This window comes from Microbacterium sp. NPDC089987, from assembly GCF_044748505.1.
Classification (GTDB): domain Bacteria; phylum Actinomycetota; class Actinomycetes; order Actinomycetales; family Microbacteriaceae; genus Microbacterium.
Window position 1 is genome coordinate 1 of sequence record NZ_JBIVGE010000002.1, and the last position, 57671, is coordinate 57671.

Annotated in this window: 49 protein-coding genes (1 of these 49 running past the window's edge); 14 read left to right on the forward strand and 35 right to left on the reverse strand. The window is 69.7% G+C overall.

What is annotated here, in order from left to right; all coding sequences use genetic code 11:
- Positions 1-407: 407 nt before the first annotated feature.
- From ACIPV2_RS07705 to ACIPV2_RS07725, 5 genes are read right to left on the reverse strand one after another with little or no spacing between them, the layout of a single operon-like run.
- Positions 408-1100, reverse strand: a complete 693-nt coding sequence (locus tag ACIPV2_RS07705; protein WP_400839979.1) for a hypothetical protein — start codon at positions 1098-1100, stop codon at positions 408-410.
- Between the two features lie 46 nt (positions 1101-1146).
- On the reverse strand, positions 1147-1917 hold the full coding sequence (locus ACIPV2_RS07710; protein ID WP_400839981.1) for a hypothetical protein: 771 nt from the start codon (positions 1915-1917) through the stop codon (positions 1147-1149).
- 16 nt (positions 1918-1933) lie between these two features.
- Positions 1934-2245 (reverse strand): hypothetical protein, encoded by a 312-nt coding sequence (locus ACIPV2_RS07715; RefSeq protein WP_400839982.1) that lies wholly within the window; start codon positions 2243-2245, stop codon positions 1934-1936.
- A gap of 49 nt (positions 2246-2294) precedes the next feature.
- Positions 2295-2933, reverse strand: a complete 639-nt coding sequence (locus tag ACIPV2_RS07720) for a hypothetical protein (RefSeq protein WP_400839984.1) — start codon at positions 2931-2933, stop codon at positions 2295-2297.
- Complete coding sequence (locus ACIPV2_RS07725; RefSeq protein ID WP_400839986.1) at positions 2930-3226, reverse strand: WXG100 family type VII secretion target; 297 nt, start codon at positions 3224-3226, stop codon at positions 2930-2932. Before ACIPV2_RS07725 ends, ACIPV2_RS07720 begins: the two co-directional genes overlap by 4 nt.
- Positions 3227-3376: 150 nt before the next feature.
- Between ACIPV2_RS07725 and eccD the strand changes: the two genes are divergently transcribed.
- The 3 genes from eccD to ACIPV2_RS07740 are packed head-to-tail and all read left to right on the forward strand — an operon-like array spanning position 3377 to position 7389.
- On the forward strand, positions 3377-4711 hold the full coding sequence (gene eccD / locus ACIPV2_RS07730; RefSeq protein WP_400839988.1) for a type VII secretion integral membrane protein EccD: 1335 nt from the start codon (positions 3377-3379) through the stop codon (positions 4709-4711).
- Between the two features lie 3 nt (positions 4712-4714).
- Positions 4715-6067, forward strand: coding sequence for a type VII secretion protein EccB (gene eccB, locus ACIPV2_RS07735; RefSeq protein WP_400839990.1), 1353 nt, complete (start codon positions 4715-4717; stop codon positions 6065-6067).
- Entirely contained in the window at positions 6067-7389 is a 1323-nt protein-coding gene (locus ACIPV2_RS07740) for a S8 family serine peptidase (RefSeq protein ID WP_400839992.1), read from the forward strand. Before eccB ends, ACIPV2_RS07740 begins: the two co-directional genes overlap by 1 nt.
- 67 nt (positions 7390-7456) lie before the next feature.
- Here the strand turns inward: ACIPV2_RS07740 and ACIPV2_RS07745 are convergent, their stop codons facing one another.
- From ACIPV2_RS07745 to ACIPV2_RS07785, 9 genes are all read right to left on the reverse strand, one after another.
- Complete coding sequence (locus ACIPV2_RS07745; protein ID WP_400839994.1) at positions 7457-7846, reverse strand: hypothetical protein; 390 nt, start codon at positions 7844-7846, stop codon at positions 7457-7459.
- A 145-nt stretch (positions 7847-7991) separates the two neighbouring features.
- On the reverse strand, positions 7992-8624 hold the full coding sequence (locus ACIPV2_RS07750; protein ID WP_400839996.1) for a hypothetical protein: 633 nt from the start codon (positions 8622-8624) through the stop codon (positions 7992-7994).
- A complete protein-coding gene (locus ACIPV2_RS07755) occupies positions 8621-9448 on the reverse strand; it encodes a PP2C family protein-serine/threonine phosphatase (protein WP_400839998.1) in 828 nt (275 codons plus the stop codon). Before ACIPV2_RS07755 ends, ACIPV2_RS07750 begins: the two co-directional genes overlap by 4 nt.
- Positions 9445-10947: a DUF5684 domain-containing protein gene (locus ACIPV2_RS07760; protein WP_400840000.1), complete on the reverse strand. Its 1503-nt coding sequence runs from the start codon at positions 10945-10947 to the stop codon at positions 9445-9447. The genes ACIPV2_RS07755 and ACIPV2_RS07760 overlap by 4 nt, the downstream gene beginning before the upstream one ends.
- On the reverse strand, positions 10944-13499 hold the full coding sequence (locus ACIPV2_RS07765) for a transglutaminase domain-containing protein (RefSeq protein WP_400840002.1): 2556 nt from the start codon (positions 13497-13499) through the stop codon (positions 10944-10946). Before ACIPV2_RS07765 ends, ACIPV2_RS07760 begins: the two co-directional genes overlap by 4 nt.
- Positions 13496-14866: a DUF58 domain-containing protein gene (locus ACIPV2_RS07770; protein ID WP_400840004.1), complete on the reverse strand. Its 1371-nt coding sequence runs from the start codon at positions 14864-14866 to the stop codon at positions 13496-13498. The genes ACIPV2_RS07765 and ACIPV2_RS07770 overlap by 4 nt, the downstream gene beginning before the upstream one ends.
- Entirely contained in the window at positions 14863-15852 is a 990-nt protein-coding gene (locus ACIPV2_RS07775) for an AAA family ATPase (protein ID WP_400840006.1), read from the reverse strand. Before ACIPV2_RS07775 ends, ACIPV2_RS07770 begins: the two co-directional genes overlap by 4 nt.
- Positions 15853-15926: 74 nt before the next feature.
- A complete protein-coding gene (locus ACIPV2_RS07780; RefSeq protein ID WP_400840008.1) occupies positions 15927-21896 on the reverse strand; it encodes an Ig-like domain-containing protein in 5970 nt (1989 codons plus the stop codon).
- Positions 21893-23023: a serine/threonine-protein kinase gene (locus ACIPV2_RS07785; protein WP_400840010.1), complete on the reverse strand. Its 1131-nt coding sequence runs from the start codon at positions 23021-23023 to the stop codon at positions 21893-21895. The genes ACIPV2_RS07780 and ACIPV2_RS07785 overlap by 4 nt, the downstream gene beginning before the upstream one ends.
- 214 nt (positions 23024-23237) lie before the next feature.
- Between ACIPV2_RS07785 and ACIPV2_RS07790 the strand changes: the two genes are divergently transcribed.
- Positions 23238-23993 carry a hypothetical protein gene (locus ACIPV2_RS07790; protein WP_400840012.1) on the forward strand — a complete coding sequence of 252 codons (756 nt, stop codon included), beginning with the start codon at positions 23238-23240 and terminating at the stop codon, positions 23991-23993.
- Between the two features lie 71 nt (positions 23994-24064).
- Entirely contained in the window at positions 24065-24811 is a 747-nt protein-coding gene (locus ACIPV2_RS07795; RefSeq protein WP_400840014.1) for a hypothetical protein, read from the forward strand.
- Here the strand turns inward: ACIPV2_RS07795 and ACIPV2_RS07800 are convergent.
- From ACIPV2_RS07800 to ACIPV2_RS07820, 5 genes are all read right to left on the reverse strand, one after another.
- Positions 24797-25381: a DNA-3-methyladenine glycosylase I gene (locus ACIPV2_RS07800; RefSeq protein WP_400840016.1), complete on the reverse strand. Its 585-nt coding sequence runs from the start codon at positions 25379-25381 to the stop codon at positions 24797-24799. The genes ACIPV2_RS07795 and ACIPV2_RS07800 overlap by 15 nt on opposite strands.
- Positions 25382-25500: 119 nt before the next feature.
- Positions 25501-27567: an acyl-CoA dehydrogenase gene (locus ACIPV2_RS07805; protein WP_400840018.1), complete on the reverse strand. Its 2067-nt coding sequence runs from the start codon at positions 27565-27567 to the stop codon at positions 25501-25503.
- Between the two features lie 151 nt (positions 27568-27718).
- Positions 27719-28537, reverse strand: a complete 819-nt coding sequence (locus ACIPV2_RS07810; RefSeq protein ID WP_400840020.1) for a MetQ/NlpA family ABC transporter substrate-binding protein — start codon at positions 28535-28537, stop codon at positions 27719-27721.
- Between the two features lie 39 nt (positions 28538-28576).
- Positions 28577-29248 carry a methionine ABC transporter permease gene (locus ACIPV2_RS07815; RefSeq protein WP_400840022.1) on the reverse strand — a complete coding sequence of 224 codons (672 nt, stop codon included), beginning with the start codon at positions 29246-29248 and terminating at the stop codon, positions 28577-28579.
- Entirely contained in the window at positions 29245-30021 is a 777-nt protein-coding gene (locus ACIPV2_RS07820) for a methionine ABC transporter ATP-binding protein (protein WP_400840024.1), read from the reverse strand. Before ACIPV2_RS07820 ends, ACIPV2_RS07815 begins: the two co-directional genes overlap by 4 nt.
- Before the next feature lie 91 nt (positions 30022-30112).
- Here ACIPV2_RS07820 and ACIPV2_RS07825 point away from each other — a divergent pair, with 91 nt between their 5' ends.
- On the forward strand, positions 30113-30526 hold the full coding sequence (locus tag ACIPV2_RS07825; RefSeq protein WP_400840026.1) for an OsmC family protein: 414 nt from the start codon (positions 30113-30115) through the stop codon (positions 30524-30526).
- A gap of 111 nt (positions 30527-30637) precedes the next feature.
- Here the strand turns inward: ACIPV2_RS07825 and recQ are convergent, their stop codons facing one another.
- Entirely contained in the window at positions 30638-32725 is a 2088-nt protein-coding gene (recQ, locus tag ACIPV2_RS07830; RefSeq protein ID WP_400840028.1) for a DNA helicase RecQ, read from the reverse strand.
- A 136-nt stretch (positions 32726-32861) separates the two neighbouring features.
- Here recQ and ACIPV2_RS07835 point away from each other — a divergent pair, with 136 nt between their 5' ends.
- On the forward strand, positions 32862-33404 hold the full coding sequence (locus tag ACIPV2_RS07835) for an ECF transporter S component (protein ID WP_101187990.1): 543 nt from the start codon (positions 32862-32864) through the stop codon (positions 33402-33404).
- A gap of 83 nt (positions 33405-33487) precedes the next feature.
- Positions 33488-35866: an ATP-binding cassette domain-containing protein gene (locus ACIPV2_RS07840; protein WP_400840030.1), complete on the forward strand. Its 2379-nt coding sequence runs from the start codon at positions 33488-33490 to the stop codon at positions 35864-35866.
- Positions 35867-35875: 9 nt separating this feature from the next.
- Here the strand turns inward: ACIPV2_RS07840 and ACIPV2_RS07845 are convergent, their stop codons facing one another.
- Positions 35876-37039, reverse strand: a complete 1164-nt coding sequence (locus ACIPV2_RS07845; RefSeq protein WP_400840032.1) for an acyl-CoA dehydrogenase family protein — start codon at positions 37037-37039, stop codon at positions 35876-35878.
- A gap of 140 nt (positions 37040-37179) precedes the next feature.
- Positions 37180-38109: a M15 family metallopeptidase gene (locus ACIPV2_RS07850; protein WP_400840034.1), complete on the reverse strand. Its 930-nt coding sequence runs from the start codon at positions 38107-38109 to the stop codon at positions 37180-37182.
- Positions 38110-38203: 94 nt separating this feature from the next.
- On the opposite strand from ACIPV2_RS07850, the gene ACIPV2_RS07855 reads away from it, so the two are divergent.
- Entirely contained in the window at positions 38204-39730 is a 1527-nt protein-coding gene (locus ACIPV2_RS07855; RefSeq protein ID WP_400840035.1) for an Rv2578c family radical SAM protein, read from the forward strand.
- A gap of 11 nt (positions 39731-39741) precedes the next feature.
- Here the strand turns inward: ACIPV2_RS07855 and ACIPV2_RS07860 are convergent, their stop codons facing one another.
- The gene (locus tag ACIPV2_RS07860; protein ID WP_400840037.1) at positions 39742-39930 is read right to left on the reverse strand and encodes a hypothetical protein; all 189 of its coding nucleotides are present in this window, start codon (positions 39928-39930) and stop codon (positions 39742-39744) included.
- Positions 39931-40038: 108 nt separating this feature from the next.
- Entirely contained in the window at positions 40039-42285 is a 2247-nt protein-coding gene (locus ACIPV2_RS07865; protein WP_400840039.1) for a DEAD/DEAH box helicase, read from the reverse strand.
- Positions 42286-42532: 247 nt separating this feature from the next.
- Here ACIPV2_RS07865 and ACIPV2_RS07870 point away from each other — a divergent pair, with 247 nt between their 5' ends.
- Entirely contained in the window at positions 42533-43450 is a 918-nt protein-coding gene (locus tag ACIPV2_RS07870) for an aldose 1-epimerase family protein (RefSeq protein ID WP_400840041.1), read from the forward strand.
- Between the two features lie 94 nt (positions 43451-43544).
- On the opposite strand, the gene ACIPV2_RS07875 is transcribed toward ACIPV2_RS07870, so the two are convergent.
- The 4 genes from ACIPV2_RS07875 to ACIPV2_RS07890 all read right to left on the reverse strand — a co-directional run bounded on the left by ACIPV2_RS07875 (position 43545) and on the right by ACIPV2_RS07890 (position 48408).
- Positions 43545-46985: an efflux RND transporter permease subunit gene (locus ACIPV2_RS07875; RefSeq protein WP_400840043.1), complete on the reverse strand. Its 3441-nt coding sequence runs from the start codon at positions 46983-46985 to the stop codon at positions 43545-43547.
- Between the two features lie 11 nt (positions 46986-46996).
- Positions 46997-47569 (reverse strand): TetR/AcrR family transcriptional regulator, encoded by a 573-nt coding sequence (locus tag ACIPV2_RS07880; protein ID WP_400840045.1) that lies wholly within the window; start codon positions 47567-47569, stop codon positions 46997-46999.
- A 90-nt stretch (positions 47570-47659) separates the two neighbouring features.
- A complete protein-coding gene (locus ACIPV2_RS07885) occupies positions 47660-48022 on the reverse strand; it encodes a fluoride efflux transporter FluC (RefSeq protein ID WP_400840047.1) in 363 nt (120 codons plus the stop codon).
- Positions 48019-48408 (reverse strand): fluoride efflux transporter FluC, encoded by a 390-nt coding sequence (locus ACIPV2_RS07890; RefSeq protein WP_400840049.1) that lies wholly within the window; start codon positions 48406-48408, stop codon positions 48019-48021. Before ACIPV2_RS07890 ends, ACIPV2_RS07885 begins: the two co-directional genes overlap by 4 nt.
- A 114-nt stretch (positions 48409-48522) precedes the next feature.
- Between ACIPV2_RS07890 and ACIPV2_RS07895 the strand changes: the two genes are divergently transcribed.
- Positions 48523-49239: a Pr6Pr family membrane protein gene (locus ACIPV2_RS07895; protein WP_400840051.1), complete on the forward strand. Its 717-nt coding sequence runs from the start codon at positions 48523-48525 to the stop codon at positions 49237-49239.
- Here ACIPV2_RS07895 and ACIPV2_RS07900 read toward each other — a convergent pair.
- Together ACIPV2_RS07900 and ACIPV2_RS07905 are read right to left on the reverse strand one after the other, a co-directional pair.
- Entirely contained in the window at positions 49163-50548 is a 1386-nt protein-coding gene (locus ACIPV2_RS07900) for an FAD-dependent oxidoreductase (RefSeq protein ID WP_400840053.1), read from the reverse strand. The two genes, ACIPV2_RS07895 and ACIPV2_RS07900, sit on opposite strands and share 77 nt — an antisense overlap.
- 122 nt (positions 50549-50670) lie before the next feature.
- The gene (locus ACIPV2_RS07905) at positions 50671-51474 is read right to left on the reverse strand and encodes a MerR family transcriptional regulator (RefSeq protein ID WP_400840055.1); all 804 of its coding nucleotides are present in this window, start codon (positions 51472-51474) and stop codon (positions 50671-50673) included.
- A gap of 157 nt (positions 51475-51631) precedes the next feature.
- Between ACIPV2_RS07905 and ACIPV2_RS07910 the strand changes: the two genes are divergently transcribed.
- Together ACIPV2_RS07910 and ACIPV2_RS07915 are read left to right on the forward strand one after the other, a co-directional pair.
- Complete coding sequence (locus tag ACIPV2_RS07910; RefSeq protein WP_400840057.1) at positions 51632-52471, forward strand: DUF4097 family beta strand repeat-containing protein; 840 nt, start codon at positions 51632-51634, stop codon at positions 52469-52471.
- Complete coding sequence (locus tag ACIPV2_RS07915; protein WP_400840059.1) at positions 52468-53103, forward strand: PadR family transcriptional regulator; 636 nt, start codon at positions 52468-52470, stop codon at positions 53101-53103. Before ACIPV2_RS07910 ends, ACIPV2_RS07915 begins: the two co-directional genes overlap by 4 nt.
- A 51-nt stretch (positions 53104-53154) precedes the next feature.
- Here the strand turns inward: ACIPV2_RS07915 and ACIPV2_RS07920 are convergent, their stop codons facing one another.
- The 3 genes from ACIPV2_RS07920 to ACIPV2_RS07930 all read right to left on the reverse strand — a co-directional run bounded on the left by ACIPV2_RS07920 (position 53155) and on the right by ACIPV2_RS07930 (position 54961).
- Entirely contained in the window at positions 53155-54027 is an 873-nt protein-coding gene (locus ACIPV2_RS07920) for a hypothetical protein (protein ID WP_400840061.1), read from the reverse strand.
- Complete coding sequence (locus tag ACIPV2_RS07925; protein ID WP_400840063.1) at positions 53949-54350, reverse strand: hypothetical protein; 402 nt, start codon at positions 54348-54350, stop codon at positions 53949-53951. Before ACIPV2_RS07925 ends, ACIPV2_RS07920 begins: the two co-directional genes overlap by 79 nt.
- 68 nt (positions 54351-54418) lie before the next feature.
- Positions 54419-54961: a universal stress protein gene (locus ACIPV2_RS07930; RefSeq protein WP_101187973.1), complete on the reverse strand. Its 543-nt coding sequence runs from the start codon at positions 54959-54961 to the stop codon at positions 54419-54421.
- A gap of 153 nt (positions 54962-55114) precedes the next feature.
- On the opposite strand from ACIPV2_RS07930, the gene ACIPV2_RS07935 reads away from it, so the two are divergent.
- A complete protein-coding gene (locus ACIPV2_RS07935; RefSeq protein ID WP_099194886.1) occupies positions 55115-55300 on the forward strand; it encodes a DUF3073 domain-containing protein in 186 nt (61 codons plus the stop codon).
- Positions 55301-55439: 139 nt separating this feature from the next.
- On the opposite strand, the gene ACIPV2_RS07940 is transcribed toward ACIPV2_RS07935, so the two are convergent.
- Positions 55440-56723 (reverse strand): MFS transporter, encoded by a 1284-nt coding sequence (locus tag ACIPV2_RS07940; protein WP_400840066.1) that lies wholly within the window; start codon positions 56721-56723, stop codon positions 55440-55442.
- A protein-coding gene (purF, locus tag ACIPV2_RS07945; RefSeq protein WP_400840069.1) for an amidophosphoribosyltransferase crosses the window boundary here: on the reverse strand, positions 56720-57671 show its 3' portion. It continues 530 nt past the right edge of the window; 952 of the gene's 1482 nt are visible here — the last part of the coding sequence; the start codon falls outside the window, past its right edge; the stop codon is at positions 56720-56722. Before purF ends, ACIPV2_RS07940 begins: the two co-directional genes overlap by 4 nt.

Below are 57671 nucleotides of genomic sequence, written 5' to 3' on the forward strand. Positions count from 1 at the left end.
GACCTTCTTGGTCTGCTGATCGATCCCGGACTTCGTCTCACGCACCGCCTGAGCCCCGCGACGCAGAGCCCCCTCTTCAGCGGAGATGACATCAGTCATAACTCACTCCCTCCCGTCCCAAAGGACGCACAAGCGGGGAGAGCGCATCCCCCGACCAGGGACGACAACGGAACAACCCCCCACGAATCACATTCCGCACACAGGCTAGAACACAACACCACCCGACGCCAACACCCCGATATGCATTCCGATCGACAGGGCACGACGTCAACCCATCATTTCGCACCCCATATGTCGACCCGGCAGCGCGACGGCACCGCCGCACGTTCAGGCCTAGGCGGACGCGTCAGTCGAAGTGGATGACGACCGCTTCGATGAGGCGCTGGAGAAAGGAAAGAGCCCGCGATTCAGAAGCCGTGCTCACGGACGAAGTCCACGAAGCCGCCCCCCGACGAATCGCCACCGGCAAACATCGGCACTTCCAGCAGGAATGTGTCGGTGAACCCGCCGCCGCCAGGAACAGTCACCTCGATGGGGTAGTCGCCACCAAATGCGAGCACGCGAGGCGTTCCCCCGGTGCGGGGTGCCTGTTCGACGGCGGCGCGAATCGCAGCGGTCACGTCCACGCCGTTGATGCGGTAGACAGTGTCGTCGGGCAGCAGCTCCGCCCCCGTCATGTCGGCACCCGCGGCCTCCGGGGAGAGCCGGATGAGGTGGTGTTCAGGGACGGTCCCCTGCTTCGGGATGCGCACCAGTTCGAGCGTCTCCTCGCGGGTGACCTCATCGACGAGATAGCGCACCTCCGCCCGCGCTTCGTCTCCGGACACCGACACGTCGCCGACATCGACGAGCTCAGGCCTGGACCCGACCTTCGAATAGACGCCGTCGTCGAGGAGCAGCGCCTCCTCAGCATCGATGTCGATCTCGAGGTCCGTCATCAGTGCCGCAGCGCGCGCATCTCCGTCTCGGAGAAGCTCGAAGAAGTTCTCGACGGTGCCTTCGATCTGCAGCTCATCGGTGCTCGAGTCGATCGGCTCGAGAGCGGGCTCCGGGGCGCAGGCACTCACCACGAGCGCCAGGCACAGGGCCCCGGTCGACATGAGCAGCCTTCGCAGGCCCATCCGGCGTTCTGTATGCATGACCACCTCAGTAGATGACGGCCGCGGGCCACGTGCCATTCGGGAAACCGTGGCGATCCGCCATCCCCTGCTTGAGAGAGTCCGCGGTGCTCTTCGACGCAGTGAAGTTCCGCGCCAGCTCCGCAGTCATATCGACCGCGAGCCGAGCCAGGTTGGTGCACACGTTGACGATCTTCGGCACGATGTCCAGCCACTTGAGCGGGTCTGCGGAGATGAACTCGGAAGCGGCGTCGATCTGGTCGATCATGTACGTGATCATCCGCTCACCGAAGTAGATCCAGGAGTCGAGGATCTTCTTCGCGTATTCGTTCAAGAAGTCCATCATGGTGTCGACGTAGCCGGCGACGGTGTCCATCGCGATCCTCTGTCGCTCGGCGAGGTCGCCGTAGCCGTCGCCGGGATCACCCTTCCATGTGGTGTCCGCGCGCAGATACGATCCCTCGATGGTCGTCTTCGACCCGGTGATCTTCTCTTTGACGGTGAGCCACCTGTCATGCTTCGCATACATCGCGAAGGGGTTGCCCGGGCTCAGATAGTCCCCGATCGTCGCGACGAACTCGTTGTACTGCTCGATCGCGTCGTTGAGCCGCTCGCGAACCTCGACCATGGTGTTCTTGAACCAGTCGAGGAACTTGTCCCAGAGGCTGATGTCGCCCTTGTTGGCGTCGTAGGCCTCGTTGCACTCGGTGAGCTTCTCCCCGGTCTGGGTGATGCCGTCGTGGATGTTCCGAACCAGTTCGTCGAACGACGACTGGTCAGTGGGTGTGATGAAGTCCATGAGTTCCTCTCCGAGCTCAACCCTGATCCAGCAACCACTGCGAATAGCCGTCGGCCGCCTCGTAGTTCCGTTTGGTCTGGATCAATTTGTCCGACACATCCTGAAGCGCGATCTTCGCTGCATCGACCAGCGTCTGGATCGTCTCTTGAGCGGTGTTGTAGTTCTCCTCGGCGCCGACCATATGGCCGACCCCGTCCATCTCGAACCTGGCCAGACCGCATTCTCCGACGATGCCGGCCACCTCGCCGAACGTCGCCGACAGGTCGCTCCATGCCGTCGAGTCCGCCGCGAGATCGCGCAGCGCCGCCTCATAGTTCTCGTAGCTCATCGTTCTCCTCGACTCCTCGGTTCGGGCCTCGTCACGACGCGCGTCCCGTTCACATTCGGACGGATGCCAGCACTGCTGCGAGTTCCGGCAGCTCCTCGAGCACGCGTTCGCGTCGGTCCCCGAGCCACCGGCTCGCTTCCTGGAACAGCGCGACGATCTCCGACGCGAGCGCATGCTCCGATGTGAGCTGGACGTTGTACGGATCTATCACCAGGCTCCGGGGAGCTCCTCCCACGACCTCGAGCGACACATTGCCGGACGGACTGCGCAGGCGTGCGGAATCCCGCGTCGCGGCCTCGACCGCCTGCCGGTAGTCGTCGACCTCCGAGAATGCGGTCAGCAGATTCTGAAGTCTGGCGGTGAGCTCAGTGCGACTGTGCTGCGTGGGCGAATCGGAGATCATGGCCGTCTCGTCTGCCGCGTGATCCGGTATCTCCGCATCCTCCAGATCGGCGATCGACTGATTCCTGGATGCCGCGCTTGCGCGAATCAGCTGCATGACCAGCGCACCGAGCTCCTCCGCGCTCAGTTTCTGCCACCACTGCGGCGACAGATGCAGCGTCTCCAAGGTGCCGTCCACGCCCACGGACAACCGCACGACGCTTTCATCGTCCGACACGCTCCAGATCTCGCGATCCTCCTCCCTCAGCGCCGCCAGACGCCCACGGGTGGGTTCGGGGCGAGTCATGCTTCGCTCCACAGGCGCTTGGTGGACTGCTGCGCGCTCGTGAAGGCGTCATTGGACTCCTGCGTGCGCCGCTGCACCCGGTCGAGCTCGTCCTGCATCTCCTGCATCAGCGCGTTCCAGCGCTGCTGCGCGTGCGCGTAGGCCCGATACGCCTCGCCGCTCCACTCTCCGGAGAGCCGGTCGAGGCTCGCCTGAAGGTCACCGAGGAGCCGCGCGATCTCGTCGCGGGCGCTCCTCAGCTCTCCGACGAGCACCTCGATCTTCGACCCGCCGACTTTGATCTGATCCGACATATCCCCTCCGACTTCGTCCGATCCCGCGTCGCCGCAGAGGCGTGCCCCCGGCGTCCGCGACCGATAGTACCTGGCCTGTCAACTAGAGTGAGTCCGGGTCGTCTCCCCTCGGCGGGGAGAACATCGCACACGTGGGGGGACACCACTGATATGAGCCAGAGCGGCACCGTGGCAGGAACCGTGCTGCGGCTATCCGTCGTCAGCGACGATCGCAGGCTCGATGTGGGCGTGCCGTCGCAGGTGCCGCTCGTCGAGATCATCCCCGGGTTCGCGCGCAGCCTCGGCGTCCTCGACCCGTCGCTCACGCACGGCGGGTACGCGCTGCAGCGCGCGGATGGCACAGCGCTCGACCCGGCTCGTGGGGTTGCGGCCCAGGGCGTGCATGACGGCGAGCTGCTCACGCTCGTGCGCGGGGGGCTGATGCGCGAGCCGCGCATCTACGACGACGTCGTCGAAGCCGTCATCGATGCGACCGCTGAGCAGCACAGTTCCTGGACACCCGCAGACAGCTCGCGGACCGCTCTCTTCGTCAGCCTCACCTTCCTCGCCCTCTGCGCCCTGCTGCTCGTCGCGACGCCGCCGACCTCGCTTCTGCCCGCGGTCATCGCGGGCGCCGGAGCCGTGGTGCTCAGCGTCGCCGCCGCAGTGCTTCTGCGCCTGCACCAGCCCGAAGCCGGTCACGCGCTCGGGCTCGCGGCCGCGGCCTACGGCGGGCTCGCCGGCTATCTCGCCGTTCCCGTGCAGAGCATCTGGGGGTGGCCTTTCGCCGCCATGGGGCTCGGGCTCGTCATCGTCGGCGGGCTCAGTCTCGCCGTCACCCACGACAAACCCGAGATCCATCTCGTGCCGATCGCTCTCGGCGCGTCGATCGGCATCACCGCCACGGCGGCCGCTGTGTTCGGCGATCCGCTCGCGCCCTACGCCATCATGCTCGCGACGACGGCCCTGCTCGCGAACGGTCTTCCCTGGCTCGCGCTCAGCTCGACCCGCATCCGCGTGATCTCCCCGCAGAGCGACGCCGACATGTTCGCCGCTCCCGAGCCGATCGATGCCGACGAGGTGAAGCGGCGCGCGGCAGCCGGCACTCGCACGCTGATCGCGCTGCGCGCCGCCCTCGGCTTCGCCGCCCTGCTCGCGACCCCCCTGGTGGCCGGCAGTGGCGTCACCGGCGCCCTGCTCTGCGTGCTCGCCTTCATCGGCATGATGTTCCAGTCGCGTCAGATGCACGCCCGCCTCGGTGTGCTGGTGCTGATGGCGATCGGGGCGATCGGGCTGGCTGCGACCGGCGTGACGGTCGCGCTCGCCCTTCCCGATGTCCGCACCTGGATGCTGCTGATGCTCGTCACCGCGACGGTGATCCTCGTCGGCCTCACTCTCCTCACTCCGAAGGCCCGTCTGCGCCTGACGCGACTCGGTGACACGGTCGAGGTCGTGGCGCTGGCACTGCTCCTGCCGCTCGGCGTCATCACCGCTGGGCTCGTCTGACCGATGGCGACCAAGAAGGACCTCATCGAAGCGCAGGGCTTCAGCCGACGCCGGCTCCTCTCCGCCTTCACCGGCGGGGCCCCCGGCGGCAAAGAGCTGGAGCCGGCGAAGCCGCTGCGCGCCGTGGTCGCGGGTGTCGCCCTCACGGTCGGCGTCATCCTGGTGGGTGTGTTCTGGGGCATCATGCAGCCCGGCCTTCCCGGCGATTGGCAGAACAACCGCCTCATCGTGGCGACCGACACCGGCGCACGCTACGTCTCCGTCGAGGGGACGCTGCATCCCGTGATCAACACTGCCAGCGCCCGCCTGCTCATCCCGGCCGGCGAGTTCAAGGTCGTGCGCACCGATCAGAACGCGCTCGACGGCATCCCCGTCGGCGGATCGATCGGCATCCTCGGGGCCCCCGACGACCTTCCCGCGCCGGGCGCACTGATCAACACCTCGTGGACCGCGTGCGTCGACGACTCCGAGGGCACGGCCGTGTCGCTCTCGAAGGATTCGATCGCGAAGGTCTCCGCGGGCATCGGAACCGTCGTGCAGCGCGGCGACGAGCTGTTCGTGATCGCCGACGGGCTCCGCCACGCCGTGCCCGCCGACGACGCGAATGCCGTGCTCCGTGCTGTCGGGCTGGGCACCAGCGACGTCGTCGATGTCGACGGGCGCTGGCTCAATCTCTTCGAGCCCGGCGCCGACCTCGAGCCGATCCGGTTGAACGGCGTGGGCACCTCCCTTCCCGGCACCGACCTCACGGCCGGCATGATCGTGCACGTGCAGGGAAGTCCCGCCGACGAGCGCTACGTCGCCCTTGCCACCGGTGAGCTCGCTCGACTCAGCCCGCTGGCCTACCAGCTGTACCTGCTCGGCAGCGGTCAGGAAGCGGGTCCTCAGGAAGAGGTGTCGCCTGCCGACGTGGCCGATGTGCCGACAGTGCCGACCGCGGGGGGCGATGACTGGCCAGCGCTTCCGCTGACGCCGCTCGCGTCCGGCGAGGCTCCGTGCGCCGTCCTCGCGAACGACGCCCGCACCACCCTCGGCGCCACCGCCTCGGGGCTTCCCGAGGAGCGCGACGGCGTCCGCGTCGCCGTCGGCGGCGGGGCGCTCGTGCAGATGAGCGGAACATCGGATGACGGCGTCGGAATGGCCGTGCTCATCGACGAGTCCGGCACCGCCTACGCCATTCCGGGTGCAGTCGCCGACACGCCCTCGAACGAGGCGGCGGACGGGCCGATCGCGCAGCTCGGATACGCCGCGAACGACGTCGGCCGTGTGCCGGCGGCCTGGATCGAGTTCTTCGCCGCGGGCCCGGCGCTGACAGCCGAGGCTGCGAGCGAATCGCCCGGCGCCGAGGCGAAGTGATGCGTCGTCGCGCCGCTCTTGCGACCGTCGCGCTGGCTTCCGCTCTGCTCGGCGCGCCCGCGAGCGCCGCGGCGACACCCTCCTCTGCAGCGTCGATCGTGCCCGCGGCCACCGGCGCGTGCGAACCCGGCACGGTGGTGTTCTCCCCTGAGGCCCCCGCGGCGCTCGCGGCTCTCGGCGCGGAGGAGGCGAACCGGCTCGCCACGGGCGCCGGTGTCGTCGTCGCCATCGTCGATTCGGGAATCGACGCGGGGAACCCGCACCTCGCCGGAGTCGTGACCGGCGGCATCGACCTCGTGGGCGACGGCGAACGCGGCGACGGCCTGAGCGATACGACCGGACACGGCACAGCGATCGCGGGTCAGATCGCCGCCCAGCCCGTCGCCGGATCCGGGGTCGTCGGCCTCGCCCCCGATGCGCGGCTGCTCTCGGTGCGGGTCTTTCGCAGCGATTCGCAGCAGGATGTCGAGAAGGGTTTCGGCCCCTCCTCGCAGCGCACCGCCGACGGCATCCACTGGGCCGCCGACAACGGCGCGGACATCATCAGCGTCTCGATGTCGCAGGTGTCCGACTCCGTCGAGCTGCGCAGCGCCGTGGAGCACGCCGCGGCCGTCGGCGCTCTCGTCGTCGCCAGCGGCGGCAACCGCGTTTCTGATCCGGAGGCGGAGGACGGACCGCGTTTCCCCGCCGCCTACGAGCAGGCGCTCGGTGTCAGCGCCGCCGACGCGGACGGCCTCGCCACCGACAGCTCCATCCACGGTCCTCAGGTCGACGTGACCGCCCCCGGCGGCAACGTGCTCACCGCCGCGACGGGCGGTGGCGACTGCCTGTTCGCTTCCGACGCACCGGCATCCAGCTTCGCGACGGGCTACGTGAGTGCCGCCGCGGCGCTGGTGGCTCAGGCGCATCCGGATGATCCTCCCGCGGGGTGGGCGTACCGGCTCACAGCGACGGCGCTGCGCGCCGACGCCGACAATCGCGATGATGTGAACGGGTGGGGCTTCATCCAGCCGGTCGCGGCCATTCAGTTGCTTCCGGATGCGAGCACACGGGGACCGGTGAGTCCGTTCTTCGACACGGCCGAGAGCGCGGTTCGACCGCCCGCAGCCGCTGTCGATCCCGACCACGGCCCCTCGCCGTTCCTGCGCACCCGCGACGCCGCGCTGTTCGCAGCCATCGTGGGCGCCACGCTGCTCGGTGTCCTCGGCATCCTCATCGTGCTGCGTCGGCGACACGGGGCCGCCGCATCCGAGGAGGCTCAGCCGGAAGAGCGCCGGGGCGGTCTGCTCGAGCGGGCTACGCCCGAAGGTGATGCGCCCTGAGGGCACCCTGCGCGGCGGTCTCCGAGAAAATCGTCGTAGGGCAGTGATCAGCAGCGACCGCTGCCGCTCATACGGACCGGCGGGCCCTCATGACGAAGCCCATGAGCACAGCGCCCGTGACCATGACTGCTCCTGCCAGTGGCAGCACGAGCAATGCGACGGACGCGCCCTGCTGGTTCCGCACGGCCTGACCATACACGAAGGCACCCATGCTGCCGAGCACGCCGATGAAGAGCGCCGCGGCGAGTAGCCAGAGCAGTGGGGTCATCGCGGTGAGCCTCGTCGAGGGGTCGCGGACGAACCTGAAGGCGTAGCCAGCGAAAAGGAGCGACACCACAGCTACGACCGCGGCGACGATGCTGACGAGCACGAACGTCGCATCCGTCACAGCCGCGACGAGCGTCGGGATGGCGATGATCGTCGCGAGTGCACCGAACACGAGTGCGAACACACCCACGGTCCGCGGACTTCCGGTGCTGTTCCTCGCAGAGTCGGCGACCATCACGGCCCACCCAACCTTTCCGCTTGATCGCTCATCGACGTGACCCCTCCAGTCCGTTCTCGATCACCCTACGCGACACCCGTACTGAACCCACTGCCGGTCAGCCGATGACGACGAAGCCGAGCACGATGAGACCTGTCACCGATACGACGCACGCTCCTGCCGCAGCGCCGAGCGTGAGCATGCTCCACCGCCGCCCCTGCCTGGCGACGGAGGGAAGGCCGGGGTTCTCGACCCGCGTGGGGGCCGCAGCACCGACCACCACGGGCGGAGCGACGGGCGCGAGCGGCGCCGGGCGCGGCTTGTAGATCGCCGGAGCGGGGCCGTTCGTCGGCGGCGCGAACGGCTCGGCCTCGCGACTCGGAGCTGAGACCTCCGTCGTCGTGCTGTCGGCGGATCCCGTCGTCTGCGCCCGCTTGCGCCGCAGCCGGCGGTCAGGTCGCGAGACGACGATCGTGGCCTCGCCGGAGGCATCCGCTGTCGAGCCCGCCGAGCGGTCGACGACCACGGTCGACTCGTCGGCTTGGTCCTCTGCCGAGTCCGCCGATCGGTCGACGACGATCGTCGCCTCGTCGGGTACCTCCTCTGCCGAGGTCGCGGAGCGGTCGACGACGACGGTGGACTCGTCGACCTCCGACACGGAGGACTCGGGGACGGCATCCGCGTCCGCCTCTGCACGTCGGCGATCGCGGCGCGACAGGACGACCGTCTCCTCGGCCTCGTCGCTCGTCATCGCGCCCGCACCGGGATCGTCGTGCCCTCCAGCATCGAATCGGTGAGGGCGGATGCGGCCACCCGCCCGCCGGTGGCATCGTCGGGACGGGTGCGCGCGCCCCCCGAGACCACGTCGATCACCACGACCGACACGTTGTCGCGTCCGCCGGCCTGCAGGGCCCGACGCACCAGAGCCGCGGCGGCTGTCTCAGGCCGACCGTTCATGGTGAGCGTCGCCCGGATCGCCTCGTCGCTGACCTCACCGGTCAGCCCATCGGAGCACAGCAGCAGGCGCTCACCGTCGACGACGGGCAGCAGCCAGCTGTCGGCAGTGCTGTCCGGCGCACCGACCGCGCGCGTGATCACGTTGCGCTTCGCGAACGAGAGCAGGTCCTCGGCGCGCAGCTCGCCGGCGTCGACGAGCTCCTGCCCGAGCGAATGGTCGATCGTCAGCTGCGTCAGCTCGTTGTCGTGGTGGCGGTACACGCGGGAATCGCCGACGTTGAAGACGAGCCAGTGCGGTGCGCCCTCATGCTCGACAAGTGCGACCCCGGTCACCGTGCTGCCCGCCCCGCGTCTGTGCGCGGCCGCGATGCTCTCGATCACGGCGGTCGCGCGGCTCAGGGCATCGCGGATGTCATCGACCGCGACCGCACGCCCGCGCAGCGGCTCGAAGGCGTCGACCACGGCCGCGCTGGCGCGGTCACCTGCATCGTGCCCGCCCATGCCGTCGGCCACCACGAAGACCGGTCGCGCATCGAGAACCGAGTCCTCGTTGACGGACCGCGTCAGGCCGGTGTCGGTGAGCGACGAGACCTTCAGCACGACGGAGTCGACAGTCACGAATCGCGCTCCGCGATGACATGCATGCCGACCTCTCCCAGGATGAAGCGGCCGGTGCCGACGACGCTCTCGCCCGCATCGAGCAGCGTCTCTGCTCCGTCGTCGGCGACGACGACCACACCGTTCGTGGCATGCAGATCGGTCAGCCGCCACTCGTCCTCCTGCACCACGAGGCGCGCGTGGGTCTTGGAGAGCGTGCGCGTGGTGTCGGACACGGCGAGACGCTGTTCGCCGGGCTCGCCGACCGGATTGCGACCGATGACGACGCGCGCTCCGGACAGCGCGAACCTGCGGCCGTCGTCGAGGACGAGCCATCGCCGAACACCCTGCTTGCGGGCGACCACGACGGTCGCGTCGAAGTCGTCGTCATCATCGTGTCGCCGCGGCGACACGATGGTCTTGCCGACCTCGTCGGCCAGACCCGCTCCCGGTAGGAGCAGCGATGCGCCCAGGGGTGTCGATGCGAGGGCGGGTGCCGGCGCGTCGGCAGCCGCGTCGGATGCGGCCGGCAGAGCGCCCGATGCGGCGGACGGGGTCGGCGCGGGCGGTGCGGGCGGAGGCGGCGGCGCGATCGTGGGCGGGCTGCTGACGATCGGCGCTGGTGCGGGCCGGATCGCCGGCATCGCATCCGGCGATTCGCTCGCGGCTCCGTCGCGGAACGAGGGCGGCACCGCGCGGATGCCCACGGGCGGTGCGGCAGCGGGAGGCGCGGGGGCAGCAGGCGCCGCGAACGCCGCGGGCGGCGTGGGTGCAGGCGGCACAGGAGGCTCGGCTGCGGCCGTCGGCGGAGCGGCCGCCGGCGCGGAGGCCTGGCCCGTCGGGGAGACGATCTCGGACGCAGATGCCTGCGGCACCGGAGGCGCGAGAGTCGGCGGGTTCAGAACCGGCGGGCTCTGAACGGGAGGCGCGAGCACAGGCGGCGCGAACGAGGGCGAGCCGGCTGCCTGCGACGCCGCGGGCGCCGACACATGCTCCGGGATCGTCGGCCGCTCGGCATCCGGTGCGGACTGCGGCGGTGCCAGCGACGGGATCGCGTATCCCGATGCATCGCGTGCGGGAGCCGGCGCCGGCTGCGGTGTGCGGCGCGGCCCGGGCTGCAGGGCGGCGAGCCGGTCGCCTTCCGGATAGGGCGGGACGCCCCAGGCGAGCACGGTCGCCCAGACCGGCGGCAGCAGCACGGCGAGGGCCGTCATCCCTCCCCCACGCCCGAAGCGCTTGTTGATGCGATGCGTGGCGACGATCTTCAAGTAGAGCCCGTACAGCTGCACGAGGGGGATGAAGTAGAACACCACCGACCACGCCGGCACGCCGCCGCGGGCCAGGATCTCCGCCTCGTTGAGGATCGGCACCCAGCCCTTCCAGCCTTCGCCGCCGATGCGCGGGAACAGGCGCGACAGCGCCAGCGCGTACCAGACGTAGCATCCGATCGTGATGAGCAGCACAAGGCCGCCGACGATGGCCATGATCGTCGCGAGGTCGCCCTGCGCAGACCCGGTCATGAGTCCCCCTTCTTGAGGTCTGTGAAACCCGTCACAGCGAGCGTATCGAGCCGGCGCGGGCGCTGACGATCCGAGAGCCACGGCCACGCCCGCGCGGCGAACGAGGTAGGACGAACGGTGCGGACCAGCCGCTGCCACCGGCTGGGGCCACTGCGCAGGTCATCGCGCTCGGCCTCGACGATGGCCCAGGCTGCGGCGGCATCCTCATCGCTCGGCGGATGCGGGGCGAAGACGGCCTGTTCGACGACCGCCGCGAGGCGCACGGCGGCGGCTCGATCCGCCGACTGCGCGCGCTGAAGGCGCGTGCCTCGCGCATCCATCTCCACCCCGCTGTCGGCGTAGATGTCGGCCAGCTCCTCCCAGGCCCCGGCCAGACGCACCTCGGTGTCTTCGGCTCGGCGCCGCGCATCCCTGCGCCAGCGCTTCGACAGCACGAGCACCAGCAGCGGGAGCACGAGCAGGAAGAGGGCCAGGGCACCGAGCCCCACCGCACGCAGGATCGGCAGCACGATGGACAGCACAGGAGAGGTCGGATCCTCGAGGGGCGGCGCGTCGTTGTTCGAGTCGCTCTGCGCCTCGGGCGGATCGAGCGCCTCCGAGCGCGGCTGCTCGGGAACAGTGGGATGCTCGGGAAGCCGCTCACCCTCAGTGATGGTGCTGGGCAGCATCGCGAACTGGGGCGTCACGTCGACCGGCACCCAGGGCCCGCTGCCCTCGCGCACCTCCACCCACGCACTCATGTTCGCGCCCGTGCACTGCGCGCTGCACGCCGGAATGCCGGGGATCTCCTCGGCGCCCTCCAGCCGCGCACCGAGGACGATGCGCGATGTCAGCCCCCAGTGCTGAGCGAGCAGGGCGGCGGCCGCCGCGAACTGCTCGTCGTCCCCGACGGCCGCGACGAGCATCTCCGGCGACGCATCGGCGCCCGCCCTCCGCTCCTGATCGACCAGTTCGCCGAAGAGCTGCTCGACGCGGGCGACGGAATGACCGGAGTAGCTGGGGGCGAAGACGTACCCGTCCGAGCTGGTGAGGGCGGCGATCCAGTCCGCTGCCGCCGTGTCGGCGAGCAGTGCGTGGCTGAGGTAGCCGCGAGCGCGCAGTCGGTCGATCGCTTCGAGGTAGCCCGCGCCCGTGCGCGGCAGCTCCTGCATGCTCGCCCATTCGACGAGCGAGGGATGCCGGTCGGCGTCGAGCAGGGACTCGCCGCCGCGCACGGCGGCGATCTCATCGTCAGCCGGCGTGGATGCATCGGCCAGCACGGTGTACCGATCGCCGGGCACAAGGCCTTCGCCGTCGCCGGGGGCCTCGGCCACTGTGATCGCGGTGCCACCGTCGTCATCGATGCGGAACCCGTCGGCCAGGGCATCCGCTCGCTCCCCCGCGAACGACGGCGCCTCAGCGAGTCCGGCCGGCGCCGGGACCCAGATGCCGCGGTAGGCGTCGCCGATCGTGATCGCCAGCGACGCCCGGCCTGCGCCCGGCGGCGCCTGTCGTGGCAGACGGCTGAAGCGGGCATCCGGCGAGACGTGGAAGTCCTTCCCGTCGAAGGAACCCAGGGCGACCAGCCGGATGCGGTCGACGCGGCCGACATCGCCCGTCACCTGGAACACCGTCTCATCGATCCGGTCGCCGGCGAACCACGCACGGTATGACGCGAGCGGGCTGGACTGCTGCTGCACCAGGACCATGGGCTCGACACCGTCGCGCAGAACGACCCGATCGGTCCAGCCTGCGCTGGCCGGCGCGACAGCCAGACCGGCGAACAGCGCGACCGCCAGCAGACCGGCGGCGAGCAGGTGACGCCGCACGGCGAGCCCGATGGGCGTGGCCCGACGGGAGATGTTGGCGGCGGCGACCACGCGCAGCGCTCGTGCACGCTGCAGACGCGACCGCCCGACCAGCCAGATGAGCGCCGTCACGAACACGGCGACACCGATGGCCCATTCCCGCGGTGCGGGAAGCTCGATCCCGAGCACCTCGACAGGACCGGATGTCGAGGTGAGGCCGAACGCGATGCCGAACACGCTCATCCCGGCCAGCACCGGCACCGCGACGCCAGCACGCCGACCGGGCTGCAGCGCGAACATCGTCGCGACGAACGAACCGAACAGCATCACGACGAGGAAGGGGATCAGCACGGCCTGGTACTCGCCGAGCGGCGGATTCAGCGTCAGCATCTGCTTCCAGCCGAGCACGACCCCGAGCACGGCGTCCCGCAGGCCGCCGATGAATGCGGGGACGGATGACAGCGCCGAGGGGATCGCGAGCGGCACGGCGGCGACCAGGTAGACCGCGGCGACGGTGAGGGCGGCGGTGAGCACCGACCAGCGCAGCATGCGCGACACGAAGGCGACCCCCATGCTCAGCAGGCCGCCGACGAGACCGACCACCAGCGCACGCGGCGAGGCGTAGACAGGCCAGGCGGCGATGGTCGCGAGGACGATCCCGGAGATCACGTAGGCGAGCGACCAGAGCACGAGAGCGGAGAACCGGGACTCTCGTCGCGCGCGGGTGGTGGCGGTGGCCGCTCCGGCGGCTTTCCCGGCGCTCATCGCAGAGCTCCGCGAGCGAGCATCTGCGGCAGGTCGCCGAGCGCGCCGAGCGTCATGACGGCGAGCTCGCGCGCGGTGCGCAGCGTGGGCTGCGCACCCATCTCGCTGCGCACCGCGACGGCCTCGACGGCGGCCGGCAGCTTCACTGCGGCATGACGAAGGCGCTCCAAAGGCATCCGCGATCCAGTCAGCAGGAAGCCGATCGACAGATCGGGGTACGACTGCACGGTCAGCGCCGTCACGGCCTCCAACCGCATCGTGCGCTCGGACGCATCGATCGTCGATGTGGCGTCGAGAAGCGCTTTGGACGTGATCGTCGGCAGGGTGCGGATCGCCAGCACCTCGCTGCGGCTGTGCTCGGGGATCTCGTCGCTCACCGAGAACAGCACGTCACGGCCGTCGCGCACGCCCTGCAGCGCGAGGGATGCTGCCGCGCTGACCGTGTTCTCGAACTCGTCGTCGCTCTCGTAGGACTCGACGTCGAGATCGAGGATCACCGCTATGCGCGCATGACGCGACTCCTCGTACTGCCGCACCATCAGTCGCCCGGTCTTGGCGGTCGACTTCCAGTGCACGTGCCGCTGCGAATCGCCCACGACGTACTCGCGCACCGCGTGGAACGACAGGTCGGCGTCGACCAGCGTCGTGCTCGGGGTGCCCTCGAGATCGCGGATGAGGCCCGCGCTGGTGCTCGGCAGCCGCGTCGTCACGGGATGCACGTGGATGCGCTGCACGTCTGGCCAGCGCATCTCGCGCCGGAGGATGCCGATCGGGTCGCCCCGGGTGATCGTCATCGGCCCCACGTCGATCACGCCGCGTCGCCGCGCCGCGATGGTGAGCTGCTCGCGGTGGTGGGCACCGGCGCGCAGCAGGGGGACGTGCGCTTCGACGAGCCCCTCCCCCACCGGAACATCGACGACGCCCGGCAGCGCCAGCCGGGTTCCGCTGTTGCGCACGTCGAGCACCGCCTCGATGTCGGTCCCGGCGACGACGCGGTCGCGGCCCAGCGAGAGATCGATCCGGTAGTCGTGCGCACCGAGCACGAACGGCACGCACGCGATCAGCAGCACCAGTGCGATCGTGGCGACCGCCCACCCCTCGATCCAGCCCATCAGCAGCCCGGCGAGCGCACCGAGCGCGAGGGCGACCGCCACCAGCATCCCGGCAGCGGTGACCGTCTCGCGCAGCCACGTGACCGTCGCCCGGCCCGCTCGGGTGAGCGCGATCATGCCGCGGCGCAGACCGAAGAGGGCTCCGCTGACGGGCCCCCTCCGCGTGCGCTCGTGACGCGTCACCGTCGACGTGCGCGTCGACGTGCTCGTCCGCGCCGCCGTACGGGTCAGGCGGGATTCGGTGCTGAAGCTCACGCAGTGCCGTTCTCGTGCGGGGGCTCGACGTCGAGGAGGATCTGCCCGACGACGGCGACCGCGGTGACCCCGTCGAACTCGGCCTCGGGTTCGAGCACGAGGCGGTGCGCCAGCGCGACGACCGCGAGGTCGCGCACGTCATCCGGCGTGGCGAAGGTGCGGCCGTTCTTGGCCGCCCACGTCATCACCAGACGCGAGAGGGCGAGCGCACCGCGCACGCTGGCACCCAACCGCACCTCGGTGGCCCGGCGGGTGGCATCCACGATGCGCATGATGTAGTCCGACACGAGCGGACTCACATAGACGCCGCGCGACATCTCCGCCATCGTCAGGATGGTGCCGGTGTCGGCGATCGCGTCGAGCACCCTCGTCGGCTGCGCCGCACCCTGCAGGATGCGCATGGTCGCGGCCTCATCGGGGTATCCGATCGACGTCTTGATCATGAAGCGGTCCAGCTGCGCCTCGGGCAGGCGGTACGTGCCGCCCTGCTCGATGGGGTTCTGCGTCGCCATGACCAGGAACGGCGAGCCCACCGGGCGGGTCACGCCGTCGACGGTCACCGTGCCCTCCTCCATGACCTCGAGCAGGGCGGACTGCGTCTTCGGGCTGGCCCGGTTGATCTCGTCGGCCAGCACGATGTTGGCGAACACGGGACCGGCGTGGAACTCGAACGTCCCCGCCTTCTGGTCGTACACGGTGATGCCGGTGACGTCGCCCGGCAGCAGGTCCGGCGTGAACTGGATGCGCGTGCTCGTGCCGTCGACGGTCTGGGCGATCGCGCGCGCGAGCGCGGTCTTGCCGGTGCCCGGATAGTCCTCGAGCAGCACGTGTCCGCCGCTGACGGCGGCGGCGAGAACCAGCTCGACGACGTGCGCCTTGCCGAGGATGGCCTGTTCGACGTTGCCGGCGAGGATCGAGAAGGTCTCCGCGAACCACGACGCCTGTTCGGCTGCGATGGTCACGGGAGCGGCGGAGGAGGCGGGCATGGCATCCGGTTTCGTCTAGGGCGTCTGCGTCGTGCAGGGCAAGGCGGGGCGGGGTTCGGCAGTGCGGATGGTGCTCATCCGGCGGGGTCGGTCGGGTCGGTGGGATCGGGTGGCGGCGGCTGCGTGCAGAGCGGAGCACGATGGGTGATCGGCTTGAGGGCGCGGAACGCGTCCTCCCATGTGATCGTCGTGTCGACGACGGTCACGCCGTTGACGACGCTCTCTGTGAAGGTGGGCTTGAACGACCCGCGCGCGGCGCTGCTGACGCTGTACACGTCTTCCTTCTTCGCCGGCACGCACTGCTGGAACTGCACGCTGACCGTTGTCGGCGCGGTTCGGGCCGTGATCTCGACCGGGTTCGAGCAGTAGATGGTCAGCGTCGCGTGGCACGAGCGCGCGCGCACCGGAAGCGGTGAGGCATCCGGTGTCAGCTCGAAGCTCGATCGCCACGACCCGTACATGTAGAACTGCGGCACGAATCCGTCCTTCGCGCTGATCGACGGCGCGGACTGGACCTCGTACGAGTAGCGGTCGCCGGTGCGCTTCGCCTCGGGGGCGATGGTGTAGCTCGTGTCGCCGGCCGGGCCGTCGACGAAGGTGAAGGTGAACACCTGGGTGGGGTCCGACTCGGCCACGCCGTACCCGTTCGACACGCACGCCTTGACGTTGTACATCGCGTACTCGGCGAGCCCGGTGAGCGTCGCGGAGGACGACGCGACCTCCGCGCCCGAGACCGACAGGGTTCCGTCGCCGTTGGGGCTGCAGTCCGCCCGGCCCGAGCGCCACGCGAGATACATCACCTCGAGCGGCTTGGCGCTGCCGTTCGCCTGCGGCGCTACCCCGGTGACGCTCACGGAGGTGTTCGACGTGGGACTTGCCTGCGTGCCGGCGGGGTCGAAGAACGGCGCCCCGGCGACGGTCACGGTGGCGCGAACCGCTCCGCCCTCGTTGCCACCGCCGCCGGTCGGCGGCTGGAACTGGCTGATCGGCACCACGGTCACCGTCTGCGCACCGGGCGACAGCGTGATCTCGGCCGTGGTGGTCGCGCCGGTGCGCTCGATCACCTGGCCGGTCTCCTCGATGCGGAAGGCACGTGAATCATCCGATGCGGCGATGGACAGCGCGACGACTCCGCGCCCGCGGTCGGTGCCGCCCGGCCGGTAGACCGGCGATGCAGAGACGCTCGACACGACCGGCACCGCGTAAGCCCAGCTCGTGTGCGGTGAGGTGGGCGCCGACGCTCCGATCGCGTTGACGGCGGATGCCATGAAGATGTGCGGCTCGCCGTTGACGAGGCCATTCACGGTGCAGCGGTACACCGCTCCCGCAGGACGACACGACGCGTTGGCCGCAGATCCGTCCTGGGAGATCGTGATCCCGGTGACGCCGGGATGCGCGCGCCCCGCCTCTCCGAGCGGCACCTCGAGCTCGACGGTCGACCGGGTGAAGCCCACGGTCGTCACGCTCGCGGGCGGCTGCGGGAAGCCCTGCAGATCGAGGGTGAGGGTTCCCGCTCCGGTGCGGCCCTGGGCGTCGGACACCACGAACGGGATGACGCACTGGCCACCTGGGGCCTGACCGCCGCCGGGCCACGTCGCGGTGATCGCCGCGCTGTTCGAGACGGAGACGGATGCGACGTCGCAGCGGGCGCCGCCGCCGAGCGACATCAGCCGCAGGCCGGATCCGGTCTTGCCCTCGAAGGGGTCGTACTCGCCCGCGACGCCGACGACGTCGATGGAGCAGCTGGCGCTGGTGACCACGCACTGCCGTGTGAAGGTCGCGCCGCGCGGGGCATCCGGAGGTGCTGCTCCGACCACGAGGCGGACGGATGCCGACGGCTGACCGTACTGGGCGACGGTGATGCTGACGTTCTCGGCGATGCCGGGGCGAGCGTCCGCTCGCGCCTCGACCGTCAGCGATGATCCCGCCTGCGTGACGGTGAACGCCGAGCCCGAATACGTCACGCGGTAGTCGAGTGATCGGGCGTCGCCTTCGCGGCCGCCCTCCCAGCTGGCCATGTTGGCGTAGAGGTCGACCGATTCGGTCGCGCCGGGTGCGATCGTGTGCGAGATCGACGAGAGCAGCAGCTGCGGTTCGGCCGGTCGCACGGTCACGGGCACGTCGACGTGAGACCACCGCTTCTGACCGCTGAGCCGCACGGGCACCAGGCACCTGTCCGACCACGGCGCCTCGCGGCCGGCGCGATACTCGGCCTGGGCGTCGCCCTTGGCAGCGCAGGAGGCGGCCGCGCGCTGCACGCCGAACTGTCCGGATCCGATCTCGATGTCATCCGAGGCCGGCAGGTCGACGTAGTCACGGAGGGCGAAGGTCGCGGAGGCGTCCTCATCGACGACAACCGGCGTCGCGCCGGGCTTGAGCTGCACCTGCATGTCGTCGAATGCCGGGATGTGCAGGAAGCCGTAGCCCACCACGTCGCGCCCGCCGGAGCCGGTACCCGTGAGTCGGAAGGGCACGAGGCCGCCCTGTTCCGGAGCAGCGCCGATGATGCGATTGCCGCGCACCGAGAATCCCGGCTGATCGCCCCAGAGACTCAGACGCAGCGACGACGCATCCCCCGACGGCCAGCTCACGCGGTCGGCGACGACGTCGATGCCGCTCTCGGCCATGTCGCCGCGATCGCGCGCCGTGAGCACCGTGTCCGCCACCCTCGGCTGGTCGGTGACGGCACCATCGGTCACGGTGATGACGATGAGGCCCTGCGACGTGCTTCCCGTCCTCGTCGACTTGACGGTGTAGAAGTACGAGTTCGTGCCGGCGGTGTCGCCGGCCCGCAGCATCACTCGCCCCTCCTTGAGCGAGGTGCCGGAGTCGATGAGCGCGTCGAGACGGTCGTAGAGCGGGTTGCCCTTCACGGGCGGAGCGTTGGGCACGAGATCGACGAGCTCGAGCTCGCCCTGCGCGGGGTCGAGATCGTTCGACCGGGGATCCAGCACGACGGGCGTGCGCGAGCCTGCCTCGACGCGCAGGTAGTCGCTGAAGGTGATCGGAGCCGAGTCCTCGACGTCGGCGTCCAGCACGCCGATGCGCACCGTTCCCTCGCCGACCTCGCCCTGCGGATCCCGCACGCTGTAGCGGAAGCTCACCTGGCCTCCGGCGACCCCATTCGCCGGAGCGCGGTACACGATGGCGTCGCCCGCCGCAGAGATCGTCGCGGTGCCGGCGCCCTTGTCGGGCTGGTCGACGCCTGCGAGCACCACCCGATCGCCGTCGCTGTCCATGCCCGTCGCGGAGACGGGGAGCGACACGGTCTGGCCGCTCAGCACCCGCCCTGTGAGCGTCGTGGGGGTGGGCGCGCGGTTCGTGCCCGCGGGCACGACGGTGACCGTGACCGCGCCGTTGTCGTACAGCGAAGGATTGCGCTCGAGTGAGATCGAGTACGTCAGGCGGTATGTTCCCGCTGTCGTCGGCGCAAGGTATCGCAGCGCGTTGCCGTCGGCGAAGACCAGCTCGCCCGCCTCGCCCGAACCGGTCACCTCGGGCAGCACCACGAGCGGTTCGCCGCGGGGGGCGACGTCGTTCGCGGCGACGCTGATGCGGGTGAGAGATCCGGCGCGCACGGTGATCGCATCCGGGAAGACGATCGGCCGCGTGACCGTCGAGGGCGGCGCGAGGAAGACCGTCACCGTTCCCTGCACCGCGGCTCCCGAGCCGTCGGTGACGGTCACCGTGGCCTTGCCGATCACGCCCGGCTCGCCGTCTTCCGTCGTGCCGTTCACGCGGATGCTCTCGTTGCCGACGGCGCGCACGTTGAGCTGCGGTGTGGAGGAGACCGTGTCCGAGAGCATGAGCACCCGGCCACTCGTGTTCTGCACGGCACTCAGCACCTCGACGGTGGTGTCCTCGCCCTCGCGCACGAAGGCGGTGAGCGGTGCCATGCTCAGCGCCGACGAGCCGTCGACCGCCGTGATCCGGATGACAGCCGACTGCTCCGCCTGGGTGGACGCGTCCTGAGCCGTGTAGGTGACGACGAACTGCCCGGGTTCGGCGACGCTCACGTCGACCGTTCCGGCTGCGGCGTTCGGGGTCACCTGCAGTCCCTGCGCCGTGGCCGCGGTCTGCACGGCATCCACCAGCCGGTACGACCCCGACCCGCCGGAGAGGTGATCGGAGATCCGGATCGACTGCAGTTCGCCGACCCGTGTGGTCAGGGCGACCGGGGCTGCGAGCAGCGCGGCGCTGCCGGTCACCTGCACCTCGAGCTGCTTCTCGGCGGTCTCGCCGTGCACGTCCTCGACGACGACGGTCACCGAGACGACGGCGTCGGTGGCGTTCGGGTCGGTGTGACGGATCGCCACGCGACCGTCGGCCATCGGCACGACCATCACCGGAGCCGAGGAATCGGTCTCGTAGGCGTCGCTGAGCACGAACGGGTCGCCCTCGGGGTCGACCCAGCCCGACAGGACCGACACGATCGTGCTGCCGCCAGGCAGCAGCTGCGGCGTCGGCCAGTCCTGCTGGCATGCCTCCACCCCGCACCAGACGGGAGCGGAGTTCGAGGCCGGGTCGACGACGGTCAGCGTCACGGTCGCAGGCGTCGAGGTGGCGGCGCCGTCGGTGACGGCGTAGGTGAAGGATGCCTGACCGGAACCCGCTCGGACGTCGATCACCAGCGACTGTCCGTTCGCGACCAGAGAGATGTCACCGAAGGCAGGATCCGAGAGTCCAGAGATCGAGGCCGGGTCGATCGTCAGGACGTCCTTCTTGTTCGGGTCGTGGTCGTTCAGCAGAACGGGCAGGATCACCTGCTCACCGGAGCGCACGCCGAACGCGTCGTTCACAGCGACGGGCGGCATCTGCTCCGCCACATCCTCGACGACGATCGTGCCCTCCTTCTGCTCGGTCTCGTCTTCGACGGCCCACTGCTCGAGCGGGATCAGGGCGCCGTCGGGAGCCGTCCAGATGAGCCCGGTGCTGATCTCGCTGAGCACCGCGCGATCGCCGTTCGCCTGGAAGACCGGCTCGATGGCGGCGGACTCCAGCGTCTCTTCGGGAACGATCATCGGCACGGTCTTCCCGCCGCTCCACAGCGTTCCGGCGTTCGTGTCGAGCCAGGCCGCGTACGTCTTCCCCGCGACGACGACCGGCGCAGCGGGAACGCCGCTGGCCTCGACGGTGCGCTCCACCTCCCCGGTGCCGAGGTCGACCGTGACCAGACCGTCGGCGTCGGCCACCGCCAGTTCGTCCCCCCGCGCGGCACCGGTCTGCAGAACGGCGTCGTCCCCGACCTCGAGCTCGATGGGCTGATCGCGCCCGGAGATCCACAGCTCGCCCGATGAGGCCTGAAGCAGCGCCCAGCGCCCGTCGACGACCGTCATCGCCAATCCGTCGCCGCCGTCCGGAGCCTCGGGCACAGCCGTCCCGTCATCGAGGAAGCGATGCTCGCGCACGTCGAATCGCCGCACTGCGCCCTCGTCGGCGGAGTACAGGGCGAGCAGGCCGTCGGGTGAGAGCGCGATGGCATCCGCGGTGTAGCTGGGCGGCTCCTCGTCCTCCTCGACCTCGACGGCGGCGAACGGGTCGACCAGCGCGGTGCCCGCTCCCTTCTCGACCGTGCTCACCGACACCTGGCCCGTGTCGGTGCGGTAGGCGACGTACGGCCCGGCCGAGGTGATCTGCCTGGTGCCGGCCGGCGTCGGCTCGGAGGTGACGGGCGTGCCCTCGGCGGGTGATTCGGAGAGCAGGTCATCGGGGCTCGCGGGATTCAGATCCCACCGCTGCCGGTTGCCCTGCGCGAACAGCACCGCCGATGAGCCGTCCTGCCACACGGCTTCCGGGTCGTCGACGGTGCGCACCGTGTCGATCTCGGCGAGGTCGGTGTTCACCCGGGCGTACTGACCGCTGTCGCGCATGACCCAGACGGCGGACTCGAGGCGGGGTACCTCCTGCGACTCGTACCCCTGAGCAGTCACCGCGAGCACGACGACCACGGCCAGCGCGGCGATGCCCGCCGCGGCCGCGATCACGCGGCTTCGGGGCCGCCGCTGCGCGGCATCCGTCCGCTTTCGCCCTGCGAACGCCGTCACAGCACACCCGTCAGGAACAGCGCAGCCACGCCGATCGCGCCGAGGGCCGACGCGCCGATGACGGCTCCGATCACTCCGGCGACCAGCGGTGAGCGGACCTTCGATCGCGGCTGCGGCAGTTCGTCCCGCTCCCGAGCCGGGCCGGCGTTCTGCGCGGCGCGGGCGGCTCGACGGGAGTCGGGCGCCACCGTCGTGATCACGGCGCCGCGGGGTGCGGAGTCGGAGAAGTTCACCGGCGCAGCGGCCGCCCACTCGGCGGAGGCCGCCTCGAAAGCCGTCGGATGCATCCCCAGCTCGTACTGAGCCCAGCGCAGCCGCTCGGCGAAGTCGGCCATGCTCGCGAACCTCTTGGCGGGGTCGCGCTGCATCGCGGTCGCGAAGATGTCGTCGATGATCGGCGGGATGCCAGGCGCGGGAACCGCGGTGTACCGAGCCTTGATGATGCGGTCGGTCAGCTGGTCTCGCGAGTTCGAGCCGCGGTCGGCGCGCTCGAACGGGCTGCGGCCCGCGAGCAGCGTGTAGAGGGTGGCGCCGAGGCTCCAGACCTCGCTGGGCACCGAACCCGACACCTTCTCCTGCAGCACCTCGGGCGAGCTCCACGGCACCGACATCGCGATCGTCTCGCCGTCCCCCTCGTCCATGACGGCGGCCGCGATGCCGAAGTCGGCGAGCACGGGAGCGCCGAGTGAGTTGATGAGGATGTTCGAGGGCTTGATGTCGCGGTGCAGCATCCCCGCGCGGTGCACGGTCTCCAGCGCGCCGGCGATGCGGACGCCGGTGTCGAGAACCTCAGCGAGCGGGAGCGGCTGCTTCTTGTAGCGCGCGCTCATCGTGTCGGGGCAGTACTCCATCGCGAAGTACGGGCGGCCGTCGGCCGAGATGGATGCCTGATAGATGGTGACGATGCTGGGATGCGCGCTGAGCCGCGCCGAGATGTCGGCCTCGATGTTGAAGGTGCGCAGCACCTCGGGGTTGACCGCATCGGCGAGCAGCACCTTCACGGCGGCGACACGGCGGGGCATGTCCTGCTCGTACAGGAAGACGTCGGCGAAGCCACCGGACCCGAGTGGACGCACGTAGCTGTAGCCGCCGAGCACGGGAGGCGACGACGTGATGCGCTTCGCCACGGGCCCCTCCTCCACGATGTCTCGGGGCGACTGAGAACACGCGTCGCGTCGTCTGTGCGCGCAGGAAGATCCCCCCGGCGAAGATTATATCCGCAGGCCCGACAGCCGCAGCGCGCCCGCGTGGACAGTGCCGCTGGCCTCCTCTAGAGTCGGAGGCGCCGCCTGAGTCGGAATCTGCACCACGCGGAAGAAGCACGAGGACGAGGAGTCGCGGATGGGGTCGTCGGAAACACTGCGAAAGCGTCTGATGCTGCTCACCGTTCCCACGTTGGGGCTGGCGCTGGCTCTGAGCGGCTGCGCGCCGGCATCCCCTCCGTCGCCGACGCCGTCGGCCGATGTCGAGCTCTTCTCGGCGGAGGACGGCGTGCGCTCCTCGGTGAACCTCTTCTTCGCGCTCCTCGCCGCCGGGGACGAGGAGGGCGCAGCCGAGGAGCTTTACCCGGCGGTGGATTTCGAGCAGCCGCTCGCGCTGCTGCTCACCCGGACCGAGGGCGTCTATAACCTGATCGAGGACCGGCCGAAGATCCTCTCCGTCGACGACGTGACTGCGGCAGACGACGCCGAGAGCGGCAGCGCGACTGTGACGTACGAGATGGCGGGCGCCGAGCACACGGACACCGTCGATCTCCGGCGGACGAGCGAGGACGAGCTGGGTTCCGACGACTACGCCATGGTGATTCCGGAAGACGCGTTCGGGCTGGACGCGAGCGGCGTCGAGCGGCTCCCGGCCGACACGGTGTACCGCATCCACGGAGTCGACGTCAGCGAGGCATTCCTGGCGGCACGCGCTCTCGCGGATGGCGGCGAGGTGCCGCGGATCCCCGCGCTCGGCGGGACCTACCCGCTCGAGATCGCCGTTCCCGGTGCCAACGGATTCACCGGCACGGTGACGCTGCAGATGTCAGGCGTGCTCGACGGCACCGGCACCGACGGCGTGCTGAGCGCGTTCGTCGGCCAGCACGGATTCTGAGCCGCAGCCCGGTCACGCCGCCACATTGCTGGCGGGTTTCGCGTATCGCGCGGCGCATTAGTCTCTTCTGCATGAGTCCTGCGAAGAGCTTCGGCCATGTGCGCAGCCGGACTGCCCATCGGAGCGCGGCGCTCGCGCTCGCGCTCGCGCTCGTCACGATGCTGACGCTGAGCGGCTGCGCTGCGGGGGCGTCGGCACGCCCGGATCCCGTGCCGCTCGTGAAACGGTATCTGGGCGCGATCGCCCAAGGGGATGCCGACGCCGCTGCAGCGCTCGACGATGCTGCGGTCAAGCGCGAGACCGAGCAGACGAGCCGTTCGGAGTTCGGCGATCTCGATACGCTCAGATCGTCGGCCGTGCTCGAGAAGGCCGAGCAGCGCATCACCGACGTCTCCGTAGATGAGACCTCGAAGCTGGAGCCGGGCTCGGACGGCGACGCACGCCGCGTCTCGTTCGACTTCACCCTCGACGGCGAACAGCACAGCTCGTCGCTCGCCGTCGGCTGGAACGACGAAGCGCAGGAGTGGGAGCTGCGGCAATCGCTGACGGTGTGGCTGTCGGTCGTCGCGGTACGGAGCCTCGCGAGCATGGAACCGGCGCCGTTCACGGTGCCTGGTATCGCCGAGACGCTTTCGACCGACCCCACGACGCCCGCAGCGGACTACCTCGCCTATCCCGGCGTGTATACCGTCAACGCAGCCTTCGACAGCGCCCTGCTGCAGCGCGGTTCCGCACGCCGGCAGGCGGTCGCGGTCGTTCCCGAGCAGGACGCCCTGGTGCAGTTCGACGTGACGGCGCTCCCGTCATCCTCTTCCTGACGCGGCTCGCCAGCACCCCTCGACGTGGTCGTCGACCATGCCCGACGACTGCATCAGCGCGTACATGGTCGTCGGCCCGACGAAGCGGAAACCGCGGGCGCGCAGCGCCTTGCTCAAAGCCGTCGACTCGGGCGTGACCGCCGGCACCTCGGCGAACTCGCGAGGGCGGGGGCGGGATGCCGTCGGCGCGTACGACCACATCAGGGCATCCAGCTCGCCCTCGGCCATGTCCCGCACCAGTGCGGCGTTGGAGATCGTGGCGTCGATCTTGGCCCGGTTGCGGATGATTCCCGCATCCGCCATCAGCCGCTCGACGTCGTCGGCGCCGAAAGCGGCGACCGTGGCGGGGTCGAAGCCGGCGAAGACCTCGCGGAAGCGCGGCCGCTTGCGCAGGATCGTGATCCAGCTCAGCCCGGCCTGAAAGCCCTCGAGCGCCATCTTCTCGAACAGCGCGCGGTCGCCGTGCAGCGGGCGCCCCCATTCCTCATCGTGGTAGCGCCGGTACTCCGCGTCGTCGCCGACCCATGCGCAGCGGGCGCGCCCGTCGGCGGCGGTGATGAGGGATGCCATGCCGCCACGTTACCCGCGGGGTCGGAAGCGCGTGCGTCGGCACCCCCGCTGAGCATCGAGGCCCCCTCGCAGTCGCGTGACTGCGAGGGGGCCTCGACAGCAGAAGGGGGCGCCGACGGTCAGCGCTTCTGCTGCTTCAGTGCCTTTTCCGACACCGGCGCCTCGCCGGATGCCTCGAGAGCGGCGTAGTAGGCGCGTGCCTCGTCCTGACGCTGCTGCTCGACTCCGCTCGCGATGGGTGCGCGCACGTGCTCGGGCTCGTACCCGAACGCCTGCACGAGCTCGAGGGCGTGCGGGCGAAGCCGGGCGCACAGCCGGTCGATGTAGCTGGAGACCGCGGCGGCGCGCTGCATCGACAGGCGGCCGTGGATCATGTGCCAGGCGAGGTGCTTCTCGATCAGCTGCAGGCCGAACAGGTCGCGCAGCCAGGTGAGCACCTGCTGGGTGTCGGCGTCGTCGATCTTGCGGATGGCGTCGGTGAACGCCTCCCACTGCAGCAGCTCGCCATGCGCGCGTGCGGCCTCGATCAGCTCGGCCTGGTTCTCGTTGAACAGCTTCTCGCCGAGCACCTTGTCCTTGCCCGCCGCGCGCAGGCGGCCGGCGATGTCGGCGACCATCTGCTGCACCCGCTCGGTGAGCAGCTCGTGCTGCTGCTCCTCACGCAGTCCCAGCTCGACCGATCGCGCCGTCGAGCCGAAGTCGGCGACGGACTGGCCGAGCGCGCGCAGGCCCGCACCGTGAAACACCTTGCCCGCGGTCTGCCCGACGGCGTACCGCGCGAGAGTCCGGGCATCCGCCCCCTTGAACTGGCGGGCGAAGTCCTGCAGCAGGCGCTTGCCGACCAGCTGCAGCAGGATGTTGTTGTCGCCTTCGAAGGTGACGTAGATGTCGAGGTCGGCCCGCAGGCCGACGAGACGGTTCTCGAACATGAAGCCGGCGCCGCCGCAGGCCTCACGGGCCTCCTGCAGGGTGTCGAGCGCATGCCAGGTCGACAGCGGCTTGAGGACGGCGGCCAGCGTCTCGAGGTCTTCGCGGTCGTCGGGGGTGTCGGTGCGGCCCGAGAAGACGCCGTCGAACTTCTGCAGGAACTCATCGTGCGCGAAGATCTGCGCGTAGGTGGTCGCGAGGCGCGGCAGCAGGCGGCGCTGGTGCTTGCCGTAGTCGAGCAGCACCGTCTCCTCGCCGTTGGCGCCGTCGAACTGCCGGCGCTGGGTGGCGTAGGTGACCGCGATGTGCAGGCCGAGGGCGGATGCCCAGGACGCCGCGCCATCGAGCGAGACGCGACCCTGCACCAGGGTGCCGAGCATGGTGAAGAAGCGGCGGCCGGGGCTCTCGATCTCGCTCGAGTAGGTGCCGTCGGCGGAAACGTCGCCGTAGCGGTTGAGCAGGTTGGTGCGGGGGATGCGCACGTGGTCGAAGCTGAGGCGGCCGTTGTCGATGCCGTTGAGCCCGCCCTTGAGACCGTCGTCCTCGCGGCCGATGCCGGGCAGGTCGCTGCCGTCGTCTCCGCGCAGCGGCACGTAGAAGCAGTGCACGCCGTGGTTGACGCCATTGGTGATCAGCTGCGCGAACACCGTCGCGGCGACCCCGTGCAGGGCGGCGTTGCCAAGGTACTCCTTGGTCGCCGCGCGGAACGGCGTGTTGATCACGAACTCCTCGGCCTGCGGGTCGTACGTCGCGGTCGTGCCGACGGCTGCGACGTCTGACCCGTGGCCGATCTCGGTCATCGCGAAGGCGCCGGGGATCGACAGGTCCATCACCCCGGGCAGCCACTTCTCGTGGTGCTGCTCGGTGCCAAGCTGCAGGATGGCCGAGCCGAACAGACCCCACTGCACACCCGACTTGATCTGCAGGCTGGGGTCTGCGGCGACCAGCTCCTCGAAGCCGGCGATGTTGCCGCCGTTGTTCTCCTCGCCGCCGAACTTCTTCGGGAACGCGCGGTGCACGGCGCCGTTCTCGACCAGCAGGTGCAGCTGCGAGAGCACGCGCTCGCGGTGCTCGTCCTTCGCGAGGCTGTCATCGCGCCAGAAGGCGGGCTCCTTGATCATCTCGCGGGCTTCGCGGCGGATATCGGCCCAGGTGCCCATCAGCAGCTCGTTCACGCGATCGACGTCGATCGTGCGGGTGTCGGGGGCCGCGGTGCGGGCGTCGGCGAGGGTTGTGGGGCGGATGGCGGCGTCGACCATTGCGGTGCCTCTCAGAAAGGAGCAGGGATGCCTCAACCGTAGGAGTCCGACAACAGGAGGCGAAGTCGGCTGTGCTCTTGGCACAAGACCATCCGGTGTCGACCCCGCCTCCCGTTGTCACGTCGCGACAGTCAGCGACGGCGACCGCACCTCACCAGGCGGTCTTGATGGTGCCGTTGCCCTCGATGACCTCGCGCACCTCGTCGCTCGTGAACGCCTTCTTCAGCGCCTTGGTCGCCTTGGATTCGGCGTCCTTCTTCTGCACCACCAGGTTGAGCGCGAAACGGTCGTCGAGCTCGGTGATGAGTCCGTCTTCGTCGGGGGTGAGTCCGAGCGCCTTGATGTGCGAGGGCCACTGGAAGACGAGGTCGGCCTCTTCGTACGCGGCGTTCAGCGATGAGATCGGCACCTGCACGAACTCGAGGTTCTTCGGGTTCTCGGCGATGTCCTTCACGGTGGCCTCATACGGGTCGACCTCGGGGTCGAGCGTGATGACATCGTTCGCGGCGAGCAGCTTGAGCGCGCGGCCGGTGTTGGACGGGTCGTCGGGAATGGCGACCTTGCCGCCGTCGGGCAGGTCGGCGATGTCGTCGAGGGTCTTCGAGTAGAACGCGATGACGAAGTTGTACACCGGCTGCACGCCGACGAGGCTCGCGTCGTTGCCCTCGTTGAACGTCTCCATATAGGGCACGTGCTGCGAGAAGTTCGCGTACACGTCGCCGCTGTTCAGGATCGTGTTCGCGGTGATGTAGTCGGCGACCTCGACGAGCTGCACCTCGTAGCCGTCGTCGATCGCCTCGCCGGCGGCCTTCACGACGTCGGTCATCGGCGCCTGCACAGCGGCGACCTTGAGCACGGTGGGCTCACCGGCACCGGCATCCGGCTTCTTCTCGGCTGCGGGCGCGCAGGCGGTGACGGCGAGGGCGAGCCCGAGCCCGGCGGCTGCGAAGGCGAGGCGTGACTTGTTCATGGTGTCTTCCGTTTCAATGGGGTTTCGGGATGCAGGGATTCAGCGGTGGTCGAGCCGCACGGAGGTGCGGTGCCCGACGGCCTGGATGGCGAGCACGCAGACGATGATGATGACGATCGTGAGGTACATGAGGTTGTCGTTGTAGACCTGGTAGCCGTAGCGCATCGCGAAGTCGCCGATGCCGCCGCCGCCGACCACGCCCAGCACGGTGGAGTACGACAGCAGGCTGATCGCGGCAGAGGTCAGAGCGTAGACGAGTCCCGAGCGGGCCTCGGGCAGCAGCATCCGGAACACCGCCTGCGGAACCGTCGCCCCGGACGCGACCGCGACCTTCGAGATGCCGGCGGGGATCTCTCTCAGGATCTGCTCGGTGAGTCGGGCGTAGATCGCGACGGCGACGAAGCAGAGGGGCAGGGTGGCGGCCTGGGTGCCGAAGCTCGTGCCGATGATCGCGCGGGTGAACGGGATGAGGAAGACGACGAGCAGCAGGAACGGGAACGATCGGACGATGTTGATGTAGAGATTCGCGACGGTGTTGACTGCGCGATTCTCGGCGATGCCGCCGCGCTCGGTGAGGTACACGACGGTTCCAAGCGGCAGGCCGATGAGCACGGCCGCGAGCAGCGAGACGAGCATCATGTACCCGGTCTCGGCCATCGACTCGGCGAGGTCGCCGCCGTACTCGGAGAGGAGGTCGGTGAGCCAGGTCATGCCGTCAGCTCCCGCTTGACCTGCTCGTAGTAGCTCGGCAGCGACCGAGGGCCCGCCGCGTCGATGTCGAAGACCTCGCGCAGGCGGCCCTTCTCGAGCAGCGCGGCGCGGTCGCAGACCGCCTTGACCACGTCGAGGTCGTGGGTGATGACGATGACGGTCGTGCCCAGCTTGTCGCGGGCGTCGGCGAGCACGCGCAGCACGTCGGCCGTGGTCGAGGCGTCGAGCGAGGAGGTGGGCTCGTCGCAGAGCAGCAGCGGCGGCTTGGAGACGAGGGCACGGGCGAGGCCCACCCGCTGCCGCTCGCCGCCGGAGAGCTGAGCGGGGAAGTGATCGGCGCGGTGCGAGAGGCCGACGAACGAGAGGATCTCGTCGACGGCATCCCGCTGCTGCGGCCGGGCCAGGCGCTTCTCGCTGCGCTCGGCGAGATGCAGCGGCAGGCGCACGTTGTCGCGCACGGTGCTGTTGCTGAGCAGGTGGACGCCCTGGAAGACGACGCCGATGTCTCGGCGCAGGGCGCGCAGGCCGGACCGGTCGAGGTCCGCGACCGAGGCGTCGCGGACGAGCACGTCGCCGGTCGTCGGGTGAGTGAGGCCGTTGATCAGCTCGAGCAGGGTCGATTTGCCAGCGCCGCTCTCGCCGATGATGCCGAAGATCTCGCCGGGGCGGATGCTGAGGGTCACGTCGTCGAGTGCTGGGCGCTCGTCGGCGTCGGGGCGGAACCGCTTGGTGACATGGCGGAACTCCACGATCGCGGGCAGGTCGGTGGCCATCGCGTCTTTCAGGGTGGGGTGGTGGGCCTGCTGTCGGCCCTGATCAGGCCGAGCGGCCTTTTCTGTACGTGATCCAAATTATAGTTGAGCTATGACCCTCAGGTACCGGACGGAAGCGATCAACGGCGACGGCGGAACGGGCACGGCTCGGGTGACGGGTGGCATGGAGGTGCCGGTGGCTTCGCCCCTGGCGTCGAATCCTGACCCGGATGCCTCGAACCCGGAGCAGCTTCTCGCGCTGGCCTGGTCGACGTGTCTGAACGCGACCGCGCAGGCGCTGGTGAAGCGTGAACGCCGCACGGCGGTGCGGATCGAGGTCGAGCTGCACGATGCTTCCGAGGGTCCCGGGTACGAGTTCCATGTCGACACGTACCTGTCGGCAGAGGGGCTGACGCTGGACGAGACGGCCGATCTGCTGGCTCGCGCGCATGCGCGCTGCCCGGTGTCGAAGCTGCTGCAGGGGGCGACGACCGTGCAGGTGCACGCGGAGGAGTACGCCGGCTGAGGCTGGCGCCATCAGCGCTCGCGAATCGCAGGAGCTCGCACGAAATGCAGGATGCTTCTGCCGATCGGCTCCTGTGTTCCGAGCGAACTCCGGTATTTCGTGCGGCCCACCTCAGTGCGCCGCGATCACCTCGAGCACGGCTTCGCCGTAGGCGTCCCGCTTCTTCTCGCCGATGCCGCTGATACCGCCCAGACCCGCCACGGTCGTCGGGCGGCGCTCGGCGAGTGCGCGCAGCGTCGCGTCGCCGAACACGATGTACGCGGGCACGCCCTGCTCGCGGGCGGTCGCCGCACGCCAGGCCCGCAGCGCCTCGAAGAGGTCGCGGTCTCCGGCATCCACCGCGGCGGATGCCGGCGCCTTGCGCGCACGTGACGAGCCGCCGACGCGACCCATGGTGTCCTTGCGCAGCGGCACGGCGGTCTCGCCGCGCAGCACGCCGGACGCCGCGTCGCCCGGGGCGAGCGTGCCGTACTCGCCCTGGGCGACCAGGATGCCCCTCGCCAGGAGCTGCCGCACGACGCTGCGCCAGTCCTGGTCGGACAGGTCGGCGCCGATGCCGTACGTGGCGATCTGCTCATGGCGCATCTTGCGGATGCGGTCATTCGAGGCTCCGCGCAGGATGTCGATCAGGTGCCCGGCGCCGAACGCCTGGTTGCGCTCGCGCTTCAGGCGCACGATCGTCGACAGCAGCTTCTGCGCGGGGACCAGTCCGTCGAAGGTGTCGGGCGTCTCGAGGCACGTGTCGCAGTTGCCGCATCCTTCGACTCTCTCGGCTCCGCCTCTTTCACTCAGGAACCCAGCCTGGGGAAGGCTCTGGCCGAAATAGCGCAGCAGATTCTGCCGCCGGCAGGCGACGGTCTCGCAGAGCGCGAGCATGGCGTCGAGGTGCTGACCCATCCGCATCTTGAAGGTGCGGTCGCCCGGGCTCTGGTCGATGAGCCGTCGCTGCTGCACGACGTCACCCAGCCCGTATGCCATCCACGCGACCGAGGGCTCGCCGTCGCGTCCCGCGCGACCGGTCTCCTGGTAGTAGCCCTCGACAGACTTCGGCAGGTCGATGTGCGCGACGAAGCGCACGTCAGGCTTGTCGATGCCCATGCCGAAGGCGATCGTCGCGACCATGACCACACCGTCCTCGCGGAGGAACCGGGCCTGGTTCGCCGCGCGCACCTCGGCGGGAAGGCCGGCGTGGTACGGCAGCGCGTCGAATCCCTTGGATACCAGATGCTCGGCCGTCTGCTCCACGGACTTGCGGCTGAGGGCGTACACGATTCCCGAGCCTTGAGAACTGGACCCCTGAGCCGGTCGAAGGGTGGACCTGATGAACTCGACGAGCTGGCGGCGCACCTCGACCTTGGGCACGATCCGATACTGGATGTTCGGGCGGTCGAAGCTCGCGACGAAGTGCTCGGCGCGCTGCAGGCCGAGGCGCTCGGTGAGCTCCTGGTGCGTCGCGCGGGTCGCCGTGGCGGTGAGAGCCATTCGCGGCACACCGGGGAACCGCTCTGCGAGGTCACCCAGAGCGAGGTAGTCGGGCCGGAAGTCGTGACCCCACTGCGAGACGCAGTGCGCCTCGTCGATGGCGATCACGCTGAGCGTGCCGCGCTGCAGCAGCTGCGTGGTCTGCGCCGACGACAGCCGCTCGGGGGCGACGTAGATCAGGTCGAGCTCGCCGGCGACATAGGCGCGCTCGACCTCGCGGCGCTCGTCTGGCGCCTGCGTCGAATTCAGATACGCGGCGCGCACGCCGTTCGCGCGCAGCGCCTCGACCTGGTCGTGCATGAGCGCGATGAGCGGGCTGATGACCAGCCCGGTGCCCTCGCGCACGAGTGCAGGCACCTGATACGTGATCGATTTGCCGCCGCCGGTGGGCATCAGCACGACGGCGTCTCCCCCGCCGACGACGTGCTCGACGATCGCGGCCTGATCGCCGCGGAACGCGTCGTACCCGAAGACGGTGCGCAGCGCCTCGATCGGCGTCGGGAACCTCGAGGGTGCGATGCCGGATGCCTGGGCGCGCGCCACCCTCGCCGCCGGCATCATCGGGCCCGAGCCCCAGTCGAGCGGCGGCTCCCAGCCTGCCTCCGGCGGCACCCAGTCCAGCTCTTCGGGTGGGAGCTCGTCGTAGGGATCGTCGGGGTACGGCATGTCCTCGTACGGCCCTACGACAGGCTCAGGGACCCAGTTCGATGGACGCATCCCTCCAGCGTAGCCACCGGCGCCGACATCGTGGCCGGCCGTCCACAGCCGCATATGCACGCGGCACCTCGGCCCTCGGACCGTATACCCGGCCCGGACCGCAGCAGGGGTCGGTGGCGCCCGATACCCTGGAGGGGTGGCATCCCGACCCGCGCTGAGCACGCGCACCCTTCTCGTCTGCGCTGCCATCGGCGTCGCCACAGGCATCCTCGGCGGCGTGGCCGGGCTCATCACCGTGGTCGTGATCGCGTCCGCCCCCTTCGTGTACGGCCTGGTGCTCGGCGTGCACGTGCTGCCGGGCATCATCGCGCAGGAGGTGCTGCGCAAGCCGATGGTGGCGCTGATCACCCACGTCATCGCGGCCCTCATCTCGAGCGCGTTCACGCCGATGTGGGCGATGCGGTACATCGGCACCGCCCTGCTCTTCGGCGCGATCCAGGAAGGCGTGGCCGCTCTCACCCGCTACCGCGCCTGGGGGCGCTGGCGCTTCTTCGTATCGGCGGCGATCATCGGCGTGATCGTGGCATTCGTGGTCGCCCTCGCGGTCGATCTGCCCGCCTTCACGCCCTGGGTGCAGGTCAGCTACCTGATCGTCGCCGTGCTCGGGCCCATCGCATGGACCGCCGCCGGGATCGCCATCGGGAACGCGCTCAGGCGAGCCGGCGTCGCTCCGCGGTGAGACCCGGCGGCCAGGACCGACGCACCGAGCAGGTTAGGTCAGGCTAAGTTAGAGGGAACCGCCCGCTCACAGAGGATCCGCCCGTGCGCCCTTCCGCGCCCCTGCTTCGCGTGTGCGACCTCAGCGTCACGCACGAGGGCGCCGCGCACCCCGCACTGCAGGACGTCTCGTTCGACGTGCATCCGGGTGAAGTGGTGCTGCTGCTCGGTCCGAGCGGATCGGGCAAGTCGACTCTCACCCTCGCTCTGAACGGCCTGATCCCGCAGTCGGTCGAGAACACGACGACGACCGGGTCCGTGCAGGTGTCCGGCCGCGACACCCGCACGACCCCGGTGGCGCAGCTGAGCACCGCGGTGTCGATGGTCTTCCAGGACCCCGACTCGCAGCTCGTGACCGGAACAGTGCTCGATGAGGTCGCCTTCGCCCTCGAGAACCTGCTGCTGCCGGCATCCGAAGTGCTCGCCCGCGCCGAGCAGGCGCTGCGCCGCGTCGGCCTCTGGAGCCGCCGCCGCTGGAATCCCGACCTGCTCTCCGGCGGAGGACGGCAGCGGCTGGCGATCGCGTGCGCTCTCGCCCTCCGCTCGCGCGTCATCCTGCTCGACGAGCCGACCGCCAACCTCGACCCGCAGGGCGTGCGCGACGTCTACGCTGCTCTGGGCGAGCTGATCCGGGATGCCGAGGAGCGCGCCATCGTGCTCGTCGAGCACGACGTCGACGCGGCCATCGGCCTCGCCACTCGCGTGATCGTGCTTGATCACGACGGACGCCTGCTGCTCGACGGGCCGGCCGGGCAGACGCTGCAGCAGTACGCGCAGACCCTGCGCGAGCTGGGGGTGCTGCCGCCTGTCGACCGGATGCCAGCCGCCGGAGACACTGCGCGGCACCACAGCCTGCCGTCCGCCGCTTCCGGCACCGCCCCGGCGATCAGCGTGCGCGGCCTCGGCGTCGACAAGCGTGGCGCCCGTGTGCTCGACGTGCCCCACCTCGACATCGCCCGCGGCTCGTTCACCGCCGTCATGGGGTCGAACGGCGCGGGGAAGACCACCCTGCTTCAGGCGCTCGGCGGAGTGGTGCCGCCGACGCGCGGCACGGTGCTGATCGACGGGCTCGATGCCGGGCGCGCCACCCCGCGCATGCTCGCCGCGCACGCCGGCTTCGTCTTCCAGAACCCCGAGCACCAGTTCATCGCGGGAACCGTGCGTGACGAGCTCGCGCACGGTCTGCGCCTGCAGCGGATCGACGCCGCCGAGATCGACGAGCGCGTCGACGACATGCTGGCCCGCTTCGGGCTGACGGCGAAGGCGCGCGTGCATCCCTTCCTGCTGTCCGGCGGCGAGAAGCGGCGGCTGTCAGTCGGCACCGCGCTGATCACCCGCCCGGCGGTGATCGCGCTCGACGAGCCGACGTTCGGCCAGGACAGGGCGCGCGCGGCCGAGCTGCTCGGCATGCTGCAGGAGCTGCAGCACGCGGGCACGACCGTCGTCATCGTCTCGCACGACCGACGGCTGGTCGCCGAGTACGCGACGGATGTCGTGCTGGTCGGCGACGGCGAGGTGATCGCCGCCGGCCCTGCCGCAGAGGTGCTCGCGCAGACCGAACCGGATGCCCAGGCATCCCCCACCACGAGCCCTTCGGCCGCCCCGGCGACCGAGCCTACGCCGATCGACCCCTACGCCGACGCCCCCGTTCCGGCGCGCTTCTGGCTGCACGGCATCAACCCGCTCGCCAAGTTCGGCGCCGTCGTTCCGGCGATGGCGCTGCTCGCGTTCACCCGCGATCTGCTCACCCCGGCGATCTTCCTCGCCGTCGCCTACGCGATGATGATCACCGGCGCCCGGCTCACCCGCCGCACCGCAGCGGTGCTGCTGCTCGGCGTGCCGGTCACCATCGCCGTGCTCAGCGTCGGCTTCGGCGTGTGGGTCGATGCGGAGCAGGTCCGCGACACGGCGCCCCTGGCGCGGATCGGCGACTGGACGCTGCATTCCGGCGCCCTGATGATCGGCCTCGCGACCGCACTGCGCCTGGCCGCGATCCTGGCCCTCGCGCTGATCGGCGGCCTCACCACTCGCGGAACCGACCTCGTGCGCGCCACCGTGCAGCAGCTGCGCGTGCCGTACCGGATCGGCTACACCGCCCTCGCCGCCTACCGCTTCGTTCCGCGGTTCGGATACGAGCTGTCGATCATCCGCGCCGCGCACCGGGTGCGCGGCCAGGGCGGCGGTCGCCGACCGCTGGCCCGGCTCGTGCGCGGTTGGGGATACATCGTGCCGCTTCTCGCCTCCGGCATCCGGCATGCCGAGCGGGTCGCTCTGTCGATGGATGCCCGTGCCTTCGGCGCGTATCCCACCCGAACCGAGCGGCACCTCGTGCCGTGGCGCAGACGCGACACGGTGTTCATCGCCGGGTTGCTGCTGGCATCCGCCGTCGCCTTCGCCCTCACCTTCCCCTGGCAGCCCCGCTGACCTCTGTTCTCAGCGCTTACCGGCGATCTGACGGCCGACGATCTCGCGCATGATCTCGTTGGTGCCGCCGTAGATGCGGTGCACGCGGGCGTCGGTGAAGGCGCGGGCGATCGGGTACTCCATGATGTAGCCGTAGCCGCCGTGCAGCTGCACCCCCGTGTCGAGCACCTCCCACTCGCGCTCGGTCACCCAGAACTTCAGCTGCGCGGCCTCTTCGGCCGTGAGCTGCGAGGCGGCGTAGGCACTGAGGCCGCGGTCGACGTACGCCCACACCGCGTCGGCTGTGGTCGCCATGTCGGCGATGCGGAAGCGGGTGTTCTGGAAGTCGATGATCCGCTCGCCGAACGCGTCGCGGCTCTTCGTGTAGTCGACGGTCCACTTCACGGCGGCCTGGATCACGGCGGCTGCCGATACGGCGATGGACAGGCGCTCGAGCGGCAGGTTCATCATCAGCTGGATGAAGCCCTGGCCCTCCTTGCCGCTGATGAGGTTCTCGTCGGGCACGAAGACGTCGGTGAAGCTGAGCTCGGCGGTGTCCCAGCCGTGGAAGCCCATCTTGCTGAGCTTCTTGCCCTGGTCGAAGCCCTCCATGCCCTTCTCGACGATCAGCAGGCTGAACGCGTCAGGGCGGTTGCCCTCGCCGGTCTTGACGAAGGTGACGACGATGTCGGCGGTCGTGCCGGACGAGATGAACGTCTTGGCCCCGTTGAGGATGTACCCGCCGTCGACCTTCTTCGCATTGGTCTTGATACCGCGCAGGTCGCTGCCCGCGCCGGGGTCGGTCATCGCGAGCGCGCCGAGGATCTCGCCGGTCGCCATGCGCGGCAGCCACTTCTCCTTCTGCTCCTGCGTGCCCATGTGCACGAGGTAGGGCACGGCCAGGTCGTCCTGGATGCCGAGGGCGCCCGCCAGCGAGCCGGCGCCGGCGCCGATGACCTCTTCGTTCACGATCGCTCGGAAGCGGTAGTCCTGGAGCATGCCCGCGCCGCCGAACTCCTCGGGGACGGAGAGACCGATGATCCCGGCTTCGCCGGCAGCCCGCATGGTCTCGCGGTCCACCTCGCCCGCAGCATCCCAGCGCTCGATCGACTCGTTCGAAACGTGCCTCTTGACGAAGTCCTTGACCAGGTCGCGGAAGGCCTCGTGATCCTCTTCGTAGATGTCGCGCTCCATGGCGTCCTCCTCGAAATCGTGTGCGTCCTCGCACGGCGAGTCTAGGTCGGAACGACATCGCCGGACAGTCGCTTGTGGGAACAAGTCTCACACACGATGACACTGCGTTCCGCGTTTGTGGGATGTCGCGCTTCGGCGCCTCAGTGGCTGTAGTCGGGCGCCGGCGGCAGCCCGAAGAACTCCTCGAGGGTGTGGAACCCGCCGTCGTGATACGCCCACGCGAGCTCGGGGCCGATGTAGCGGATGTGCCACGGCTCGGGTGCGTACCCGGTGGTGCCGGTGTGTCCGGGTTCGTAGCGCACGATGAATCCGTAGCGCCAGCCGTTCTCCGCGACCCACTGGCCCTGGGGCGTCGCGCCGAACGTCTCGATGGCGCCGCAGCGCGGGTCGCACGCGACGAGGTCGAAGGCCAGACCGCTCTGGTGCTCGCTGAAGCCAGGGCGGGCCGACACGGCATCCGCTCCGCTCTGCCCCTTCTCGCGCACGTGCCCGCCGTAGGTGCTCTCCTGCAAGCCGAACGATCGGTAGCCGTTGTTGATCCCGATCGTGCCCGCGCCCGCCTCGCTCGCGTCGGCCGCCATCGACTCGAGAGCGCCCTTCGGCTCGGGACGCAGCTCGTTCGAGCGGGTGGTGGCGCTGAGGCCGATGTCTGCGAGGGATGCGGGAGCGAAGCTCACCGGGTCCAGCGGACGCTGCTTGTTGACGACCACCCACGACCGGTTCGGGTCGGAGAGTGAGACGCACGGGGCATTACCCTTCACGATCGCCTCGCGGAACGCGGCGCCCCCGCCGAACGCGGCGATGGCGGCCGCGTCGTCGCCCGCATCGAGTGCTGCGCGGACGGCGCCGTCGGCACACGGATTCGCTGCCAGCTCGGCATCGACCTCCACAGCGGGGATCGTCATCGCGGCGGCGGGTGCGGGCAGCTCGGCGCGGGTCGTCGGGCTGTCGGCGATCACGCCGCACAGGGTCGCCAGCGAGGCGATCGCCGTGAACAGCACACCGAGCGGCAGGGCGAGCCGCACGGCGAGCGGTTCACGCGCGACGTGTCGGGACTGCGCGGCGTTCACCGATCCATTGTCCCCCACCGGACGCATCAGCGTTGATCGAACAAAGGTCTGGCGACCGGTTGACAGAAATCCGTCTTTTTGTTCGAATGGATGCATGAGATGGCAAGGTCAGGCGGTCGATGACGTCGACGCCCAAGCGCTCCCCGGCCTGGAGAGCCGGAGCGGGATCGTGCGCTCGGTGACCACGCCCGAGTTCGCCGGAATGACCTTCCACGAGGTGCTGGCGAAGTCTGCGCTGAACGCCGTGCCCGGCGCCTCCAAGATGCCGTTCGCCTGGACGGTCAACCCGTACCGCGGATGCAGTCATGCCTGCGTCTACTGCCTGGATCCGAGCACGCTCGTGCTCTGCGCAGACGGCATCCAGCGCCCGCTCGGAGAGCTGAACGTCGGTGATGAGATCATCGGCACTGAGCGGCGCGGCTCCTACCGCCGCTACGTGAAGACGCGTGTCGAAGCGAAGTGGTCTACTCAGAAGCCCGCGTACCGCGTGGTGCTGGCGGACGCAACGGAGCTGGTCGCGAGCGGCGATCACCGGTTCCTCACCGACCGCGGCTGGAAGCATGTGGCGGATGCGCATGTGGGCCAACGCCCGCACTTGACCGTCAACAACACATTGGTGGGTTTCGGGATTGGTCACCCGAATCCGCGCGTCGACATCGACGGCCTCGCGTTGAAGACAGTCTCAGATCTTCGGGTCGTGAGCATCGATCCACTCCCCGGCCTTCGCAACCTCGTGGACATCACGACGGGTACCGGCGACTTCATCGCGAATGGCGTTGTCAGCCACAACTGCTTCGCTCGCGGAACCCACGAGTATCTCGATCTCGACGGCGGCGCCGACTTCGATTCGCAGATCGTCGTCAAGACGAACGTGGTCGAAGTGCTGCAGCGCGAGCTGCGACGCGGGTCGTGGAAGCACGAAACCGTCGCCCTCGGCACGAACACCGACCCGTATCAGCGCGCCGAGGGGCGCTACCGGCTCATGCCGGGCATCGTGGCGGCCCTCGCCGACTCGGGCACGCCGATGTCGATCCTCACCAAGGGAACGCTGATCCGCCGCGACATCCCCCTCCTCGTCGAGGCGAGGAAGCGAGTGCCGATCGACATCCAGATGTCGATCGCGATGTACGACGACGAACTGCAGCACGCGATCGAGCCCGGCACCCCCAGCACCCAGGCGCGGCTCGACACGGTGCGCGCGCTCAGCGACGCGGGCTTCCGCGTCGGGGTATTCCTGATGCCCGTTCTGCCGCACCTCACGGATTCGCTCGCGTCGATCGACGAGGCGCTGCGGCGCATCAGGCAATCTGGTGCCGATCATGTCGTCTACGGCTCGCTGCACTTGCGCCCGGGCGTGAAGCCGTGGTTCTTCCAGTGGCTGGAGCGCGAGCATCCGGAGCTGCTGTCGTCGTACCGGGGGCTGTACCCCGGCATCTCAGTGGAGGCTCCGAAGGCCTACCGTCAGTGGCTGGCCCGGCGCATCCGCCCACTCATGCGCGTGCACGAGCTGGACGCCCGCTCGGAAGAGGAGAACGACAGCATGCGCGGCCGGCGGATGCGGCAGCGCCCGGCTCCGGCATCCGTCCGCACGATCACCGACGCGTCCGACATGCTGTTCTGACTCGACCGGTTCTACTCGAAGGATCTGACCTGCGGCTTGGTGAGGAACACCAGGACGAGCAGTGCCAGCGGGCCGAAGATCATGCCGAGCACGAACCAGCCGAGCTTCGTGCGACCCTGCAGTCCCGCCAGCGCGCTGATCACCAGAGCGATGCTGAACCAGACCGTGCTTGCGGCTGTGGCCCACTCCTCCCATCCCATGCGTCCACACTAAGGTGCGTTCGCAGCTCCGGAGAAACATGCAGAAGCCGCCGGGATCCGGCCCTTGCAGGTCGCATCCCGGCGGCTTCTTCGGAGTTCTGACCGAGGTCAGGCGGTGAGTTCGGCCTCGCTCGGCATCCGGCCGGCGATCTCCTCGATCAGGTCATCGCCGGGGGTGGCCGGCTCGAACGGCGCATCGATCTCGGCGCGGCTCAGCAGGTCCTCCATACGGCGGCGACGCTGACGGGTGATCAGCGTGACCACACGACCGGAGCGACCGGCACGACCCGTGCGACCCGAACGGTGCAGGTAGGTCTTGTACTCGTCAGGAGCATCGGCCTGCACGACGAGGTCGATGTCGTCGACGTGGATGCCGCGGGCGGCGACATCCGTGGCGACGAGCACCTGCACCTTGCCGGCGGTCAGCTTCTGCAGGTTGCGCGTGCGCTTGGCCTGGTTCAGATCGCCGTGCAGCGAGACAGCGGCGATGCCGGCGTCTTCGAACTGCTCGGCGAGCATCTCGGCGTAGGCGCGGGTGCGGGCGAAGACGAGGGTCTGGCCGTCGCGGTCGACGAGCGAGGTGAGCACGTCGGCCTTATCGCGGTGCTCGATGACGAGCACGCGGTGGTCGATGGTGCTGGAGTCCTGGTCCTCGCCGGCGACCTCGTACACCGCCGGGTCGACGAGGAACTCATCGACGATCGCGGCGACCTCGCGGTCGAGCGTGGCCGAGAACAGCAGCTTCTGGCTGGTGGCGCCGTCGGGGAGAGCCGTTCCGGTCTTGCGCAGGATGCGCTGCACCGGCTCGGCGAAGCCCAGCTCGGCCATGTGATCGGCCTCGTCGAGCACGGCGATGCGCACTTCGGAGAGGTCGAGCTTGCGCTGCTCGATGAGGTCTTCGATGCGGCCGGGCGTGCCGATGATGATGTCGACGCCCTTGTTCAGGGCGCCCACCTGGCGCGCCTGCGGCACACCGCCGTAGATCTGCGTGGTGAACAGGCCCACGCTGCGCGCGATCGGCTGCACGGTGCGGTCGATCTGCAGTGCCAGTTCGCGGGTCGGCGCGAGGATGATGGCGCGGGGCTTGCGTCCGAACTCGCGGCGCGTGCCCTTCTGCGACAGCAGGATGCTCTCGACGAGGGGTGCGCCGAACGCGATCGTCTTGCCTGAGCCCGTACGGCCCCGGCCGAGCACGTCGCGGCCCTGCAGGATGCTGGGGATCGTCGCCGCCTGGATCGGGAACGGCGTCTCGGCGCCCATGTTCTTCAGAATCTCGACGATGTTCGAGCCGATGCCCAGGTCGCCGAAGGTCACATCTGCGACCTCGGTGGCCTGGACGGCCTCCGCCTCGAGCCGCTCGTGCACGACATCGACCTGCTCTTCATGCCGAGTCTGGGCTGCTGAGCCTGCCGAAGCACGGGTCCAGTCGCTGCGGTTGGGACGGTCGTCACGGTTCTGCCGCGCGGGACGGGCGTCACGGTCGAAGCGGGGGCGCTCGCTGCGCTCGGATCCGCCGCGGCGGTCATCCCGTGCCGGACGCGCGTCACGGTCGAAGCGGTTGCCGCGTTCCGGACGGGCGTCACGGTCGAAGCGGTTGCCGCGTTCCGGGCGGGCGTCACGGTCGAAGCGGTTGCCGCGTTCCGGACGGGCGTCACGGTCGAAGCTGCCACGACGGTCGTCGCGAGCGGGACGGGCGTCGCGCTCCGGGCGACCGTATCCGCCGCGGTCATCGCGCGCCGGACGAGCGTCGCGGTCGAAACGGCTGTTCCGCGCCGGACGGGCATCACGGTCGAAACGATCGGGGCGACCGTATCCACCGCGGTCATCGCGTGCGGGACGCGCGTCGCGATCGAAGCCGCCGCGCCGCTCGAAGCCTCCCCGGTCGTTCCGCGTCTGGCGGTCGTTGCGGTCGAACCCGCCTTGACGGTCATCACGCGCCGGACGGGCATCCCGGCCGAACCGGTCGTTGCGGTCGAAGCCACGACCGTCACGACGGTCGTCGCGGTCCCCGCGGTGGTGCGGAGCCTCACGGCGTCCGGATTCCGCGCGGTTGCGGATCGAACGGGCTTCGTCGCGGCCGGCGCGCTGGGTGTCCGACCAGCGTCCCTTCGGCGCCGATCCCTCGGCGTCAGCGGGGCGGTAGCCACGGTGCTTCGGGCTCACGCTGCCGGGGCGGCGGTCGGCACGAGCGTCCGATGAGAAGGAGCGGCGCTCTCCGGCATCCGTCCGACGATCGCCGTCACGCGACGGACGTCCGCCGGAGTGACGCTCGTGGAACGACGGTCCGCTCTTCGCGTACCGTGGCTCGAAGTTGCGCGCCGGGCGTCCGCCCTTGGGCTTGCCATTCTTGGGCATGGTGTTTCCTGACTGTCTCTGACACGAGAACAGCGTCCGCTCCGCGGGCACAGAGATCAGCGCGCGTGGGACATACCCGAGCGTTCGTCGACCGGGGCCATTCATGTGATGGTTATGAACCATCGGCCCCTGAGCTCACAATGAGCATGAACAGCGCTCGGAAGAACCGCGTGACGCGGGTGCTCGAAGCCGACTCCTTCCAGAGTACCGCCCTTTGCTGGGAGAGTGCCCGCCGTACGATGGCCGCATGTCTCTCGACGATGTGATCGGCTCCCCCACCGGCATCCAGATCCACCTCCGACGCGGAGAGGTGACGGCGCAGATCGCGCAGGTCGGCGCCTCGCTGCGTCACCTGACTGTCGGCGGGGTCGAGATCATGCCTCCCTACCCGGCCGATCTGCCGACCCCGTCGTGCTCTGGCGTCGTGCTGGCGCCCTGGCCGAACCGGATCCGAGATGGCGTCTGGCAGGACGGCGACACCGAACGTGCGCTGTCGATCAGCGAGCCGAAGTTCCGCAACGCCAGCCACGGGCTGCTGCGCTACACGGCGTACGAGATCGCCGAGCACACCGACGAGTCCGTCACGCTCGCGGCGAGGATCGTGCCGCAGACCGGATACCCGTACCTCATCGCGACATCGGTCACATACGCGCTGACGGATGCCGGAATCGACGTCACGCACACCCTCACCAACCACTCGGCCGGCCCCGCCCCGGTGGCCCTGGGCACGCACCCGTTCTTCGTCATCGGCGGCGTCGACGCGCGCGATCTCGTCCTGCGGCTGCAGGCGGAGACGTACTTCGAGACCGACGACCGGATGCTGCCCGTCGGCGAGAGTCCGGTCTCGTCGGCGACCGACCTGCGCGAGGGCCGTCGCCTCGGCGACGTGCAGCTCGACACCGGGTACGCGAACCTGCACCGAGACGCCGACGGCTTCGTGCGCACCACGATCACCGCCCCGGACGGGCGCGCCGTGACGCTGCAGCAGGGACCGGGTTTCGACTACGTGCAGGCGTTCACCAACACCAAGTACCCCGGCCAGCCGCTCGCCGTGGCGATCGAGCCCATGACGGCCCCGGCCGATGCCTTCAACTCCGGCCGCGGCCTGCGTCGGCTCGCCGAAGGCGAATCGTGGACTCTGCAGTGGGGCATCCGCTTCGCCTGAATCTCCGGACTTCACTCGAAACGCAGGACGATCCAGCGGATCCGCTCCTGCGTTTCGAGTGTTCTCCTGCGTTTCGCGAGACGCTCCACCCGCCTCAGACGTCGGTCTCCGGCGTCGCCCCACGTGAGCGCAGTTCGCGGCGGGTCGGGTGGTGCTCTCCGCCCTCCGCGATCGCGGTGGCGAAGACGGATGCCGCAGCGGCGGCGGCCGACGCGGCTGCCGCCGCCGCAGACGCCGCTGCTGCGGCGGCCATCATGGAGTCGGACGCGCGCGACTCAACCGGCACGACCACCGTCGCCGTATCCCGCGGTGCGGGCGGCGCAGCCGCCGTCTGAGGAGCAGCAGAGGTCGTCTGGGCCTCCGGATCAGACGACGTGGACGCAGCCGCGGCTGGATCGACGGCCGCGCCCTCGTCACCCGGCACCGGGCCGCCCCCATCGTCGCTGTTCGGACGAGGCCGAGGGTCGTCGCCATCGCCCCGTGCGGCCCGCTTCGCGTGACGCCGCTCCTTGGCCCCCTCGACGAGGTTGTAGAGCGTCGGCAGCACGATGAGCGTCAGCACGGTCGATGACACCAGTCCGCCGATCACGACGATCGCGAGCGGCTGCGAGATGAACCCGCCGTGCCCGGTGATGCCGAGCGCCATCGGCGTCAGCGCGAAGATCGTCGCGAGTGCCGTCATGAGGATCGGCCGCAGACGCTTCTCGCCTCCCGCCATCACCGCCTCGGGGGTCGTGAGCCCCTTCGACCGGTACTGGTTGACCAGGTCGACGAGCACGATCGCGTTCGTCACCACGATGCCGATCAGCATGAGCACGCCGATCAGCGAGGCCACACCCAGCGGCACGCCGGTGGCGATCTGCAGCAGGATCGCCCCGGTCGCCGCGAACGGCACCGACACGAGCAGCAGCAGCGGCTGACGCAGCGACTTGAACGTCGCCACCATCACCACGTACACGATGAGGATCGCCGCGAGCATCGCCAGCCCGAGCTGCGAGAACGACTCGCTCTGCTGCTCGGCGACGCCGCCCACCTCGGCGCGAGTGCCATCGGGCAGCTCGACCGCGTCGAGTGCCGCGGACACCGAGGCGGTGGCGACGGCGAGGTCGTCGGATGCCGGCGGCACGGTGATCGTGGCGGTGCGGCGGCCCTGCTCCGTGGAGATCGAGATGGGGCCTTCGCGCTGCTCGACGGTCGCGAGCTCCTGCAGCGGCACCGGTCCGGTCGCGGTGGGGATCGAGAGCTGCTTGAGGGCGTCGACGGATGTCGGCGGCTCGGGGTCGACGAGGTACACCGTGAGCGCGCTGTCGTCGACCTCGACCGAGCCGATCTGCTGCGGACGCATCGTGCCCGACACGATCGAGCCGACCGCGACCTCCGAGAGTCCGCGCGCGGCGGCGGCATCCCGATCGACGATCACAGCGATGTACGGCAGCGAGGACGACAGGTTGCTCGTCACCTGGCCGATGCCGTCTCGCCCGTCGAGCTCCTTCATCAGGGCGTCGGTGCCGGTCTGCAGATCGTCGGCGTTCGGCGCGGTCACGGTGACCTCGATGTCGCTCGAGCCGAATCCGCCCGAGCTCGCCGCGACGGTGATCTCACCGGCGTCGTCGAGGTCGTCGACCTTCTTCTGCACGTCGGCGCGCAGCGTCTCCTGATCGGCGTCGTCGCTGGTCTGGATCGAGTACGTGATGCCAGCGCCGCCCGAGAACGCGTCACGCAGGGCTGAGCCGCTCGAGCCGATCGACGCCTGCACGTGCGTGATCCCATCGACGCCCTCGAGGGCCTTCTCGACCTTCTTCGCCGCCTCCGACTTAGCCTCGAGACTCGCGGTCTCGCCGATGTCCTGCGTGACGGTCATGGTGTTCTGGCCGGAGTCGCTGAGGAAGTTGACCTTCATCAGCGGGGCTGCGGCAAGCGTGCCGGCGAGCACGAGCACGGCGAGCACGACGGTCACCACGGAGTGCTTCAGGGTCCAGCCGAGGATCGGCCGGTACATCCGCTGCAGGGCCGAGGGCGGGGCATCCGGATGCTCGGGATCGATGCGCGAGCCGTCTGCGGCGAGCAGCGGCTTACCGGGCCGCAGGAACCAGTAGGCCAGCACCGGCACGATCGTCAGCGCGACCAGCAGCGAGGCGACCATCGCGATCGTCACCGTCATCGCGAACGGGCGGAACAGCTCGCCGACCATGTCGCCGACGAACACGATCGGCAGGAAGACGGCGACCGTGGTGATCGTCGAGGCGGTGATGGCGGATGCCACCTCGCGCACGGCCAGACGGATCGCCGCCCCCTTGTCGGCGCCCTCGACATAGTGCCGCTTGATGTTCTCGATCACGACGATCGAATCATCGACGACGCGGCCGATCGCGATGGTGAGCGCACCGAGGGTGAGCACGTTCAGCGAGTAGCCGAACGCCTGCAGCCCGATGAAGGTGATCAGCACGCTGGTGGGGATCGAGATCGCGGTGACCAGGGTCGAGCGGATCGACAGCAGGAAGACGAGGATCACGATCACGGCGAAGGCGAGGCCCAGCAGGCCCTCGGTGGCGAGCGTCTCGATCGACTGCTGGATGTACGGCGCCTGGTCGAAGATGACGGTGAACTCGGCGTCCGGGAAGGTCTCGCCGAGCTCGTCGAGCGCGGCCAGCACACCCTGCGAGACCTCGACCGTGTTCGCCGCGGGCAGCTTGGTGACAGCGATCGACAGTGCATCCTCGCCGTCGACGCGGGAGATCGACGCGACGGGGTCTGCCACCTGCGTGACCTCGGCGACCTCGCCGATCGTGAGATCCGTGCCGCTCAGCGGGAGGGCGGCGATGTCCTCCGCCGAGGTGAGCTTCGCACCCGACTGCACGGTGAGCGTCTGGTCGCCCTCGGTGATGTCGCCGCCCGGCAGCAGCACGCCGTTCTGCTCGAGCGCCTGACTGATCGACTGAGTCGTCTGACCGGCGGCGAACAGCTTCGCCCGGTCGGGAGTGATCGTGATGCGCTGGCCGACGCCGCCGACGATCTCGGCGGCGTTGACGCCGTCGACGTCTTCGAGGTCGGGGATCACGGTGGTCTCGAGATCCTGCTGCGCGGTCTCGGAGTCGTCGAATCCGGTGACGGCGATCTGGATGACGGGGAAGTCGTCGATCGAGACGCTGAGCACCTGCGGGCTCACGTCGTCGGGCAGCTGCGGCGAGATGCGGTTGATCGCCTGCTGCATCTTCTGCTCGGCGGTGGCGAGGTCAGTGCCGTAGGCGAACATCGCCTGCACGATCGAGGCGTTGGTCGTGCTCGTGGCGCTGCTCGACTCCAGGCCGGGGACGCCCTGAATGGCGTTCTCGATCGGCGTGGAGACGTCGTTCTCTACCACCTCGGGTGACGCACCGGGGTAGGTGCTCATGACCACCAGCGCGGGCAGCTCGAGCGAGGGGATCAGCTCCTGCTTGAGATTCGTGAGCGCGATCCCGCCGAAGACAGCGGACACGATGGTGATCAGCGCGATGAGTGCGCGGTTGCGCAGGCTGAGGATGGCGAGGTTCGACACGCGGTGCTCTTTCAGTCGCTCGTGGTCGTGGAATGGGTGCCGAGGATGCCCGTGAGGGCGTTCTCGATGAGGGACGCGTTCAGCGTCTGGTCGTGGATGCGGGTGTGCCAGAGCACACCGTCGATGAAGACGGCTGCCGCGGTGGCCCGCTCGATGCCGTAGGCGGGGACGAGGAATCCGGTCATCCGCTCCGACCAGCGCCGCGCGATGGCGCGCAGCTGCGGGTCGTCGACGGCTGCCGTGACGACTGCCCTGTCCGCCTCGAGCGCGCGCGCGTCGGCGAGCGCCTGGACGATGAGCTCGGTGAGCACCGCCGGAGTCGCGCCGCGCTGCTCGAGGGTCACGCGGATGCCGTCGACGTGCGCGTCCACCTCGGTGACCAGGTGGTGCAGGGCCTGCGAGCGCAGGTCGTCGAGCGTGGCGAAGTACTGGGTGGTGGCGCCGAGCGGCACACCCGCGCGGGCGGCGATCAGACGGTGGGTCACTGCGCTCACGCCGACCTCGAGGATCAGCTCAGCGGCCGCGGTGATGATCTCCGCACGGCGCGCCTCGGGGTCACGGCGACGGCGTGACGGCTCGCTCATGACCCTCCCGGGCATCGAAGATGTACGTCTGTACATTATGTGCGCATCAACCTATGGCGCGACTGGCAGGACGGGCTGATGGTCAGAGCCTCAGCCCAGGGCACCGCCGATGCCGAGGCCGACCAGCGCCGCCGAGAGCGAGAGCACGAGCATCCCGACCACATCCACGACCGCCGCGCCCGGCTTCCCATCGCGCCACAGCGAGAGCGCATCGACCATCGCGGTGCTGAAGGTGGTGTACCCGCCGAGGAAGCCCGCGCCCACCACGAAGGCGGCGGCGGGAAGCATCCCGACCACCAATCCCAGCAGCAGGGAGCCGGTGATGTTGATCACCATCACACCCCACGGGAAGCGCGAGCGGCTCACGCGCGCGACGCCGATGTCGACCAGGTAGCGGGCTGCGGCCCCCAGCCCGCCGCACGCGGCGGCGAGGACGAACACGAGCGGGTTCACGGGGCGGTCCTGCGGCCGAGCGACCCGCCGATCCGCAGCCCGAGCCAGGCGGCCATCAGCCCACCGGCGAGGCTGGCGGCGATGTATCCCCCGGCGAGCGCGGGCGAGCCCGCCCACAGCTCCACGCTGTCGACCGCGAAAGCGCTGTAGGTGGTGAAGCCGCCGAGCATCCCGGTGCCGAGCAGGATCCGCAGGTTGGAGGCGGGGATGCGGGCGGTCAGGATGCCGAGCAGCAGCGCTCCTGCGATGTTGGCGACGAGCACCGCGATGGGGGCGTCGCTGATGAGCATCCCGAGTCCGAGCCGCGCGGCGGTGCCGACCGCGCCACCCGCCGCAGCGAGCGCCGCCCGGCGCATCACGGTGCGCGCGGGGGTCGGAGTGGTCACGGCGCCACTCTAGCCGCGAGCTCTCGCCGCGGTCGCCCGCTCGGAGTTGCATAGACTCGAGGCGGTGGCGCGGCTCCGCTCCGACGCCGCCGGGCTGGGGAGGACGACGCTCGAGTGCTCACGCGAAGGATCTTCGGCTGGTCGCGTCTGATGACCGCGGCCGTGTGCATCGCAGCGCTCGTGCACCGGATGCTGTGGGGTCTGGGTTCGCAGACCCTGGCCGGTGCGAACTTCTTCGCGTATCTGACGATCCAGTCGAACACGGCGTTCGCCGTGCTGGCGATCGTCGCCGGGGTCGTCGCGCTGCGTCGCGAGGAGGACCCGGCGTGGCTGACCACCGCTCGCGCTCTCGTGCTCAGCTGGACGATCACCGCCGGTCTCGCGTTCGCTCTCATCGTGTGGCAGGCCGGCGAGCACGGCATCCCGATCACCGTGCCCTGGTCGGACGTCATGCTGCATTTCGTGCTGCCGGCGTGGACCATCGTCGCCTGGGTGTTCGGCCCCGGCCGGCGTGCCGCGTCATGGCGCGTTGTGCCGTTCGTGCTGCTGTATCCGGTGGTGTGGGGCCTCTTCACGATCTGGCGCGGCAGCGTGATCGGCTGGTACCCGTACTACTTCCTCGACCCGCGACAGGTGTCCGGCTTCGGTGAGATGGCGCTCAGCTGCGCGCTGGCGCTGGCGATCTTCGCCGCGGTCGCGGTCGCGCTCGTGCTGCTCAGCAAGGTGCGCCCGACGGTGCCGCCGTGGGGTGAGATCAGCCCTCGTCCGCTGCCGGCTCTGCGAAGAACGCGAGCGAGGCTCGGGCAGCAGCCGCCGCATCGCGCTCACTGAGCTCAGCGAACTGCTGGGCGTCCGCTCCGCCGACCAGACCGACGAGCACCGGCTCTCCGGTGAACGGCTGCAGGTTCAGCCAGGTGCGGATCAGCGCGTCTCCGCCGACGACGTGCCAGATGGTCGCCTCGGTCGTCCAGAACGCCTCATCGAAGCGCATCCAGACGGTCTCGATGAAACCGGATGCCAGTGCCGCGATCGCCCCGCGGTGCGAGAAGGGCAGCGCGGGTGCGAACTCGATGCCCTGCTTCTGCAGCACGCCGATCGGTGCGGTGACGACCACCCGGTCGTACGAGAGTGCTTCGCCGGTGCCGAGGCGCAGGCTGACGCCGCGCTCGTCGTAGGCGATGCGCGCGACCGGGGACGCGGTCGCGACCTTCACGTCCTCGAGCTGCTCCTCGAGGAAGGCGTCGAGGTTCCCGATCGCGCCGTGCACCGCGTCGGCCGGGAACTCCGGGGGGTACCAGCTCGACGCGCGCGACGGGTCCACGCCGGTCCTCGCGGCCAGCCAGGCGAGAGAGGCCGCGAGCGCCGGGTCGTCGAGGTTCGCGCCGTTCGCGGTCAGCGCGTCGGTGATCGGCGCGTCGGACGCCTGGGTCTGAGCCTTCTCGAGAGCCTGCGCGAACGGTGCGCCGTCCAGGCCGTCCGCCTCGCCCTCTGCGGACCACGCCGTCGGGGTGTCGAGCTCGAGCGTGCGGTCGCCCATGTCGGCGAGCCGGTCGTCGAGCGATGCGAGCTCGTCTTCGCTGAGCAGCCACGCGCCGAGCTGCGGCGGAATCGGCCACTGCTCGTCGTCGTCGACGCTGAGGATGCGACCGCCGAGGCGCTCACGCGCCTCGAACAGGGTGACCTCGTGGCCTGCATCCGCCAGCATCCGGGCCGCGACCACTCCGGCAGCCCCCGCTCCCACGATGGCGAGGCGCTCGGCATCGTCCGCACTCGCGATGAGAGCGAGCGCCGCCCGGCGGGCATCGGCGACGGCGCCGACCACGGTGCCGGGGTGGGCGGTGTCAGTGGCCTCTCCGGCGAAGAACACCCGGTCGAGCACCGCCTCGGCAAGGCGCTCGCGTTGGCTGGGATCGACGCCCGCGGGCAGGTAGCTGGTCGACCCGAGCGCGTAGGGGTCGGCGGCCCAGGTGCTGCGCTGCCAGGCGGCCGGCGCGGGCACCGCGTCCGGCGCAGTCGGTCGCGGCATCGGCGTCCTGGTGCGGGTGGGCGCGGGCTGCGGCTCGGGCGTGCAGGCGGCGAGCAGCAGTCCGACGGCGCTCGCCCCGGCGCCGACGAGCAGAGTGCGGCGCGTGATGCTCATCGTGCTTGCCAGACTACCCGCGGCGGTCGGGATGTCGGACTCGCCTCGCAAGACGCAGGAGATAACCGGAAACCCAGGAGCGGATGTCGCATCGCATCCTGTGTTCCGGGTGACCTCCTGCATTACCGCTGTGGCTGCAGGTTCGTCTCGGCGTACACGCGCAGCGCGTCGCGCACGAACTCGGCGCCGGCGGTGCCGCCTGCGCTCGTGGCGTAGTTGGCGCCGAAGCGCGGGTCGGCGACGTACATCTCGCCGAGGCCGATCACGTATGCCTTCACATCGCCGCCTGCAACGGATGCTGGGGTGCCGGGGATGCTCGTGAGCCACTCGACGTGACGGCGCGCGATGCGCTGCGCCTCATCGGACGCCGGGTCGGCGCCGCTCTCCGCGGCGGCCACCCAGTCGCGGGCCAGATCCGCTGCGCGCTGCTGCCAGGCGTGGCGCTCCTCGGCGCCCATGCCCCGCCACCAGCGGTCGCTGTCGGCGTAGGCCTTCCTTCCCCAGCGCGCTTCGACCTCGTCCTTGTACTGCGTGTGGTCGAAGCCGTCGAACATGTTCTCGGCCATGATCTCTTCTCCTTCTCTCAATGCCGCGATGGTGTTCTCGACCGATGCGATCTGCCGCAGCATCCGCTGCTGCTCCTGGCGCAGCCACGCGAGGTGGGTCTCGAGGGCGGATGCCTGTGCTGCTTCCGCCTGGGCTCCTGAGCCCGCATGACTGAGAACCTCCGCGATCTGCGGCAGCCCGAGTCCCAGTTCTCGCAGCAGCAGGATGCGCTGCAGGCGCACCAGCGCCGTCTGGTCGTAGTGCCGGTATCCGTTGTGCGCGAGGCGCGACGGCGGCAGCAGCCCGATGTCGTCGTAGTGCCGCAGGGTGCGGCTCGTCGTCCCCGCCAGCCGAGCGATCTCCTGGATCGACCAGTCCATGACGCCCTCCTCTCTGTCGATGTCTCCACGCTAGAAGTTGACGCTGCGTCAAGGTCAATCGGCGTTCAGCTGATTGGCAGGTGCAGATCGAGATATATCGTGTTAGCCTCGCCTCAACACGATATATCTCGATATCCGCTCACTAGGGAGAAATGACATGACCGAGAAGTGGCTCATCGCCCCGGGCGAAGAACGCGTCATCGACATCGCCTCCGCCTCGCGCCTCAAAGTCGGGCTCGTGGGCGGACAGGTGGATGTGATCGCGCATGATGAACCGGGCATCCGCATCGAGGTGCGCGGTGTCACCGTGAAGGATCTGCGCGTCGAATCCGACGGCACGCAGATCGAGATCGACCACCCGCAGATCGGGTGGGACAACTTCCTCGACGTGTTCCGCAACTTCGGCGCGGGCGGCCCGAAGGCAGAGGTCAGCATCGCCGTCCCGCGCGCGATCGCGCTCACGCTGGGCGTGGTCAGCGCGGGTGCGCTCGTCTCGGGCATCCGCAACGACGCGAAGCTCAACACCGTCTCGGGCGACCTCATCGCCGACGGCATCACCGGTGACCTCACCGCGAACTCCGTGTCGGGCGACGTGCAGGTGCGGGCGCTGACCGGATCGATCAACGCCAACAGCGTCTCGGGCGATGTCGCGGTGACCGGCAGCATGCGCAAGGCGACCGTCGACACCGTGTCCGGCTCGATCCTCATCGACGCCGTCGGCGACATGAACACCATCAACCTCAACACCGTCTCCGGCGGCACGACCGTGCGGCTCGACGAGACCCTCCCCGCGAACTACGTACTGCGCAGCATGACCGGCCGCATCACGGTCGACGGCGTCGAGCGCTCGAGCGGTGGGCCCGGCAGCTACACCGGCCAGGCCGGCGAGCTGGCCGGCAGCTTCGTCGACGTGCGCGCCAACTCCGTCTCGGGCGGAGTGACTGTGCTGCGACGCCCGCGGGTGTCGGTGGCCGATGACGCGGAGTGGGAATCATGAGCCCCGCGGTCTTCTCGCACGGCGACCTGCGCCTGTACCTGCTGTCGCTGCTCGCCGAGGAGCCGCAGCACGGCTACGGCATCATCCAGGCGCTCACCGATCGCACGGGTGGCACCTACACCCCCAGCGCCGGAACGATCTATCCGCGTCTGGCGAAGCTCGAGGAGGAGGGCCTGGTCACCAAGACCGCCGACGGCCGCACCACGATCTACGCCATCACCGACGCCGGGCGTGCCGAGCTCGCCGCCCGCGAGGGCGACCTCGCCGGCATCGAGCAGGGCCTGGCCGATTCGGTGCGGCTGATCGCGAACGAGGTGCGGCAGAGCGTGCAGGATGCCATGCGCAGCCTGCGCGCCGACCTCGCCACCGCCGCGCACGAGGAGAAGCGCGCGGCGAAGGCGCGGCCCCGATTCGAGGGGATGAGCGACGAGCGGGCCACCAGCCGCGAGCACCTGCAGCGCGCGGATGCCTCGATCAACGCGTTCCGCGCCCAGCTGCGCACCGACCTGCGCACTCACGTCGCGCGCGGCGGCTCGCTTCCGGCATCCGTCGTCACGGATCTGGAGCACGCGATGGACGAGGCGGCGCGCGCCGTCACCCGTGCCCTGAGCGCACTGCCCACCGAGAAGTAGCGGCGCTGCACCCGACGCCCCTCCCGCTTCGGCGGGCGGGGCGTCGGCGCGTCAGGCGCGAGGTGCGGCGGCCTTCCGATCGGAGGCTTTCGGAGCGGATGCCAGGGCCAGGCCGATCAGCGCCTGCAGCACCGCCCCCACCACCAGGGCGACCAGCACCGGACCCCACTCGCCGCCCGCGCCGTACCAGGCGCCGGCTCCCAGCGGCCCGATCGTCGAGATGGCATAGCCGACGCCCTGAGCCACGCCCGAGACCCGGGTCGCCTCGACGGCGCCGGATCCGGAGCGGGCGATGAGCGCGAGGGTCAGCGGGAAAGCCGCCATGCCGGCCCCGATCAGCACGCTCCACAGCTCGGGAGCGGCGGTCGGCGCCAGCCAGAGTCCCAGCAGCCCGGCCGCGGCGCTGACCGACACCCCGACCACACCGATGCGGATCCCGCGCAGCGTGTGCGCCATGCTCACGGCGGCCATGCCGGCGGGGATGCTGACCATGATCACGATGCCGAGCAGCACGCCCGCGCGGGCGGGGGTGATCCCGGAATCCACGGCGATCGTCGGCAGCCACCCCATCACGACGAAGGCCAGCAGCGCCTGCAGCGCGAAGAACCCGGTGAGCGGCCAGGTGCCGCGCGGCAGAGGGACCCGGCCCTGGGATGCGGGGGCGGCCAGAGCGTCGTCGATGCCGCGCCCGCGAACCGCGGCGATCCAGACGCCCAGCGCCACAACCGCGAGCAGGGCCCAGGATCCCAGACTGAGCGTCGCCGAGCCGAGCGCGTGCGCGACCGGCACCCCGGCGGCGGCTCCGATCGCACTCGATGCCGAGAGCACGGTGGTGTACGCGGTGGTCACCGAACGCATGCGGGTGCCGCTCGTGGCGCGCACGAGCGCGGGGAGCATGACGTTGACGACCGCGATTCCCGACATGGCGAGCACGGTCCCTCCCCGATCGCGATCGAGTGCGGAACGAAGCGCGTCAGCATCCCGATCGCCACGGCGACCGACGCCCAGGTCACTGCCGCGACGGCTCCGATGCGGCGGCTCAGCCACGGCGTGAGCACGCCGCCGACGGCGAACAGCGCGGTCGGCACCGCGGGGATGACGATCGCGGCCTGCGGTGTCAGCGCGCCCTCGTCGATCAGCAGCGGCAGCAGCACGGACGCCGTCGTCACGGCGAGGCGCAGGTTGACCGCGAGCAGCAGCAGCGCGGTCAGCATGAGCGCGAAGTCGCGACGGGAGGGCGTGGTCACCTGTCCATTGAATTCGCCGGCGACGACGCGCGCCAATCCGTTCCGTCGAGCGGAGCCGGTCGCGTGGACTATTCGGTCCAGATGTCCTTCTGCTCGTCGGGCACCGTGTCGCCCTGCGGCACGACGAGCACCGAGCGGTGCTGCCGGTGGGCCAGCCGAGCAGCGACCGATCCCGTGAAGAACTCGCGGATGGACTCGCCGAGCCCGCGCTTGCGCGTGCCGACCACGATCAGCTGTGCGTCGAGCTTCTCCGCCAGCTGCTTGATCGCCAGGGCCGGGTCGCCGACCAGCTGGCGAGCCGTCCACGGCACGTCCGCATCGGCCAGAGTCCGCTCGGCGGCGCGCTGCACGTCCTCGAATTCGGCGGCGCCGGCGTCGAGGTTCAGGTCGATCGGCGCGGAGTGCACGTAGCCGTCGGGGTCTTCATAGGTGACGAAGCGCGTCACGTCGACGTGCACGACGACGAGCGGTGCGCTCAGCAGTCGCGCGTAGCGCAGCGCCTCGTCGAGGACATGCGGCGGCTGGCCCGGCTGGATGCCGACGATCACCGCTTTCTGCAGGGCCGCGTTCTGGGCCGCTTCCTCAGCTGCTCGGGGCGTGGAATCCGTCATGTCGATCCTTCCGCGGGGCGGCCGCAGGACGGCCGGATGCTCTGGCGTGCGTGCTATCCTGAATGCTACTCTTACCGGCTTCGCGCCGGTGCCGTGAATATCATCGGGTCCTTCATGAGCCCGCTGCTGAACTCGTAAAAGGGGGTCTCGCGCATGGGCCGTGGCCGTCAGAAGGCGAAGCACACCAAGATCGCCCGCGAACTCAAGTCGTACAGTCCCGACGTGAACTTCTCTGCGCTGGAGAGTGAGCTCGGGCACCCGACGTCAGACGATCAGTACGTCGACAAGTGGGCGGACATGTACGCAGACGAAGACGAAGACGAGCTCGAGCGAGCCTGACCGCTCTCATCTGGGTCCCTGAGCCTGTCGAAGGGCGAACCCTGGCGACCGGCATACGCCGTGTCGACCAGGGTTTCGTCGTGTCGACCGGGCTACGTCGTCGGTCCAGGCAGCGGCGTGATGGCCGACAGGACTCAGCTCACCAGCGGCCGTGCCGGCGCTCCCACTCGTCCTCGACCGTGACGCGACGTCCCGCCACGAGTCCGGCGGGGAAGGTGAGCACGAGCACCGCGCCGACCGCGATGAGCGGGATGGTCCACCCTCCCGTCGCGTCGTGCAGGATGCCGACCAGTGCCGGGAAGATCGCGGCGAGCACGTAGCCCGCGCTCTGCACGAAGCTCGACAGCAGCACCGCGCTCTCGGGGGTGCGCGAGCGGATGCTGATCAGCACCAGCGCGAGGGGGAAGAGCAGCCCGACCATGCCGAACAGGCTCATCCAGAGCCACAGCAGCTCGGGTGCCGGTGCGAGCATGATGCCGAGCAGCCCGGTGAGAGCCGAGAGCGATCCGAACACGAACAGCGGTCGCGTGGCCTGGAAGCGCACGACGAGCACGGGCACGATGAGCGACGCGGGCAGGCCGATGAACGCCCACAGCGACAGCAGGAAGCCGGCGGTCGCGGCATCCACCCCGGCAGTGTCGATGAGGATCGAGGGCAGCCACGCGAACGAAACGTACGCCATCGTCGACGAGGTGCCGAAGGTCAGCGCCAGCGCCCACACCAGGGGGATCCGCGCCAGGCGTCCGAACAGACGACGATTCGTCGGCGCGGTGGCGATCGGGCCGGTGGCGGCGAAGCTCGTGTCCTCGTCCGCCGACTCCCGAACCCGTGCCGCCGAGACGACCGGAGCGCCGGGCCGGACCATCATCACCAGCCACGGGATCATTCCCGCGAAGGCGAAGGCGGCCCACATCCCCATCGAGAAGCGCCAGCCGAAGGCATCCGCCACCGGCACCGCGACCAGCGGGGGCACGAAGGTCGAGAACGCCATGGCGGTCGTGTAGACGGTCATCATCAGACCGATGCGGTCGGCGAAGAACTTCTTCACCAGCGGCGGCAGCAGGATGTTCCCCATGCCGACTCCGGCGAAGATCACCGCTGTCCCGGCCAGCAGCCCGACGGAGTCCGTCGCGAAGCCGCGAGCGATGAGACCGCCGGTGATCGCCGTCAGCGCGATCACGGTGAGTCTCTCGATCCCCAGCATCCGCTCGAGCATCGGGGTGAGGATGCCGAAGACGGCGAAGCAGGCGGGCGGCAGCGTGCCGATCACGCCGAGCACGGCCGACGAGACCTCGAAGTCCCCGCCGATCAGGTCGACGACGGGCGAGAGCGAGGCGACGGCCGATCGCAGCGAGAACGCGCAGAGCAGGATGCCGAGGACGGCGAGCACCCGGCCGCGCCAGAGCGGCTGCGGCGGCGTCACGAGGTCTGTGACTGCTCTACCCAGGCGAGGTACTCGGGGGTGACGGTGCCGGTGACGTACCGTCCGTCGAAGCAGCTCATGTCGAGGTCGGTGAGGTCGCTCCCCTCGATGATCGCCGCCTTCAGGTCGTCGACCTCCTGGTAGACGATGCGGTCGCAGCCGAGCTCTTCGGCGATCTCCGGGATCGTGCGTCCGTGCGCGATGAGCTCGTGTCGCGACGGCATGTTGATGCCGTACACGTGCGGGTGCCGGACGGGAGGCGCGGCAGACGCGAAGATGACCGACTTCGCGCCGGCGTCCCTGGCCATCTGAATGATCTGCTGGCTGGTGGTGCCGCGCACGATCGAATCGTCGATGAGCAGCACGTTCTTGCCGCGGAACTCCGCAGACATCGCGTTGAGCTTCTGACGCACGCTCTTCTTGCGCACCGCCTGGCCCGGCATGATGAACGTGCGCCCGACGTACCGGTTCTTGTAGAAGCCCTCGCGATACTCCTTGCCGAGCTTGCGGGCCACCTCCATCGCCGAGGGGCGCGACGAGTCGGGGATCGGCATGACCACGTCGATCTCGTCGAGCGGCACGTGCTTGGCGATGGTGTCGGCGAGCTTGTCGCCCATCCGCAGGCGCGACTCGTACACCGAGACGCCGTTCATCACCGAGTCGGGCCGGGCGAGGTAGACGTACTCGAACGCGCACGGCACGAGCTGCGCGTTCTCAGCGCACTGGCGGGTGAACAGCTCTCCGTCGTTGGCGATGAAGACGGCCTCGCCGGGCTCGACCTCGCGCACGATGTCGTAGTCGGCGTTCTCGAGCACGAGCGATTCGCTGGTCACGACCCACTCGTCCGCGCCAGTGCCCTCCTGGGTTGCTGAGCCTGTCGAAGCACGGCGGCCGAGGATGAGCGGGCGGATGCCGAACGGATCGCGGAAGGCGAGCAGACCGTACCCG

Bases quoted from the DNA above. Each gene is read 5' to 3' on its own strand.
- ACIPV2_RS07705 (WP_400839979.1), bottom strand. From the start codon at position 1,100: ATGTCGACCGGGGCCCTGTGCCTGGCGCTCGTGGTGAGTGCCTGCGCC.
- ACIPV2_RS07710 (WP_400839981.1), bottom strand. From the start codon at position 1,917: ATGGACTTCATCACACCCACTGACCAGTCGTCGTTCGACGAACTGGTT.
- ACIPV2_RS07715 (WP_400839982.1), bottom strand. From the start codon at position 2,245: ATGAGCTACGAGAACTATGAGGCGGCGCTGCGCGATCTCGCGGCGGAC.
- ACIPV2_RS07720 (WP_400839984.1), bottom strand. From the start codon at position 2,933: ATGACTCGCCCCGAACCCACCCGTGGGCGTCTGGCGGCGCTGAGGGAG.
- ACIPV2_RS07725 (WP_400839986.1), bottom strand. From the start codon at position 3,226: ATGTCGGATCAGATCAAAGTCGGCGGGTCGAAGATCGAGGTGCTCGTC.
- eccD (WP_400839988.1), top strand. From the start codon at position 3,377: ATGAGCCAGAGCGGCACCGTGGCAGGAACCGTGCTGCGGCTATCCGTC.
- eccB (WP_400839990.1), top strand. From the start codon at position 4,715: ATGGCGACCAAGAAGGACCTCATCGAAGCGCAGGGCTTCAGCCGACGC.
- ACIPV2_RS07740 (WP_400839992.1), top strand. From the start codon at position 6,067: ATGCGTCGTCGCGCCGCTCTTGCGACCGTCGCGCTGGCTTCCGCTCTG.
- ACIPV2_RS07750 (WP_400839996.1), bottom strand. From the start codon at position 8,624: ATGACGAGCGACGAGGCCGAGGAGACGGTCGTCCTGTCGCGCCGCGAT.
- ACIPV2_RS07760 (WP_400840000.1), bottom strand. From the start codon at position 10,947: ATGACCGGGTCTGCGCAGGGCGACCTCGCGACGATCATGGCCATCGTC.
- ACIPV2_RS07765 (WP_400840002.1), bottom strand. From the start codon at position 13,499: ATGAGCGCCGGGAAAGCCGCCGGAGCGGCCACCGCCACCACCCGCGCG.
- ACIPV2_RS07775 (WP_400840006.1), bottom strand. From the start codon at position 15,852: ATGCCCGCCTCCTCCGCCGCTCCCGTGACCATCGCAGCCGAACAGGCG.
- ACIPV2_RS07790 (WP_400840012.1), top strand. From the start codon at position 23,238: ATGGGGTCGTCGGAAACACTGCGAAAGCGTCTGATGCTGCTCACCGTT.
- ACIPV2_RS07795 (WP_400840014.1), top strand. From the start codon at position 24,065: ATGAGTCCTGCGAAGAGCTTCGGCCATGTGCGCAGCCGGACTGCCCAT.
- ACIPV2_RS07800 (WP_400840016.1), bottom strand. From the start codon at position 25,381: ATGGCATCCCTCATCACCGCCGCCGACGGGCGCGCCCGCTGCGCATGG.
- ACIPV2_RS07805 (WP_400840018.1), bottom strand. From the start codon at position 27,567: ATGGTCGACGCCGCCATCCGCCCCACAACCCTCGCCGACGCCCGCACC.
- ACIPV2_RS07810 (WP_400840020.1), bottom strand. From the start codon at position 28,537: ATGAACAAGTCACGCCTCGCCTTCGCAGCCGCCGGGCTCGGGCTCGCC.
- ACIPV2_RS07815 (WP_400840022.1), bottom strand. From the start codon at position 29,248: ATGACCTGGCTCACCGACCTCCTCTCCGAGTACGGCGGCGACCTCGCC.
- ACIPV2_RS07820 (WP_400840024.1), bottom strand. From the start codon at position 30,021: ATGGCCACCGACCTGCCCGCGATCGTGGAGTTCCGCCATGTCACCAAG.
- ACIPV2_RS07825 (WP_400840026.1), top strand. From the start codon at position 30,113: ATGACCCTCAGGTACCGGACGGAAGCGATCAACGGCGACGGCGGAACG.
- recQ (WP_400840028.1), bottom strand. From the start codon at position 32,725: ATGCGTCCATCGAACTGGGTCCCTGAGCCTGTCGTAGGGCCGTACGAG.
- ACIPV2_RS07845 (WP_400840032.1), bottom strand. From the start codon at position 37,039: ATGGAGCGCGACATCTACGAAGAGGATCACGAGGCCTTCCGCGACCTG.
- ACIPV2_RS07855 (WP_400840035.1), top strand. From the start codon at position 38,204: ATGAGATGGCAAGGTCAGGCGGTCGATGACGTCGACGCCCAAGCGCTC.
- ACIPV2_RS07860 (WP_400840037.1), bottom strand. From the start codon at position 39,930: ATGGGATGGGAGGAGTGGGCCACAGCCGCAAGCACGGTCTGGTTCAGC.
- ACIPV2_RS07865 (WP_400840039.1), bottom strand. From the start codon at position 42,285: ATGCCCAAGAATGGCAAGCCCAAGGGCGGACGCCCGGCGCGCAACTTC.
- ACIPV2_RS07870 (WP_400840041.1), top strand. From the start codon at position 42,533: ATGTCTCTCGACGATGTGATCGGCTCCCCCACCGGCATCCAGATCCAC.
- ACIPV2_RS07880 (WP_400840045.1), bottom strand. From the start codon at position 47,569: ATGAGCGAGCCGTCACGCCGTCGCCGTGACCCCGAGGCGCGCCGTGCG.
- ACIPV2_RS07900 (WP_400840053.1), bottom strand. From the start codon at position 50,548: ATGAGCATCACGCGCCGCACTCTGCTCGTCGGCGCCGGGGCGAGCGCC.
- ACIPV2_RS07905 (WP_400840055.1), bottom strand. From the start codon at position 51,474: ATGGACTGGTCGATCCAGGAGATCGCTCGGCTGGCGGGGACGACGAGC.
- ACIPV2_RS07910 (WP_400840057.1), top strand. From the start codon at position 51,632: ATGACCGAGAAGTGGCTCATCGCCCCGGGCGAAGAACGCGTCATCGAC.
- ACIPV2_RS07915 (WP_400840059.1), top strand. From the start codon at position 52,468: ATGAGCCCCGCGGTCTTCTCGCACGGCGACCTGCGCCTGTACCTGCTG.
- ACIPV2_RS07920 (WP_400840061.1), bottom strand. From the start codon at position 54,027: ATGTCGGGAATCGCGGTCGTCAACGTCATGCTCCCCGCGCTCGTGCGC.
- ACIPV2_RS07930 (WP_101187973.1), bottom strand. From the start codon at position 54,961: ATGACGGATTCCACGCCCCGAGCAGCTGAGGAAGCGGCCCAGAACGCG.
- ACIPV2_RS07935 (WP_099194886.1), top strand. From the start codon at position 55,115: ATGGGCCGTGGCCGTCAGAAGGCGAAGCACACCAAGATCGCCCGCGAA.